Below are 57,265 nucleotides of genomic sequence, written 5' to 3'. Positions count from 1 at the left end.
CTGCAACACCTCACAGCCACTGTCCTCACGCGCCATCCGCGCAAACTCCTGCGAACCATCGAGGCCGACGGCGACGTGGCCCATGCGCGTAAACGTCTGCAAGTCGCGACCCGGCCCGCAGCCGAAATCCAGAATCGTGAAGGGCGCTGCGCCCTGAATATGCCGCAGCAACGCATCGATGTTCTGGCTGACATCGTGATCACGGGTGCCTTCACGGAAGTCTTCCGCGACAGCGTTGTAGTGACCGAGGGTAGTGGCGGTGATCTGTTCGAGATCGGTGGGTGTCTGTTTCATGGTCGAGGGCTGCGCGGCAGTGGAGGTCTGGCGAATATACGCCATGAAGCCGGAGGCTGCCGCGCAGCAAAAATCAGCGCTTGTTCAACCCCCGCGCCAGGCGATCCCCACCCAACTGAATCACCGCCACCAACGCCACCAGCAACACAATCACCGTCAACATGATCTGGCTGTCAAAGCGCTGATAGCCGTAGCGATAGGCGATGTCCCCCAAGCCACCCGCGCCAATCGCACCGGCCATGGCTGAGGAGTTGATCATTGTCACAAGGGTGATGGTGAAGCCGCCGACAATTCCCGGCAGGGCCTCCGGCAGCAATACGTGCCAGACGATGTGCCAGCGCCGGCACCCCATGGCCTGCGCGGCTTCGATCAGGCCGTGATCGACCTCACGCAGACTCACTTCGGCAATCCGCGCAAAGAATGGCGTTGCCGCGATGGTCAGCGGCACCACCGCCGCCCACACCCCGTAAGTGGTGCCGACGATCAACCGGGTGAACGGAATCAGCGCGACCATCAGGATCAGGAACGGGATCGAGCGAAACAGGTTCACGAACGCGCCCAAGGCACGGTTCAGCACCGGCGCCTGGTAGATTCCGCCCTTGTCGCTGGTGACCAGAATCACCGCCATGGGGATCCCCACCAGCAACGCGATCAGTGATGACACACCGACCATCAGAAACGTGTCGATAAACCCCTGCAGCAAGCGATCAAACCACATAACCCAATACCTCCACCCGTTGTGCCCATTGCCCCGCACGTTCGCGCAATTGTTCGGCGCTGAACACTGAGCCGCTGACCGCCAGCAGCAATTGCCCGAACGCATGCCCCTGAATCCGTTCGACGCCGCCCTGCAGCAATTGCACCCGGCCACTCAGCGCCGCGAACAATGCCGCCAGATCCGGCTCGTCACTGGCACTGCCGGTAAACTGCAAGCGCAACACCACTGCGGCTTCGGAGGAGGGCGGTTGCGCACGCAAGCGGCTCTGCAACTCTTCCGGCAAGGCGTGTTGCAGCGGCGCGAGCAAGGTCTGGCTGACCTCGTGTTGCGGATTACCGAATACCTCCCACACCGGGCCTTGCTCGACGATGCGTCCGTGCTCCAGTACCACCACGCGGTCGCAGATGTCGCGGATCACCGCCATCTCATGGGTGATTAAAACGATGGTCAGGCCAAGGCGCTGGTTGATCTCGCGCAGCAGGCCGAGAATCGACTGCGTGGTCTCGGGATCCAGCGCCGAAGTGGCTTCATCACAGAGCAGAATATCCGGGTCATGTACCAGCGCGCGGGCGATGCCGACGCGCTGTTTTTGCCCGCCGGAAAGCTGCGCCGGATAGGCTTTGTGTTTGGCTTGCAAGCCAACCAGTTCGAGCAATTCACGAACCTTTTTTTCGCGTTGCTCCTTCGCCACGCCAGCCACTTTCAGCGGCAGTTCAACGTTCTGCCAAACGGTCTTCGCCGACATCAGATTGAAGTGCTGAAAGATCATGCCGATCCGGCGGCGCAGGGCGACCAGGCGGTCTTCATCGAACTCGCCGATGTCGACCTGATCGATCAGCACGCGCCCGGATGTTGGTTGTTCCAGACGATTGATCGTACGGATCAACGACGACTTGCCGGCGCCGCTGCGCCCGATGATGCCGAACACCTCACCGCGCTGGATCGCCAGATCAATGCCTTGCAACGCCGCGACCGGGCCCTGCCGGCCGTTGTAGGTTTTACCCAGACCGATGAAGCGCACGTGGGCACGATTCAGTTCGGGATGAAGCTCGGTTTTTTCAGCACGTTGTGGCTCTGGAATCTCCAGTCGCCGTTGGATCGCGGCCGTCATGCTCAGCTTTCCCAACCGGCCTGATACAGCTTGCCGTGGGCTTTATCCAGCGCGGCGCGTACAGCCGGCGAATGCTGATAAATGTCGACGAACTTGATCAGGCGCGGGTCGGTTTTGCTCTTCGGCTGGATCACGAACTGGATCACGTATTCCTTGTGGTCGAGGCCGTCAAACAGCAGCGCCGAACCGGCGTCGAAAGTCTTCGCCAGACGAATGTAGGCCGGGTAGCCCTGAACCAGATCGGCGTCGTCGTAGGCGCGCACCAGTTGCACGGCTTCGACCTGAAGGATTTTGACTTTCTTCGGGTTGGCGACGATGTCGTCTTCGGTGGCCTTGTAGCCGACGCCCGGTTTCAGTGTGATCAAGCCAGCCTTGGCCAGCAGTTGCAGACCGCGACCGCTGTTGATCGGGTCGTTGGCGATGGCGACGCTGGCGCCTTCTGGAAGCTCATCGAAGCTTTTGTATTTCTTCGAGTAGAGGCCGACGTTGTTGATGATCCCCGGTGCGAATGGCACCAGATCAAAACCCGATGCGGCTTTGGCGTTTTCGAGGAACGGGATGTGCTGGAAGTAGTTCACGTCGATGTCACCGGCGGCGAGGCTGACGTTCGGTGCGATCCAGTCGGTGAACTCCACCAGCTCGACTTTCAGGCCTTGTCTGGAGGCTTCTTCGACAGCGGCTTCCAGCGGAATGGCGAACGCGGCGGTGGTGCCGATTTTCAACGGGGCGTCAGCGGCGAAGACTGCCGAGCTGAACAGGCCGAGGGCCAGGGCCAGTGCTTTGACTGGGTGGGACAGAAGGTTCTTGGTCATGATTGTTTTTCCAGTCAGTGCATAGATGTGTGGTGTCTGGTCGGGCCTTTTCGCGAGCAAGCCCGCTCCCACATTTGGAATGCGTACCCCTGTGGGAGCGGGCTTGCTCGCGAAGCTTTTAGCGGCGAAACGAAGATCCGATATGTTGCTCAGGGAGCTGCGCTGCGCCGTGAAACAGCTTCTCGCGCAGGCTGCCGTTGTCGTACGCGGTCTTGTACGACCCGCGCCGCTGCAACTCCGGGATCACCTGTTCAATGAAATCCACATAGCTTTCCGGGGTGACGATGCGAGTCAGGTTGAAACCATCGAGGCCCGTTTCAGCGATCCACGATTCCAGTTCGTCCGCGACTTGCTCAGGCGAGCCGACCACGGTGATGTAGCGACCACCGAGGGCGTGCTGGTCGAGCAACTTGCGTCGCGTCCAGTCGTTGTTTTGCAGGTTTTTGGTGGCGGACTGGATGGCGTTGCTTTTCACGTACTGGATCGGTTCGTCGATTTCGTACTGGGAAAAGTCGATCCCGGTGGACGCCGAAAAATGCGCCACGCCGGCCTCGGCACTGGCGTAGCTGAGGTACTCGGCGTGCTTGGCCCACGCCGCTTCCTCGGTTGCACCGACGATCACGTTGAGGCCCATGAACACCTTGATGTCCTCGGGATTGCGTCCTGCCTCAACCGCGCTGGCGCGCACCTTGTCGACCTGCACCTTGGTCGACGGTTTGTTCTGACCGCTGATGAACACGCACTCGGCGTGACGCCCGGCGAACAGCAAGCCGCGATCGGAACTGCCGGCCTGAAACAGCACCGGCGTGCGTTGTGGCGACGGCTCGCAGAGGTGGTAACCCTCAACCTGATAGAACTCGCCACGGTGCTCGACTTTGTGCACTTTCTCCGGGGTCGCGTAGATGCGCTGATCACGGTCATTGAGTACCGCACCGTTTTCCCAACTGCCTTCCCAGAGTTTGTAGAGCACTTCGAGGTACTCGTCGGCCTGGTCGTAGCGACGGTCGTGCTCGACCTGCTCGCGCAGGCCCATGGCCTTGGCGGCGCTGTCGAGATAACCGGTGACGATGTTCCAGCCGACCCGGCCACGGCTCAAATGATCGAGGGTCGACATGCGCCGGGCGAACAGATATGGCGGCTCGTAGGTGAGGTTGGCAGTAAGGCCGAAACCGAGGTTTTTCGTCACCGCAGCCATGGCCGACACCAGCAGCAGCGGATCGTTGACCGGCAATTGAATCGACTCTTTCAGCGTGACATCCACCGAGTCCTGATAGACGTCGTACACGCCGACGATGTCGGCGATGAACAGTCCGTCGAACAACCCGCGCTCCAGCAACTGCGCCAGTTCGGTCCAGTATTCAAGGGTGTTGTAGCGCGTCGAGGTGTCGCGCGGATGCGTCCACAAGCCGTGGTTGATGTGGCCGATGCAGTTCATGTTGAACGCGTTGAGCAGGATCTTTTTCTTCGCCATCAGATGGTCCCCCGCAGTGGCGGGTTTTCATCGTTGAGGTAGTAATTGCCCACCGCGTGATACTTCCAGCGCACCGGGTCGTGCAGGGTGTGCACGCGGGCGTTGCGCCAGTGACGGTCGAGACCGTGCTCGATCAGGGTCGCCTGGCTGCCGGCCAGTTCGAACAGCGTGCTGCCGGCGGCCAGGGAAATTTCAGTGCTGATCGCCCGTGCTTCGGCGACGGCAATCGATGCGGCGGCGACATTCTTGGCGTTAAGTTCGGCTTGGGCGGCGTCGAGGAATTCGCCGGCGCGTTCGAGCAGCGCCTCGGTGGCGTGCAGACGAATGCTCAAGTGCCCGAAGCTCTTCAACGTCAGCGGATCTTCGGTGGCTTTGTCATTGCCTGAGTCGATCCATGGCCGGGTTTTGCTGCGTACGAAGTGCAACGCATCTTCGTAAGCGGCGCGAGCGATGCCAGTGTCGATGGCGGCGTGGAGGATCTGCGCCAGCGGGCCAACGGTGGTCGGGCGCTCGAAAGCGCTTTGGAACGGGATCACGTCTTCGGCGGCAACGTAGACGTCTTCGAACACCACCGAACCGCTGCCAGTGGTGCGCTGACCGAAGCCGCTCCAGTCGTCGATCACCGTCAGGCCTTTGCTGTCGCGGGGCACGAAGGCCAGTTGCTGCACACCGTTTTCATCGACCACCGAAGTCGGAATGCGTTGGGCGTAGATCGCACCAGTCGCATAAAACTTGCGGCCGTTGATGCGATAACCATCGCCGTCGTGTTTGAGGCTGGTGACGCGGTCGTGAGCGGTTTTTGTGCCCAGTTCCGCCAGCGCATTGCCGAAGCGTTGGCCGGCCAGCACTTCGGCGTACAAGCGTTGTTTCTGTGCGTGGCTGCCGTTCACCCGCAGCACTTCGAGGGCATAGAAATGGTTCTGCGGGATCTGCCCGAGCGAGCCGTCTGCCTGTGCGATCAGGGCGATGACTTTGGCCAAGGTCACGTTGGACACGCCGGCGCCGCCGTATTCTTTCGGCACGCTGATGCCCCACAGGCCCGAGCGGGAAAATACGTCGAGTTCCGGCAGCGGCAGGCGACGTTCACGGTCGCGAATGGCGCTGTCGCGTTTGAAATCTTCGGCCAGGTCGCTGGCGACGATCAGGGCTTGCTCATCGCTGGTGATGACCGCGACGGGATGGGAAAAAGTCATAGGTTTTCTCCAGGCTCTTGAGAAAGTGTGCGGTCGTCAGATCCAGGAATGGCGAGCAGGCAAAGTGCCGTTGAGGCGATAGGCACCCACCGCGTGATACTTCCAGCGCACTGGGTCGTGCAGGGTGTGCACCCGGGCGTTGCGCCAGTGGCGGTCGAGGTTGAATTCGGCGAGGGTCGCGCGACTGCCGGCCAGTTCGAAAAGTTTTTCGCTGGCCAACAGCGAGATCTCGGTGGTCAGCACTTTGGCTTCGGCCACGGCAATCGAGGCGCGGGCGGCGGAGTCGGCGGTGAGCGGTGCGGCGTGCACCTGATCGAGCACTTGCCCGGCCTTGCGCAGCAACGCTTCGGCGGCGTGCAGTTCGATTTTCAGTTTGCCGATGTCGGCGATCACGTAGAGGTCATCGCTGGCGCGTTCGACCTTGGCGTCAATCCATGGCCGCGCGCGGGTTTTGACGAATTCGATGGCGTCATCGATGGCGCCGCGGGCGATCCCGGCATCGATGGCGGCCTGAATCAATTGCGACACGGCGCCTTGGGTATTCGGCTTCTCGTTGATCTTCCAGTTATCGACGACAAGCCCCGCTTCGACACGCACGTTGTTCAGCAAAATCGTGCCGCTGGCGGTGGTGCGCTGACCGAAGCCAGACCAGTCATCAACAATACGCAGGCCCGGAGTGCCGCGACGGACGAAGGCCAGCACTTGCTTGCCGTCATCGTTGAGCGCCTTGACCGCGACCCAGTGCGCGAACAGTGCGCCGGTGGAGTAAAACTTCTGGCCGTTGATCACGAAATCATCGCCGTCAGCGGTGATGCGCGCTTTCAGTTCCAAGGTGTTTTTGGTGCCGCGTTCAGGGCCGGCATTGCCAATGCGCCAGCCTTCCAGAACGCTCTGGAACAACTGCTTTTTCTGTTCTTCAGTGGCGCTGCCGAGCACCAGGTTGATGATGCCGAACTGGTTCTGCGGGATCTGTCCCAGCGCCGGGTCGGCCGCGGAAATGATCGCGAACACCTCGGCCAGCGTCACGAAAGAAACCTGCGGACCACCGTACTCGCGCGGGATGGCGATGCTGCCCAGACCGCTGCGGGTGAACTGTTCGATTTCCGACCACGGCAGCTTGCGCTGACGGTCACGTTTGGCAGCTTGCACGCGGGCGACTTGCGCCAGTTCCTGGGCGGCCTTGATGGCTTGGGCGTCGTTGCGCAAGACCTGCGCGGGCAACAACAGCGGGGCGATATCCAGATCAGACTGGATGGTTGCATCTGCCAGACTGGACATCACTGCCGCTCCTTGGCTGCACGCAATGCCCTGGCGATCTGCACTGGGGTGATTGTGTTCCGGACCATGTTACCTACCTCACATCTCATGAAAAACGCCGCAAAAGTGCGGCGAACGAAAGAATGTCCGGTGGTCCGGTTTATATACCCTAAGCGTGTATAAATATTAAATAAACTAACTTTTAGGAATATGCATAGAAGGGGTGATGGTCGGATTGGTTAACAATATTTGTATGCGCCTACGCGATCCATGTGGCGAGGGGATTTATCCCCGTCGGGCTGCGCAGCGGCCCCAAAATCAGTTAACGCGGTGCAACAGATACACCGCGTGTTATGGGTTTACGACTGCTTTGCAGCCGAGCGGGGATAAATCTCCTCGCCACAGAACCTCTTCATCATGAGAGATCGGCGTTAAGGCTTGCGAGGTTCGGCGGCTTTGAGTTCAGGCCTCAACGGGACTTTCAGATAAGGATTCACACAACCGATCTTCAGCGTCCGTGGCGGCGCCCAGCGTGAGTTGTTGCCTACCCGGTCGAGGATGCAGTAGGTCACGTCAAGACGCAGGTCTTCGCCAGCCTCGACAATCACCGATGGCGGCACCCAGACTTGAATCGGCAGTCCGACATCCGCTGCCGTGATGGGGGCCAGATCCATGCGCACGTCGCCCCAGCGCAGCGTGATGGCGTCGTCTTCGGCCATGTTCAGGTAGGGTTCGATGGTCAGCGGTACGCCGCGTTTGATCTGGTTGGGGTTCACGCCCTGACGGCGAATGGTGTCGGGAATGGTCACCGGCGCCAGTTGCTGGTTTTCGTCCTCGCACAGCATTGACGGCTGTCCGCCCGGGCAGTCCAGTTTCACTTGCACACGGGTCGCCGCCGACAGCGCCGGGCCTTGGCCGACCTGCATCACGCGGTAGTGGATGCGAACGCTGCCATTGGCAATGAAACTCTCTGGCACCCGCAGGCTGATGGACGTGCCCAGATCCTCGGCGGTGACTACTTTTGAGGCTACGTAGCATTTGTTCCAGAACAGTTCGATCAAGTCGCCGCCCTCCATGTCGGGGTAAGGCGCCACCTCGACCAACAGGTGGGCAGCTGCGGCCAGGTTGATGCCGGTTTTTTGTGCAGGCGCGAGGGTCGGCGCTGCCAGTTCGGGGGTATGCGAAGTGCGGGTCATCGGTTTCTCTCCTTGAAGCCTTGCAGCGAAGTCCGTTTCTGAAAGAACAAAAGGCGTGAATTAACTGGCAATAAACCTTTGAACTTCTGTTCGGGTTTGAAGTGCGTTTATTGAACTAATAGGTGCCGGTCGGCGACTAGATAAAAGTGTGTGGATGAGGGTGTCAATAGAGTCGATTAGTTAATCCATGAATTACGAACTAATCAGAATATTCCTACGGCGCTGAGTCCAAATGCCTCGGCTGTTCGGCGAATCAGGCCACGGCTATTTGAGGTTTACGCCAGTTTTTATGCAGCGTTATTTAGGCGGGTAAATTTCAGGTGGGGCGAGCTCAAGACGAGAACAATCTGTTGCAGAACATATATATATGTACCGCATTCTAATGCAGATTGTTTGTGTATGTTTGACGGGGGTGTGGAGGGGTGAAAAGTAACTTCCATCCGTGGAAGTTGGGTGTTCGATATTGAAAGTTCTCAGGCGTGATTCAGAAACTTGCTGAGAAACTGTCGGGTGCGTTCTTCTTTCGGGTTGGCAAACAATGCCTTGGCTTCACCTTGTTCGACGATCACGCCTTTGTCGAAAAACACCACACGGTTGGCCACGTCACGGGCAAAACCCATTTCGTGGGTGACGATCACCATGGTGCGTTTTTCTTCGGCGAGACCACGAATGGTCGCCAGCACTTCACCGACCAGTTCCGGGTCGAGGGCCGAAGTCGGTTCGTCGAACAGAATCACTTCCGGCTCCATCGCCAGTGCCCGGGCAATCGCCACGCGCTGTTGCTGACCGCCGGACAGACGACGCGGATAGGCGTCTTCCTTGCCGGCCAGACCGACCTTGGCCATCAGCTTTTTGCCCAAGGCAATCGCTGCGTCGCGCGGCATCTTCTTGACCACTATCGGGCCTTCGATGACGTTTTCGAGCGCGGTACGGTGGGGGAACAGGTTGAAGTTCTGAAACACGAAACCCACGTGCTGGCGCAGATTGCGCACCAGGCTTTGCTGCTGGTTCAGCGGGCGGCGGGTATCGATTTCGATATCGCCGACCTTGATCCGGCCGCTGGTAGGTTCTTCAAGGAAATTAAGGCAACGCAGGAACGTGGTTTTACCCGAGCCGCTGGGGCCGATGATTGCCACGACCTCGCCTTCTTTCACCTCAAGATCGATGCCCTTGAGCACCTCTTGACCCTTGAACTGCTTTGTCAGTTTTTCCACGACAATCATGGGTCAGGACTCCTGGTCGTGCCGATTGACCCGCTCTTCCAGCTTATTCTGGAAGTGCGAAAGCACCGTGGCCAGAATCCAGTAGATCAGCGCGGCGGCAAGATACATGGTGAAGACTTCGAAAGTCCGGGCGGTAATCAGCTGCGCCTGACGGAATAGTTCCGGTACCTGAATGGTGGCGGCCAGCGCGGTGTCCTTGACCAGTGAAATGAAGCTGTTGCCCAGCGGCGGCAATGCCGTGCGCATCGCTTGCGGCAGGATGGCCCGGCGCAGGGTCTGCGCACGGGTCATGCCGATGCTCGCCGCCGCTTCCCACTGACCGCGCTCGATCGAACCGATCGCGGCGCGGAGGATTTCACAGGCGTAGGCGGCCATGTTCAGCGAAAAGCCGATCAGCGCCGCCGGCAGCGGGTCGAGTTCCATGCCCAATTGCGGCAAGCCGTAATAGATCACGAACAGTTGCACCAGCAACGGCGTGCCGCGAAAGAACGACACGTAGATGCGGGCCAGCCAGCTCACCGACTTGAAACGCGACAGGCGCATCAACGCCAGGCCGAAGCCCAGCAGCAAGCCGAAGAACATGCCGCCGAGGCTGAGGATTACCGTGTAGTACGCGCCCTTCAACAGGAAGGGCGCGGAGTCCAGTGCGAGTTGGAAAGCTTCTTCCATTATTTGGTGACGTCAGCGTTGAAGTATTTCGTGGACAGCTTCTCAAGCGTACCGTCGGCGCGCAGTTCGTCGAGGGCTTTGTTCAGGGCTGCTAGCAATTCAGGTTCGCCTTTACGCAGGGCAATACCGGATTCCTGACGGGAGAAGGCTTCGCCGGCAGCGACGGTTTTCGGCGCTTTCTTGGCATACTCAAGCGCGGCCAGACGGTCGATCAGAATGGCATCGGTGCGGCCGTTGTTCAGGTCGGCGAACTTGGTCGGATCATCGTCGTAGGTGCGAACGTCAGCACCCGGCACGTTGGCGCGAACCCACTGTTCGTAGTTGGTGCCCAGGCCTACGCCGACTTTCTTGCCGGATAGGTCATTAGCGGTCTTGATGTTCAGCGCGGCTTCTTTGCTCTTTAGCACCAGCGCCTGAATCCCGGAAACGGTGTACGGCTCGGAGAAGTCATACTTCTTCTTGCGCTCGTCGGAGATGGTCACCTGGTTGACGACGACGTCCAGACGCTTGGATTCCAGCGCGGCGAGGATGCCGTCCCACTTGGTTGGCTGAATCTTGGCTTTGACGCCGAGTTTCTTCGCCAGGGCTTCAGAGAGTTCGACTTCGAAACCGGACAGCTTGCCGTCGGCATCGACGAAGCTGAACGGTGGGTAAGTGCCTTCCAGGCCGACGTTGATAACGCCTTTGTCCTTGATCTGTTGCAACTGCTCACCGGCCACTGCCTGGCTGATCAGACCGGCGCTCAGCGCCAGGCCCAGCGAACCAACCAGCAGATTGCGACGTAGTGCGGAAAAATTCATGACAAGCCCCTGTGTTTTCTTATGGAAGACGCTTAAGGAAAGTTTGGCGAATTCGGGAGTTCGACGACAGCGCTATCCTGCCTTAAAGCAGCTTATGCGTCTTGCGCGAAATTCGCCTGCGGCGAGACTATAAGATGTCTGCTTTAGACTTGAAAATACTTAATATTCTCGCCGTTATTCCAATACTGAATATATGGGTGATCCGTTTTGGTGAGGGGATAAGCCCCTCACCTCAGGACTATCTACAGCGGGAGGATCAGCTTGTCAGTGAATCCTTGTAGGCAAACAACGCCGGCGCGCCACCGGTGTGCAGGAAGATGATCGGACCTTCGTCGAAACGGCCACGGCCGATGCCATCGAGCAGACCGGCCATGGCTTTGCCGGTGTAGACCGGATCAAGCAGCACCGCATCCTGACTCGCCAGCAATTTCACCGCTGCCAGTGTTCCGGCATTCGGTTCGCCATAACGCGGGCCGAAATATTCGTCCCACAACTCGACCTTGAAACTGTCCGGCAGCGCGACGCCGAGCAGATCCGCCGTACGTTCGGCGAGGCCTTGGACTTTGGGGCGCTGATCCTCTTCGCTGCGTGACACGGTTACGCCAATCACCGGCAGTTGCGGCAGCGCTTCACTCAAGGCCAACGCGAGACCGCTGTGTGTCCCGGCGCTGCCCGACGCGAGAACCACGGCGGCGAAGTCGAGGCCGGTGTCCTTGATCTGCTCGGCCAGTTCCAGGCCAGCGCGCACGTAACCCAGCGCGCCGAGCGCGTTGGAGCCACCGATCGGCACCAGATAGGGCTTCTTGCCGTTGGCGCGCAGACGCACGGCGAGGGCGGCTAGTTGCTCATCGGCATTGTCGAGGTTGTCGACCAGTTCGACCTTGGTGTCGAACAGATCCAGCAGCAGCCGATTGCCGTTGCCGGTGTAATCGCTGTCATCGGTGCCCAGCGGATTTTCCAGCAGTGCAACGCAGCCCAGACCGAGTTTGGCGGCGAGTGCGGCGGTCTGGCGCACGTGGTTCGATTGCAGCGCACCGGCAGTGATCAGTGTGTCGGCACCTTGTGCGAGTGCATCGGCGGCGAGGTATTCGAGTTTGCGCAGCTTGTTGCCGCCCATGGCCAGCGGCGTCAGGTCATCGCGTTTGATGTAGACGTCACGGCCGAGCCAGGTGGACAGGCGTTCAAGCTTTTCCAGCGGCGTCGGTTGACCGAGCAGGTCGAGGCGGTTAAAGCGATCCAGCTGTTGTTTGATCGGTTGTGTGGACATGGTTCCGTACTGGCGGAGGAAGATGAAAGGACTATAGGCACGCGCTTTTGCAGGGGCAACCGTGAATCGCTTATAGCCAAATCGACTGAGCCCAGCACTATCGGTTCTTAATTCGCCCTCGCAGGCATGCCGTAAAGTGGTCGCCGTTGACGCGGCCAGACAGTCCGGCCGCCCGTGAGGAGTCTTTACCGTGAGCGAACGTTCCAGCCATTGGCAATTGCAGACCATCGTCAGCCAACTGCGCGGCGCGCGGGATCAGTGGCGAGCACAAAATGGCCGGGCTTCCGGCGCGCAGGGCGGCCGCGAGTTGCCCTCGCGAGCGGCGATGGCGGAGATTCTCGAAGCGCTGTGCGGCGCGTTGTTTCCGATGCGTCTGGGGCCGGTGGATTTGCGCGAAGAAAGTGAGGACTTCTACGTCGGCCACACCCTCGATGTGGCTTTGAATGCCTTGCTGGCGCAGACACGGCTGGAGCTGCGCTATGTCGCCCGGCACAGCGCGCAGGCCGACACCGAAGTCGAGGCCCGGGCGATTCAGATCGTGCAGGATTTTGCCCTGGCCTTGCCGGGGCTGCGCACATTGCTCGATACCGACGTGCTGGCCGCATATCACGGTGATCCGGCGGCGCGCAGTGTCGATGAAGTGTTGCTCTGCTACCCAGGAATTCTGGCGGTGATTCACCATCGTCTGGCGCACCATTTGTATCGCGCCGGTTTGCCGCTGCTGGCGCGGATCAGCGCGGAAATCGCCCATTCGGCCACCGGCATAGATATCCATCCGGGCGCACAGATCGGCCGTAGCTTCTTTATCGATCACGGCACGGGTGTAGTGATTGGCGAAACCGCGATCATCGGCGAGCGCGTGCGGATCTATCAGGCCGTAACCCTGGGTGCCAAACGTTTCCCGGCGGATGAAGACGGGCAGTTGCAGAAGGGCCATCCGCGCCATCCGATTGTCGAGGACGATGTGGTGATTTATGCAGGGGCGACCATTCTTGGGCGGATCACCATCGGCAAGGGTTCGACCATTGGCGGCAACGTCTGGCTGACGCGAAGTGTGCCCGCGGGGTGCAATCTGACCCAAGCCAATCTGCAGCATGATGACGGGACGCAGAAGTAGGGCTATTACAAGCGTCCCTCACCCCAGCCCTCTCCCGGAGGGAGAGGGAGCCGACCGAGGTGTTTTGGATTATCCATCGGCCTGGAACACCGAGTCGATTATGGATTCGGTAAAGCAGGACCACGTCGGCGTATCTCCCCAACATCCCCCAATCGGTCCCCTCTCCCTCCGGGAGAGGGTTAGGGTGAGGGTGAAGGGCTATTGAACGAATCGCCTCAAACCCACGTCATACCCCTCCTTGAGCTAGCGTAGGAAAACTACCGCCCAGCCCTGCGATTAGTCCTTGGCGCCCCATCCATGTTTAACTTGAACGTTCATTCAAGTTAAACCGGTGGTTCGCTGCCCGCTCACAACAGGAGGCTTGCCTTTGCTGAGTCCGATCATTTCAGCCATGTTTCAACCCCTCGAGGTGCACGTTTCATGAGTGCATCGTCCACCCCCGCCAGCGGTCTGGTACGCATGAATCCGCCGGTGTTCTACTTCGCCGCGACGGTCATTCTGCTGTTTGGTCTCGTTGTCATCGCCATGCCTGAACAGGCCGGCGCCTGGCTGCTGGAAGCGCAAAACTGGGCGGCCAACACGGTCGGCTGGTACTACATGCTCGCGATGACTCTGTATCTGGTCTTCGTGGTGGTCACCGCCTTATCCGGCTACGGCAAGATAAAACTCGGTGCCGACCACGACGAACCCGAATTCAGTTACCTGTCCTGGGCCGGCATGCTGTTCGCCGCCGGGATCAGCATCACGCTGTTTTTCTTCTGCGTATCCGAACCGCTGACCCACATGCTCCAGCCGCCGCAAGGCGAGGCGGGTACGGCGGATGCGGCGCGTCAGGCGATGCAGATCCTGTTTCTGCACTGGGGCTTGCATGGCTGGGGCGTATTTGCCTTTGTCGGCATGGCGCTGGCGTATTTCGCTTATCGGCACAACCTGCCACTGGCCCTGCGTTCGGCGTTGTATCCGCTGATCGGAAAGCGCATCAACGGCCCCATCGGCTACGCGGTGGACGGCTTCGGCATCATCGCCACGGTGTTCGGTCTCGGTGCCGACATGGGCTTCGGTGTGCTGCACCTCAACTCGGGTCTCGACTACCTGTTCGGCATCGCTCACACCCAGTGGATTCAGGTCGGCCTGATCACCCTGATGATGGGCGCGGCAATTATCGTCGCGGTCTCTGGTGTGGATAAGGGCGTGCGGGTCATGTCCGACATCAACATGCTGCTGGCCTGTGCGCTGCTGCTTTTCGTGTTGTTCGCCGGCCCCACCCAGCACCTGCTCAACACCTTGATCCAGAACCTCGGCGACTACCTCGGCGCCTTGCCGATGAAGAGTTTTGACCTCTACGCTTACGACAAACCAAGCGACTGGCTCGGTGGCTGGACGGTGTTCTACTGGGCCTGGTGGATTGCATGGTCGCCGTTCGTGGGTCTGTTCATTGCACGGATTTCCCGTGGCCGGACTATCCGTGAATTCGTTTTCGGCGTGCTGCTGATTCCGCTCGGTTTCACCCTCGCGTGGATGTCGATCTTCGGTAACAGCGCGTTGGATCAAGTGCTCAATCACGGCATGAGCGCGCTGGGCATGTCGGCCATCGACAACCCGTCGATGAGCATTTATCTGCTGCTGGAAACCTACCCGTGGAGCAAGACCGTCATCGCCGTGACGGTGTTCATCAGCTTCGTATTCTTCGTCACCTCGGCCGACTCCGGCACTGTCGTGCTCTCGACGCTGTCGGCCAAGGGCGGCAACCCCGACGAAGACGGGCCGAAATGGCTGCGGGTATTCTGGGGCGCGATGACCGCGCTGATCACCAGTGCGCTACTGTTCTCCGGCAGCATCGACGCGCTGAAGTCGGCGGTGGTTCTGACCTCGTTGCCGTTCTCGCTGATTCTGTTGCTGATGATGTGGGGGCTGCACAAGGCGTTCTATCTGGAGTCGCAGAAGCAGATCGCGCAACTGCATTCGCTGGCGCCGGTCTCCGGTTCACGGCGCGGTACGGGCGGTTGGCGCCAGCGCTTGAGCCAGGCTGTGCACTTCCCTTCGCGCGACGAGGTGTACCGCTTCATGGACACCACCGTGCGCCCGGCCATTGAGGAAGTGACGGCAGTGTTCGTCGAGAAAGGCCTGAACGTGGTGACGCAGCCGGATCCGGCGAATGACAGCGTCAGTCTGGAAATCGGCCATGGTGATGCGCATCCGTTCATCTATCAGGTGCAGATGCGCGGCTACTTCACGCCATCGTTCGCCCGTGGCGGCATGGGCTCAAAACAGCTCAACAACCGCCGCTACTACCGTGCCGAAGTGCACCTGAGCGAGGGCAGTCAGGACTACGATCTGGTCGGCTACACCAAGGAACAGATCATCAACGACATCCTCGACCAGTACGAACGGCACATGCAGTTCCTGCATCTGGTGCGTTGATCACTGAGCGCCGGGCCGATTCACGACTCGGCGCTCAGCACCATGAACAACACCATCGCCGCCAGCGGCACGCCGAACACCGCACTGCCGATCGCAATCTCTGACCCCAGCGACTGCCCGGCATGCACCACTCCCACCGCCCCGTTAATTACCGTCAACGCCAGCCACAACGCGGCGAAGCCGTAGGCCATGGTCTGACGGCTGAAACCGATGCGCTCGCCGATGTAGAGCATCAGGGCGAGCAGGACCAGGCCGAAGAAAATGATGATTGCGGTGTGCATGGGTAGGCCTGCGGCGTAGGCGGTGTTTGGTCGGCCGCCTTCGCGAGCAAGCCCGCTCCCACAGGTTCTTGGTTGAATACAAAACTTGTGAACGACGCAAAACCCTGTGGGAGCGGGCTTGCCCGCGAAGGGGTCAGCTCGGTGTTACTTAGAGCATAGCCAATCCAGCCCACGCCATATTCGTCAGGCACTCTCACGCTCGATGACTTGGCATTGCAGCTGATTTAGTCGCTGCACCTCTTCGGTCGGCAACACGCCAAGGCTTTCCAGCACGCGTGTTGCGGCGAGTACGCCGATCTCCAGCGCTGGCGGTTTGATCGTGCTCAGACTCGGCAGCAGCATCTCGGCAAACGGGTAGTCGCCGAAGCCGAGGACGGCGCAATCTTCGGGAATCTTGAGGCCAGCGCGTTGCCCGGCGAGCAGCCCGCCAGCGGCGAGGTTGTCGTTGGCGAAGATAATTGCGTCTGGGCGAGGTGAGGCGTTCATCAGCGCTTCCATCGCTTGTTTGCCGGCCTCGAACGGGGCGCTATCGGCGTCCGGTGCGAATACCCAGGGCTCCAGACCGAGTTCTCGTGCGGTCGCGGCGTAACCGTCGCGGCGTTCCAGTGCGCTGAAGTCGCCGGGTGCGCTGTTCTGCACGAAGGCGATCCGTCGATAGCCTTTGCCGTGCAGATAACGAGCGGCGCTGACACCCACTTCGAAGTGCGAAAAGCCGATCTGCATCGGCTCGCGATCCGGCTGGTAATCCCAGGTTTCAATCACCGGAACATCGGCCTCGGCAATCATCTTTTCCGTGCCCGCGCTGTGAAAGTGACTGGTCAGCACCAGCGCCGCCGGCGACCAGCCGAGGAACGCACGCACCGCGTTTTCTTCCTGTTCGGCGCTGAAGTAACTAGACGCCAGCAACAGCTGATAACCGTGACGGCTGAGGGTGTCGCTGAAGCCTTGAATGGTGTTGGCGAATATCGGGCCGGAAATGTTCGGGATCACCATGCCGACGATTTTTCCCCGGGCCGAGGCCAGCCCGCCGGCCACCAGGTTCGGCACATAACCCAACTCCGCAACCACTGCCGCGATCCGTTCGCGACGTTCGGGCGAGACCTGTTCCGGCTGGTTGAAATAGCGCGATACGGTGATCGCTGAAACACCGGCCTGGCGCGCCACCGCGTTGAGGGTCACGCGACCGGCACCACGGCGTTTACGGGGCTTGTCTTCGCTCAAGGCTCGATCCTTCCTAGAAACCAAAACGCATATAAAAGTAATTTTTCAGTATTGGACGGTCTATGTGCGGCTTGCCAATACTGGCGATGTTAGCGCTAACAAAGCGCGTTGTCTGCTACTCGCTCAAGCGAATGCCCAAGACACCGAGACAGGCGCTGTCGTCGCAGAACGACAGCGGTTCAGGGCAACTTTTCGAGCGGGCAAACATGCACAACATTCCTGGGGCGAGACACAAACTGGCGCAATCGATCCGCGCTGCGGGCTGGCTACTCACCGGGCTGGCGGCGCTGCCGCTGCCTGCCGCGTTCGCCGCCGACAGCACCGATCAGGAGCCGACACTCAAATCCGTCACGGTCACCGCCACCCGCCGCGAAGAGTCGCTGCAAAAGGTGCCGGTGGCGGTATCGGTGATCGACGGCGAGCAACTGGAGCGCGACAACCGCAACAGTGTGACGAGCATCGTCCAGCAAGTGCCGTCGCTGAACTTCCGCACTGGCGCATCGAACAAGGACACCTCGTTGTTCGTGCGCGGCGTGGGGACGATTTCCACCTCGCCGGGCGTCGAGCCGACCGTGGCCACGGTGATTGATGGTGTGGTTTATGCGCGTCCTGGCCAGTCGACTCTGGATCTGCTGGATCTGGAGCGCGTCGAAGTCTTGCGCGGCCCGCAAGGCACGCTGTTCGGCAAGAACGCCTCGGCCGGCGTTTTGAATATCACCAGCAAGGCGCCAACCGCCGAGACCCACGGCTACCTCGATCAGTCGTACTACAGCGGCAACGAAAGTCGCACGCGTTTCGGCATTGGCGGCAGCCTGATTCCGGACACGCTCAAGGGTTCGATCAGCACCCTGTTCGGCACCTTCGACGGCAACGTCGACAACAAGCACAACGGTCAGGGGGTCAACGGCTACAACCATCGCGGTGTGAGGGGCAAACTGGAATTCACCCCGAATGATGACGTCACCTTCACGCTGATTGCCGACTACATGCAGTCCCACGACGACGGCCCCAATGGCGTTGTCAGCAAATCCCTGACCCCGGCGTTCGCCAATGCGCTGAGCCCGGTCAATGCGACCAGCCACAACCGCGAGATCAACACCGACACCCGCACTCACGTCGAGGACACCAACAAAGGTTTGTCCGGCCAGCTCGATTGGCAACTGGGCGATTACACCCTGACCTCTATCACCGCGTGGCGCGGCTGGGATAACACCCAGTATCAGGATGGCGACCGTCTCGGCACGGTGACAGCGGCATTCCCCGGCACGGCGGACAAGGGTGATCTGGCCTTCGATCAATACTCGCAGGAGCTGCGCCTGGCCTCGCCGAAAGGTGAGTTCCTCGAATACGTCGGTGGCCTGTTCTACATGCACGGCAAGGATGAAGAGACTTATCAGCGCACGCTGACCACGACTACCATCATCAACCGTGGCGTGGCCGATTACAGCACCACCAGCGACAGCTATGCAGCGTTCGGCGAGGCCACACTGAACTTCACCTCGGATTTGCGTGGCATCGCCGGCCTGCGCTACACCCACGATGATCTGGAATACGATCACCGGCGTGTTTCCACTTCGGCGACCACGGTCAGCGGCATTCAGCCGGCTACCCGCAGTTCCGGTTCGGTCGATGAGGACGGCTGGTCCGGTCGGCTCGGCGTGCAATACGACTTGAGCGACGCAGTTACCACGTACCTGACTTACTCGCGCGGCTACAAAGGCCCGGCCTATAACGTGTTCTTCAACATGCAGCCGCGCGACACCGAAGCGCTGAAACCGGAAACGTCCAACACCTGGGAGGCGGGGATCAAAGCCTCAAGCTGGAACAATCGCCTGACCACCAACCTCGCGGTGTTCCACAGCGATTACGACAACTATCAGGCCAACTTTTTCGACACCGTCGCCGGGCAAGTGGTGACGCGCCTGATCAACGCCGGCAGCGTCAGCACCGAAGGTGTGGAACTCGATTACGCCTTGCAGGCCACCCAGCAACTGAAGCTCTCCGGCGCGCTGGCCTACACCCGCGCGCGCATCGACCAGTTCTCCTGTCCGGCGGGCGCAGCGGCGTCGTGCAACGTCAACGGCAAGCCGCTGCCGTTCAGCCCGGACTGGAAAAGCTACGTGCGCGCCGACTACACCATTCCGCTGGAAAACGGTCTGGATATCGAACTCGGCACCGACTACAGCTGGCAAAGCGAAGTGCAGTACGACATCAGCCAGAACGCCGACACCAAGCAACGCGCCTACGGCCTCTGGAACGCCAGCGTCGCCCTAGCCGACTACACCAATGGCTGGCGCGTGGCGTTGCTGGGCAAGAACCTCGCCGACAAGTCGTATTCGCCGTTGCTCGCCAGCGGTGGCAATTACATCTACCGCGCCGTGCCACGCGATGACGAGCGCTACTTCGGCGTGCAACTGCGCAAGGACTTCTGAGATGAGCAGACAACTGAAACTCGGTGCATTCCTCATGGCCACCGGGCACCACGTGGCTGCATGGCGTCATCCGGAGGTGCCGGCCAATGCCGGTCTGGATTTCGCCCATTACAGAAGGCTGGCGCAGATTGCCGAGGCGGCGAAATTCGATGCGTTGTTTGTTGCCGACAGTGTCGCAGCGCCAACCCAGGACATCGCCAGTCGCATGGCGCGCTCGGATCATTTTGAGCCACTGACTTTACTTTCGGCATTGAGCGCGGTGACGGAGCACATCGGCCTGATCGCCACGGCGACCACCAGCTACAACGAGCCGTACCATGTGGCGCGCAAATTCGCTTCGCTCGACCACCTCTCGGGCGGGCGAGCGGGGTGGAATCTGGTGACTTCGGACAATGCTGCCGAGGCGCTGAATTTCGGTCGCGACGAACACATTGGCCATGCCGAGCGCTACAGTCGCGCGCGTGAGTTTCATCAGGTGGTGACCGGACTCTGGGACAGTTGGGAGGACGATGCGTTTATCCGGGACAAGGCCAGCGGTGCGTATTACGACCCGTCGAAGCTGCATGTGCTGGATCACGTCGGCGAACACTTTCGCGTGAAAGGCCCGCTCAACCTGGCGCGTTCGCCGCAGGGACAACCGGTGGTCGTGCAGGCGGGCTCTTCCGAAACCGGGCGTGAGCTGGCGGCGCAGACCGCAGAAGTGGTGTTCACCGCGCAGACCTCTCTTGCCAGCGCACAGGCGTTTTACGCCGACCTCAAGGGGCGCTTGCCAAAGTACGGTCGCAGTGCCGATTCACTGAAAATCATGCCCGGGGTTTTTGTCGTGGTCGGGCGGACGGAAGCGGAAGCGCAGGAAAAATGTGAAACGTTTCAGCAATTGCTCGAACCGGAGGTTGGCGTCGCCTTGCTTGGGCGTATGCTGGGCAACTTCGATTTGTCGAAGTACCCGCTGGACGGGCCGTTGCCCGAGTTGCCGGTGACTGACAGCGGTCAGCAGAGTCGGCAGAAGTTGCTGACGGAACTGGCGGGGCGGGAAAACCTCACGCTGGTTGAACTGGGCCGCAAGATTGCCGGTGGTCGCGGGCATTACAACCTGGTCGGTACGCCTGAGCAGATTGCCGACCGCTTGCAAGAATGGTTCGAGCAAGGCGCGGCGGACGGTTTCAACGTACTGGTGCCGCACCTGCCGGGCGGGCTTGAAGACTTCGCCAACGGCGTGGTCCCGGAACTGCAACGGCGTGGGCTGTTCAGAACCGAGTATGAGGGCCGGACATTGCGCGAGAACCTGGGCCTTGTCCGACCCGGTAATAGATTTTTATAGCAACCTTCGCGAGCAGGCTCGCGAAGCAGTCGACACCCATTCAAGACAGACAAGAGAGGATTCGATGACTTACACCGCTGCCGAAAACCGCTACGACTCCATCCCTTACCGCCGCGTCGGACGCAGCGGTCTGGTATTGCCGGCGCTGTCCCTGGGCCTGTGGCACAACTTCGGCGACAGCACGCCGATCGACACCCAGCGCGCCTTGCTGCGCACCGCGTTCGACCTGGGCATCAACCACTTCGACCTGGCCAACAACTACGGCCCGCCCTACGGCAGCGCTGAGACCAATTTCGGTCGTCTGCTGCGCGAAGACTTCAAGCAGTACCGCGATGAGCTGATCATCTCCAGCAAGGCCGGTTGGGACATGTGGCCCGGCCCGTACGGCCAGGGCGGTGGCTCGCGCAAATACGTGCTGGCCAGCCTCGACCAGAGCCTGCAGCGCCTCGGTCTGGACTATGTGGATATCTTTTATTCACACCGCTTCGACCCGGACACCCCGCTGGAAGAAACCGCCAGCGCCCTCGCCACTGCGGTGCAGCAGGGCAAGGCGCTGTACATCGGCATCTCCTCGTACTCTGGAGTGAAAACCCGTGAGATGGCGGCGTTACTCAAGGAGTGGAAAGTGCCGCTGTTGATTCACCAACCGGCTTACAACCTGCTCAACCGCTGGGTGGAAAAAGACCTGCTCGACACCACCGATGAACTCGGCACCGGCGTGATTGCGTTCACTCCGCTGGCGCAGGGTCTGCTGACTGACAAGTACCTCAACGGTGTACCGGAAGATGCGCGGGTCAATCGTCCGGGCGGCGGTTCGTTGCAGGCCTCGCACTTGTCGGAAGCGAACATCGCCCATGTACACGCGTTGAATGAAATCGCCAAACGTCGTGGCCAGAGTCTGGCGCAATTGGCATTGGCGTGGACCCTGCGCGATCCACGGGTGACCTCGGCACTGATCGGTGCGAGCCGACCGGAGCAGATTGTCGAGAACGTTGGGGCGTTGAAGAATCTGAGTTTCAGTGCAGAGGAGCTGGCGGAGATTGACCGGTTTGCCCAGGAGGGCGGGATCAATCTTTGGGAGAAGCCTTCGACGGCGGAATAAGCCACCCTCACCCCAGCCCTCTCTCGGAGGGAGAGGGAGCCGACCGAGGTGTCTTGCGTCTTACAACGACCTGAAAGAACTTGTCGATTATGGATTCGCTACAAGACGTTCAGGTCGGCGTATCTCTGAAGCATCCCCCTCACCCTAACCCTCTCGCTCCGGGAGAGGGTTAGGGTGAGGGGCTTTTGATTTTGCCCTGGCATTAAAGGCTTAGCGAAAAAACGGCACATCCCCCAACACCGTAGCCCGCTGCATCACCCGCCGTGCCGGGCGGTAGTCATCCACCGCGTAATGCTGCGTCACGCGGTTGTCCCAGAATGCAATATCGTCCTTCTGCCAGCGCCAGCGAATGGTGAATTCCGGCCGCGTGGCGTGGGCGAACAGAAACTTCAGAATCGCTTCGCTTTCGGTCTCCGATAGCTCATTGATCTTCGAGGTGAAGCCTTCGTTGACGAACAACGAACGGCGCCCGCTCACCGGATGAGTACGGATCACCGGATGCGACAGTGGCGGATTCTTGCGCCGCGCTTCTTCCCACTGCGCCAACGCTTGCGGCGTGTTGCCGTAACGCTCCAGCGGAAACGAGCGGGTGAAATCGTGAGTCGCGCTCAGCCCTTCGAGCAAACCTTTCATCGGTGCCGACAGCGCCTCATACGCAGCAATCCCGCTGGCCCACAATGTGTCGCCGCCAAACTCCGGCAGTAGCTTGGCGCTGAGCACCGCACCCATGGCCGGGGTCGGCAGGAAGGTTACGTCGGTGTGCCAGATTGCGTTATCGCGCACGTCGGTGACGGCGGTGTCGAGGATCAGCACTTGCGGTTGTTCCGGCACGTTCGGGTAGATCGGGTGAATGTGCAGGTCGCCGAAATACGCGGCGAAACGCGCCTGTTGCGGCGGCTCGATCGGTTGGTTGCGAAAGAACAGTACCTGATATTTGAGCAAAGCCTGCTCGATGGCGTCGCGGTGTTCCATGCTCAACGGCTGGCTGATGTCGACGCCGCTGATCTGTGCGCCGAGTGCTGAGCTTAACGGGGTGATGTTCAGGCTGCTCATGGTGGTTCTCTTCAATTCCGGGGCCCCGAAACTGTCGGGGTAGTCAGTGCTGAAAAATCAGTGGGCCTGGCCGTGCCACGGCACCAGTTTGCGTTGCAGGGCGCGCAGGCCCATTTCCATCGCGAAGGCAATCAGGGCGATGACCAGAATCCCCAGCACCACCACGTCGGTGACCAGAAATTGCGCAGCCGACTGCACCATGAAACCCAAGCCGCTGGTGGCGGCGATCAACTCAGCGGCGACCAGCGTCGACCAACCGACACCCAGTCCAATGCGCACACCGGTCAGAATGTCTGGCAGGGCACTTGGCAAAATCACATGACGAATCAACTGTGCGCGGGTGGCACCCAACGACTGCGCCGCGCGCAATTTCGCCGGGTCAACTGTGCGCACCCCGGTCGCCGTGGCGATGGCGATAGGGGCGAAAATCGCCAGGTAGATCAGCAGTACTTTCGACAACTCGCCGATACCGCACCAGATTACGATCAGCGGCAGATACGCCAGTGGCGGGATCGGGCGGTAGAACTCGATCAACGGATCAAGGACACCACGGGCGATGCGGTTGGCGCCGATGGCAATGCCCACCGGCACCGCAGTCAGAATCGCAAAACCGAGGCCCAAGCCGATGCGGCTCAGGCTCGCGCCCAAGTGCTGCCACAGGGTCGAATCCATGTAACCGCTGGTGGCCAGTAACCAGCCTTTCTGCAACACGGCAGATGGTGGCGGCAGGAACAACGGCTCGATCAGGCCAGTGGCGGTGACTGCCCACCAGATCACCAGCAAGGCGAACAAGGTCAGCAGGCTGATCCAGCGCGTGCTGAGGCTGCGGCGCACGGGTATCGCCACCGATGGGGTTTTCACCGCCGGGGCGGAAACGTCGTAACTGCTCATGCGCGCTCCTGCCGTTGAACGGCGCTGCGTTGCGAGAACACTTTGCTCAGCACGTGTTCGCGGGTTTCGATGAAGCGCGGATCGGACTTGATCGCCCGCGCCGATTCGCCGGCGGCGTAACGCTGGCCGAAGTTGAGATGCAGGCGCTCGACGATCTGCCCCGGATTCGGCGCGAGGAGAATCAGGTCAGTGGCGAGGAACACCGCTTCTTCAATGTCGTGGGTAATCAGGAACACCGGTTTGGCGGTGCGTTGCCAGACTTGCAGCAACAGCTCCTGCATCTGTTCGCGGGTAAAGGCGTCGAGGGCGCCGAAGGGTTCGTCCATCAGCAATACACGCGGGTCGGCCGCAAGGGCGCGGGCGAGGCCGACGCGCTGTTTCTGGCCACCGGAAAGCTGCCAGATACGGCGGCTTTCGAAACCGGAAAGATCGACCAGCGCGAGCATTTCCCGGGCGATTTTTTCACGTTTGTCTCTGGCGACACCGGCCAGTTCCAGGCCGAAGGCAACGTTGGCCAGCACGTCCTGCCAGGGCAGCAAAGCATCGTCCTGGAACACCACGCCACGCTCGGCGCTCGGGCCTTTGACCGGCACGCCGTCGAGGGTGATACGCCCGGCGCTCGGTTCGACGAAGCCGGCAATCAGGTTCAACAGCGAAGTCTTGCCACTGCCGGACGGGCCGAGGGCTACCAGCAATTGCTGGGGGCCGAGGGTCAGGGAAATGTCCGCCAGCACCGGTTCCGGGCTGCCGGGATACTGTGCGCTGATGCGCTCCAGCTGTAGCAAGGCCATCGCGGTTAACTCCCGATCAGTTGGTGATGTATTTGGCGCTGACGTACGGCGCGTAGTCCGGCAGGACGGCTTCGACCTTGCCCTGCTCCTTGAGGAACGCAGCGGTGTCGGTGATGGCTTTGGTGGTCGGCGCGCCGAGGTCGCTGACCTGATCCGCTGCCAGCGGGTAGACGTTGCCTTGCAGCAGCAGCGGAATGTCACTGGCTTTGGCGCCGGAGAGTTTCACCAGTTTGTCGACGTTGGATTGATCGGCCAGCCAGGCTTTCGGATCCTTGCGGTAATCGGCGTAGGCGTCGAGGGTGACCTTGGCGAATGCGGTGACGATTTCCGGGTGCTTCTCGGCGAAATCCTTGCGCACGATCCAGGCGTCGAAGGTCGGCGCGCCGAACTTGGCCAATTCACCGGAAGTGATCAGCACCTTGCCGTTTTCCTTGGCCACACCCAGCGCCGGATCCCAGACGTAGGTGGCGTCGATGTCACCGCGTTTCCACGCGGCAATGATCGCTGGTGGGGCGAGGTTGAGCACGGTGACTTTCGATGGATCGATGTTCCAGTGCTTCAGCGCGGCGAGCAGGCTGTAGTGACCGGTCGATACAAACGGCACGGCGATTTTCTTGCCGACCAGATCCTGTGGCGTCTTGATGCCGGAGCCGTCGCGGGCGACCAGCGCTTCGGCGGCGCCGATCTGGGTGGCAATGAGGAAGGTTTCGACCGGGACTTTGCGGGTAATCGCAGCGGTCAGCGGGCTCGAACCGAGATAGCCGATCTGCACGTCACCGGAAGCGATCGCAGCGATAATGTCGGCGCCGTTATCGAACTTGCGCCAGGCGATATCGGCTTTGGTGGCTTTTTCGTAAGCGCCGTCGGCTTGGGCGACTTTCGCCGGGTCAACGGTGGTCTGGTAAGCGACGGTGAGGTCGGCAGCCTGGGCCAGAAAGCTCGCGGCAGCCAGGGAGGCTACGGCGAGCAGGCGAAGCGGGAAATTCAGTTTCATTGAAAAGCTCCATATCAGGCGACCGAGCGTCGGCGTGAAAGGAGACTAAATGATCTAAGAATCTAAAAATAAATAACTTTTTAGACTTAGCTTATGAGCGGAAAAATCTAAGCGAGAGATGTGTTCGAGAAGAATTTTGTGTCAGTGAGATCCAGCCCCTCACCCCAGCCCTCTCCCAAAGGGAGAGGGGGAAAGGGAGCAGATCGGGGGCTTTGCAAATCATGAGTTCGACTTGGTCGTTCAGGTCGGTGTAGCTCGAACGAACAACCCAGTCAGTCCCCTCTACCTCTGGGAGAGGGTTAGGGTGAGGGGCTCTTAGTTACTGATCGCCAGAATGCTCGCCTGATACGACCCGACAAACACATCGAAATCGCCGACCTCGTTCTGCTCCAGCTCAGCCTGAGCCGCCAGCGAAGACCGCGCCAGTTCCTCAAACTTCGCCTGTTCGTCGGCCGCCAACGGCTCGCTGCGGAAGAACTCGGCGTGGGCCTGGCTCTGACGCAGTGAGAACTGCGCAAAACTTTCCTTGTGTTCGGCCATCGCCGCCAGCACCTGCGCCGACGGTGTCAGGGACGGATCGCTGACCTTGGCCAGTTGCGCATCCAGCGCTTTACTGTGCGCGTCGCCACCATGGCTTTGATCCAGCAGTGCGGCCAGCGGGGCGATCTGCTCGAGCAGTTCGGCAGCCCAGGTTTTCAGCTCTACCTGCTCACCGTCACGCTGCAATTGCAGGCCCGGACGGCGACCTTCCTTGACCACGCTGAGGAAGTTCGACGTCGCGTTGCCGCAACTGGTATTGGTCAGCAACGGGCTGTCGTTGAGTGCGCAGTACAGCAGGAACGCGTCGAGGAAGCGCGATTCGGTGAGGTCGATGCCCATCGGCAGGAACGGGTTGATGTCCAGGCAGCGCACTTCAACGTACTGAATGCCACGGGCCACCAGCGCCTGAATCGGCCGCTCGCCGGTGTAGGTCACGCGTTTCGGGCGGATGTTGGAGTAGTACTCGTTTTCGATCTGCAGGATGTTGGTGTTGAGCTGCACCCACTCGCCATCCTTGTGCGTGCCGACCTCAACGTACGGCGCGTACGGCGTGGCCACGGCTTTGCGCAGGCTGTCGGTGTAGCTCGCCAGATCGTTGTAGCACGGCGTCAGGCCGGCCTGGGCGTTGCTCTGATAACCGAGGTCGCTCATGCGCAGGCTGGTGGCGTAGGGCAGGTACAGAGTATCCGGGTCGAGCTGTTCCAACTGGTGGGAGCGACCGCGCAGGAAACCTGCATCGAGCGCCGGCGAAGCACCGAACAGGTACATCAGCAGCCAACTGTAGCGACGGAAGTTGCGGATCAGCGCAATGTACGACGACGACTGGAAATCCCGGTCGGTGCCGACGAAGCCTTCGGCTTCTTTCAACAGCGGCCAGAGTTTTTCCGGCAAGGAGAAGTTGTAGTGAATCCCGGCGATGCACTGCATGGTCTTGCCGTAACGCAGGGCCAGGCCCTTGCGGTAGACGTACTTCAACTGACCGATGTTGGAGGTGCCGTAATAGGCGATCGGGATGTCTTCCTCGGCCGGCAACGGGCACGGCATCGATGGACTCCACAGGTACTCGTTGCCGAGCTTGCTGTAGGCAAAGCGATGAATCTTGTCCAGGCTCGCCAGCGTATCCGCCGGGTCGGGCAGGGCAGGCGTGATGAATTCCAGCAGCGACTCGGAATAGTCGGTGGTGATTTGTTCGTTAGTCAGCGCGGAACCCAGGGCTTCGGGGTGCGGCGTTTGCGCCAGTCGACCTTCGCTGGTCACGCGCAGGCATTCACGTTCGATACCGTGAAGGCACTGTTCGAGCAGAGAGAGGTTGGCGCGCTCGCCGAGCAGAGCCAGGCGGCGGTTGAGAAGTTCGCTCAATTTGGATTCCTTCACGCGTCAGTCGCCCCAATATGGGGGTGGGCAGGACGGTCTACAAGGGTGAAGTTGAAACTGGCGTTTTCGCCTGGTTTTTGAGCCACAACGGCCCGTGTCGATTGCCAACTTCACTCCTTGAATCTGGCTATTGCGCGCACGGAAAAGTTCGACGCCGCAGACGCAGCGCCGAAATTAACTCAAATTGATGACCAGTAGCTACAGGACAGCGAACGTGCCTTGTGCTTTTGCGACCAGTTTGTCGCCCTGCATCACGTCGGCTTCGACCACCAGCGTGCGCCGGCCCGGGTGGATCACCCGCGCCGTGCACAGCACCTCGCCGTCGGAAACGGCGCGGATGTAGTTGATCTTGCACTCGATGGTCGCGCTCTGCTGGTCAAAACCGTGGGTGCTGGAACAGGCCAGCCCCATGGCGATATCGACCAGACTGAACAGCGCGCCGCCGTGCAGCTTGCCGCCGCGGTTGCGCAGTTCCGGTTCCAGCGCCAGGGCGACTTGCGCCACCCCGGTTTCCAGGCTGTGCAGGCGGCAGCCCAACAGCTTGAAAAACGCGCTCTCGACGAGCCCGGCCGGAATTTCCATCAGCGTTTCTTCAACTGCTTGGCGTTGGCGAACAGCGAGGCCATGGCGTTGTTCACCGGGGCTGCGGTGGCGGTTTCCTTGCGCGGCGTGTTGTTCGACGACTGACGCGGCGCCGACCCCGGACGCGCGCCACGGGCGCCATCAATCTTCTCGCCCGGGGTGTCGCTCATGCGCATCGACAGGCCGACGCGTTTGCGCGGAATGTCGACTTCCATGACCTTGACCTTCACCACGTCACCGGCCTTCACCGCCTCACGCGGATCCTTGATGAACTTCTCCGACAGCGCCGAAATATGCACCAGACCGTCCTGATGTACGCCGATGTCGACGAATGCACCGAACGCAGTAACGTTGGTTACCACGCCTTCCAGGATCATGCCCAGTTGCAAGTCCTTGAGTTCTTCGACGCCTTCCTGGAACTCGGCGGTCTTGAATTCCGGACGCGGGTCACGGCCCGGTTTTTCCAGTTCCTGCAGGATGTCAGTGACGGTTGGCAGGCCAAAGGTTTCGTCGGTGAACTTCTTCGGATCCAGACGCTTGAGGAACCCGGCATCGCCGATCAGCGAGCGGATGTCGCGGTCGGTTTCAGCGGCAATACGCTGCACCAGTGGATAGGCTTCCGGGTGAACGGCCGAAGAATCCAGCGGGTTGTCGCCGTTCATCACGCGCAGGAAGCCGGCGGCCTGTTCGAAAGTTTTCTCGCCCAGACGGGCGACTTTCTTCAGCGCTGCACGGGTCTTGAACGCGCCGTGCTCGTCGCGGTGGGCGACGATGTTTTGCGCCAGTGTCGCGTTGAGGCCGGAAATTCGTGCCAACAGCGCCACCGAAGCGGTGTTCACATCAACCCCGACGGCGTTCACGCAGTCCTCGACCACGGCGTCCAGACCGCGCGCCAGTTTCAGCTGCGACACGTCGTGCTGGTACTGGCCAACACCGATGGATTTCGGATCGATTTTCACCAGCTCGGCCAGTGGATCCTGCAAGCGGCGGGCGATGGACACCGCGCCACGGATCGACACGTCCAGATCCGGGAACTCCTTGGCTGCCAGTTCCGATGCCGAATACACCGATGCGCCGGCTTCGGAAACCATGACCTTGGTCATCTTCATGGCTGGATATTTTTTGATCAGCTCGATCGCCAGTTTGTCGGTCTCGCGGCTGGCAGTGCCGTTGCCGATGGCGATCAGGTCAACCGAGTGCTTGGCGCACAGGGCGGCGAGGATAGCGAGGGTCTGATCCCATTTGTTGTGCGGCACGTGCGGGTAAACCGTGGCGTGATCCAGCAGTTTGCCGGTGGAGTCGACCACCGCGACCTTGCAACCGGTGCGCAGGCCCGGGTCGAGACCCAGCGTGGCACGCGGGCCGGCCGGCGCGGCCAGCAGCAGGTCGTGCAGGTTGTGGGCGAAAACGTTGATCGCCTCGGTTTCGGCACCGTCGCGCAGCTCGCCGAGCAGATCGGTTTCCAAGTGAGTATAGAGCTTGACCTTCCAGGTCCAGCGCACCACTTCGCCGAGCCATTTGTCGGCCGGGCGGTTCTGATTCTGGATGCCGAATTGCTGGCCGATCATGCCCTCGCACGGGTGCATGGTGCCCGGCAGTTCGTCGCCGATCTTCAGCGCGGAGCTGAGGATGCCCTCGTTACGACCACGGAAAATGGCCAGCGCGCGGTGCGATGGCATGCTTTTCAGCGGTTCGTCGTGTTCGAAGTAGTCGCGGAATTTCGCGCCTTCTTCTTCCTTGCCGGCGATGACGCGGGCGCTGAGGGTCGCTTCCTGTTTGAGGAAGTTGCGCAGTTTTTCCAGCAGACTGGCGTCTTCGGCGAAACGCTCCATCAGGATGTACTTGGCGCCTTCCAGCGCAGCCTTCACATCGGCCACGCCTTTTTCGGCGTCGACGAAAAAGGCGGCTTCGGTTTCCGGAGCAAGGTTCGGGTCGTTGAACAGGCCATCGGCCAAGTCGCCGAGGCCGGCTTCGAGGGCGATCTGGCCCTTGGTGCGGCGCTTCTGCTTGTACGGCAGGTACAAGTCTTCGAGGCGGGTCTTGGTGTCGGCGAGTTTGATGTCGCGCTCGAGTGCAGGGGTAAGTTTGCCTTGCTCTTCGATGCTGGCGAGGATGCTGATGCGCCGTTCGTCGAGTTCTCGCAGGTAGCGCAGACGCTCTTCCAGATGACGCAACTGGGTGTCATCGAGGCTGCCGGTGACTTCTTTCCGGTAACGGGCGATGAAGGGAACGGTAGAGCCTTCATCGAGTAGCGCGACGGCCGCTTCGACCTGTTGTGGGCGTACGCCGAGTTCCTCGGCGATGCGGCTGTTGATGCTGTCCATAAAACCACCTGACATATTGTGAAAGCAGGCTCGCAGGCACGGAAATAAAGGCCCGGAGTCTGGTTGAGCGGCTTGAAGATTGCCGCTGCCTGGGTCAAAAGGCACCCCATTGACCCGTGAAATCGAACAATTACTGCGGCCGCCAGGAAAAAAGCCCGGCCACCTGCGGTAACGATTCAGACGTTGCCTGGCACAAAACGCCGCGCATTATAACCAGCGTTCTGTCATTCGGGGGCGATGCAGTCTGTAGGCATAAACCCCGGTTTTCTGGCAGTGAAGGAAAAATCTGCTAACAATGCACACGGTGCGTATAACGGCAGCTACGCCATAATGCGCGCCGAGCTAAAAGGAGCATCCAATGAGCAGCACTGCACAAACTGCTGAAGGCGAAAAAATTCTTATCGTTGACGACGATCCGGGGCTGAGCAGCCTGCTGGAACGCTTTTTCGTCAGCAAGGGCTACCGCGCCCGCGCCGTACCGAATACCGAGCAGATGGATCGTCTGCTGTCGCGTGAAGTGTTCAATCTGGTCGTCCTCGACCTGATGCTGCCGGGCGAAGACGGTCTGACCGCTTGCCGTCGTCTGCGTGGCGCGAACAATCAGATTCCGATCATCATGCTTACCGCCAAGGGCGACGAGCTGAGCCGCATCAAGGGTCTGGAACTTGGCGCCGACGATTATCTGGCCAAGCCGTTCAACCCGGACGAGCTGATGGCGCGGGTCAAAGCGGTCCTGCGTCGTCAGGCTGCACCGGTGCCTGGCGCGCCGGGCAGTGAAGACGAAAACGTCACCTTCGGCGATTACGTCTTGTCGCTGGCCACTCGCGAACTGAAGCGCGGCGAAGAAGTGCACATGCTCACCACCGGTGAGTTTGCGGTACTCAAGGCGCTGGTGATGAACGCGCGTCAGCCACTTACTCGCGACAAGCTGATGAACCTGGCCCGTGGCCGCGAGTGGGATGCCCTCGAGCGTTCCATTGACGTGCAGATTTCCCGTCTGCGCCGGATGATCGAACCCGATCCGTCCAAACCGCGCTACATCCAGACTGTCTGGGGCGTGGGTTACGTGTTCGTACCGGATGGCACCGCCACCAAGTGATCGGTGATTTGTAGGAGCGAGTCTGGCGGGAGCGGTCGAACGGCCATTCCCACAGACTCGCAATCCGCAATATGCGAGCATTGCTCGCTCCTGCAAGTGTGTAGCGGTTATAGATGAAGACCCCCGTCTGGTTCCCCCAAAGTTTTTTCTCCCGCACCCTCTGGCTGGTGCTCATCGTCGTGCTGTTTTCCAAGGCGCTGACCCTGGTTTATCTGTTGATGAACGAGGACGTGCTGGTGGATCGCCAATACAGCCACGGCGTCGCCCTGACGCTGCGTGCCTATTGGGCCGCTGACGAAGAAAATCGCGCGAAGATCGCTGATGCCGCCACCCTCATCCGAGTCGTAGGCGCTGGCGTGCCAGAGGGCGAACAGCACTGGCCGTACAGTGAAATCTACCAGCGGCAGATGCAGGCGGAACTCGGTGCCGACACCGAAGTTCGTTTGCGCATGCACTCGCCACCGGCGCTGTGGGTTCGCGCGCCGAGTCTGGGCGACGGCTGGCTGAAAGTGCCGCTGTACCCACACCCGTTGCGCGGCCAGAAAATCTGGAACGTGCTCGGCTGGTTCCTCGCCATCGGCTTGCTCTCGACCGCATCGGCGTGGATTTTTGTCAGTCAGCTCAATCAACCGTTGAAGCGCCTGGTTTTTGCCGCGCGGCAACTCGGCCAGGGGCGCAGCGTGCGCCTGCCGATCAGTGACACGCCGAGCGAAATGACCGAGGTTTATCGCGCCTTCAACCAGATGGCCGAGGATGTCGAACAGGCCGGGCGCGAGCGCGAGTTGATGCTGGCCGGCGTGTCCCATGATTTGCGTACACCGTTGACGCGTTTGCGTCTATCGCTGGAGTTGATGGGCGATCGCAACGATCTGACGGACGACATGGTCCGTGACATCGAGGACATGGACGCGATTCTCGACCAGTTCCTCGCATTCATTCGCGATGGTCGTGATGAGTCGGTGGAAGAAGTCGATCTCAGCGATCTGGTGCGAGAGGTGGCTGCACCGTACAACCAGAACGAAGAGAAAGTGCACTTGCGTCTGGAGCCAATCCAGCCGTTTCCGCTGCGCCGGGTATCGATGAAGCGTTTGCTGAACAACCTCATTGGCAACGCCTTGAATCACGCGGGCAGTGGCGTCGAAGTGGCGGCCTACGTGTCCGGCGACACCAGCGCACCGTATGTGGTGCTGAGCGTGATGGACCGTGGCGCGGGGATCGATCCGTCGGAGCTTGAGGCGATCTTCAACCCGTTCACCCGGGGGGATCGCGCGCGGGGCGGCAAGGGTACCGGGTTGGGGCTGGCCATCGTCAAGCGGATTGCTTCGATGCATGGCGGCAATGTTGAACTGCGTAATCGGTCCGGTGGCGGACTGGAGGCGCGGGTAAGGTTGCCGCTGGGGTTGATGCTGCCGCGAGATGCTGTTTAACAGCTGAAACTTTCGTTGAGGCTGATGGCCCCTTCGCGAGCAAGCCCGCTCCCACAGTTGCTCCGGTTCCTCCTGAAGGAATGCGATCAACTGTGTGAGCGGGCTTGCTCGCGAAGGCGGCCTGTCAGCAGCCAGATCTCTAACGGATCAACCCTTGCCTTTGGTTCGGGTCATGTTCGGCCCGCCATTCTTCTCCAGGTGCTCGATGATGATCCCCGCCACGTTCTTGCCGGTGGTGGTTTCGATTCCTTCCAGGCCCGGTGACGAGTTCACCTCCATCACCAGCGGCCCGTGATTGGAGCGCAGGATATCCACGCCCGCCACCGCCAGGCCCATGACCTTGGCCGCACGCAACGCGGTCATGCGTTCTTCCGGGGTGATTTTGATCAGGCTGGCGCTGCCGCCGCGATGCAGGTTGGAGCGGAATTCGCCCGGCTTGGCCTGACGCTTCATCGCCGCAATGACCTTGTCACCGACCACAAAGCAGCGAATATCTGCGCCGCCCGCTTCCTTGATGTACTCCTGCACCATGATGTTCTGCTTCAACCCCATGAACGCCTCGATCACCGACTCCGCCGCCGTCGCGGTTTCGCACAGCACCACGCCAATGCCCTGGGTGCCTTCCAGCACTTTAATTACCAGCGGAGCGCCGTTGACCATGTCGATCAGGTCGGGAATATCGTCCGGCGAGTGCGCGAAACCGGTCACTGGCAAGCCGATGCCACGGCGCGAGAGCAATTGCAGTGAACGCAACTTGTCCCGCGAGCGGGCAATCGCCACCGATTCGTTGAGCGGGAACACACCCATCATTTCAAACTGACGCAACACTGCGCAGCCATAGAACGTCACCGACGCACCGATCCGCGGGATCACCGCGTCGAAGCCTTCCAGCGGTTTGCCGCGATAGTGAATCTGCGGCTTGTGGCTGGCGATGTTCATATAGGCGCGCAGGGTATCGATCACTACCATTTCATGCCCGCGTTCGGTGCCGGCTTCGACCAGGCGACGGGTGGAATACAGACGCGGATTGCGCGACAGCACAGCGATCTTCATGCAACACCTGTGGAGGAGGTAGATACCGGGAACACCGGCTTGTCTTGTACATATTTGATGCCCGGATTGACCACCAACTGGCCATCGATCAGGGCTTTGGAACCGAGCAACAGGCGATAGCGCATGGATTTGCGGCAGGCGAGGGTGAACTCGACCGGCCAGACCCGATCACCGAGGGCGAAGGTGGTGCTGATCACGTAGCGCACCTGGGCCTGGCCGTTGGAGCTTTTGATGGTTTTGCGCGTCACCAGCGGGGCTTCGCAGCGCCGGTGACGAAGTTGCACCACCGTGCCCAGATGCGCGGTGAAGCGCACCCATTTCTCGCCGTCGCGTTCAAACGGTTCAATGTCGGTGGCGTGCAGGCTGGAGGTGCTGGCGCCGGTGTCGATTTTTGCCCGCAGGCCCGCCACTCCCAAATCCGGGAGCGCCACCCACTCGCGCAGACCGACAACGGTCAAATGGTCAAATGTCTTCAATAGAAAAAACCAACGATTAACGCGTCCAGGCCTCAGGTGACACCTGGGCCAACGCTTTGAATGCAGGTTTGGCGAACCAGAACCCCTGCATCAGAAATATTCCACAGTCCGCCAGGAAATCCCGTTCACCGGCGCTCTCGATGCCTTCGGCGATGACTGTAACGTCCAACTCCGCACAGATTGTGACAATCCCCCGGACGATCGCCTGACGGACACGGTCTTGATCGACATCGCGGATCAGCGCCATGTCGAGTTTGATCAGGTCCGGTTGGAAATCAGCCAGCAGATTGAGCCCCGAATAACCGGCACCGAAATCGTCGATGGCGGTCTTGAAGCCGAATTCGCGGTATTCACGCAGAATATTGGTCAAATGGCGATAGTTATCTACGTGCTCGCTTTCCAGGGTTTCGAAAATCAGTCGGTCGATCGGGAAATTGTGTTTCTTGGCCGCCTCCAGCGTGCTGCGAATGCATAACTCTGGACGATAGACGGCGTTGGGCATGAAGTTGATCGACAAGTGTGTCTGCATATTTAGGTTGGCCGCGCCTTCGATGGCACGGGTCCGGCAGAGTTGGTCGAAACGGTAGCGGTTGTCTTCTGTAACCTGATCTAACACGGTCATTGCGCCTTCACCGGCGAGACCACGAACCAGCGCCTCATTTGCGAAAATCGACTGGTCGCGCAGATCGACGATAGGTTGGTAGGCGAAGTCAAAATCGAAGCCCAGCGGCTCGCTTTGTTGACAGCCATGGCATCCGGCCTTGGGCGAGGTTAATGAAGAGGGGAATTTAGTCACTCGATCACTCCATGCCGCTGAACCGGCGAAGATCACAGTCTATCTGGAGGGCCGGATTCTTGCGCCCGACAGAAACGGTAGTACAGTTCGACTACTGGCTGAACGAGGAATTCATATGGCGCAAAAACAGGAAGAAGACGACAAGGTTCGTCTCGATAAATGGTTGTGGGCTGCGCGTTTTTATAAAACCCGTGCCTTGGCCAAAGCTGCGATCGAGAGTGGCAAGGTGCATTGTCGTGGTGAGCGTTGCAAACCGGGCAAGGAGCCGCGAATCGGTGATGAGTTCGAGATTCGCACTGGCTTCGAAGTGCGCACGGTTAAGGTTGAAGCCTTGTCAATCGTACGTCGCGGCGCACCCGAGGCGCAGACGTTGTATGCAGAAACCGAGGCGAGCGTTGCAAAGCGCGAAGCGGCTGCGGCGATGCGCAAGGCCGGTGCCTTGGGGGTAAGCACCGATGGCAAACCGAGCAAGAAACAGCGGCGGGATCTGTTCAAGTTTCGTGGGAACAGCAACGACGAGTAGAGCCGTTGTTGCTGTGTTATCTGTGCTGGTGTCATCGCGGGCAAGCCCGCTCCCACAGGTATTCAGCTGTTCAAAAAATTCATGTCACTGAAGATCACTGTGGGAGCGTGGCCTACCCGCGATCGAGTGCGCAGCACTCGCCATGGACGACGCGGTATCAGGCGCTACGCACCACACTCATCCGCGAAACCAGCGGCAACTTGCCCAGCAGATTGAAGATCGGCGAAGTCACCTTCAGCCAGAAATTCGCGGCGTGATAAGCAAACGGCGTGTAGTAACCCCAGCCCAACGCCCACACCGCCAGCAACACGCCACCAATGTAATCGTCCTGACCCCAATGCGCACCGGCGACCAGTCGCGGCAGCATGAATAACAGCGTCAGGCCCCAGATGATCACGTACTGACCCACAGTGCGGCTGAACACACCCATGAACAGCGCCCAGATCAGCAGCACCGAAGCATGGTCACCCGGGAAACTCTGGCTCGAGCGGTCTTTCAGCTCCCAGGTTTTTTCCAGATGCGGAAAGTAATCGCTGATGTGCACCGCGCCTTCCAGCACCATCGACGGGCTGCTGTGTTGCCAGTCCATGTGGTCGGCGAACTTGGAAAACAGCGTGCGGATCACCACCATCAACAGCAGGATCGAAAAAAATCCGAAGAAGGCGCGACGTACTTCAATCGCCTTGAACACCCAGTCGCCCTTGATCAGCAGCGCCAGCAGAATCAGGCCAACCACGATGTCGAACGGTCGCAGACTTGCAATTGCCCAGATGTGGAGCCATATCGGGTTGCTGGCCAGCGGTGCATTGAGCGAGCGGAACAGCCACTCGTCGAAAAACACACACAGCGCGTTGCCCGTAGGCCATAACCAGAAAGCCAGCAGCGCCAATGGCACTACGTTGCACAGAACCAGCCGGCCGAGGTTCCACCTTGATTGGAACAAACCCGGATTGTTCATAAAATGCCTCCCATGGCTAAGCAGTCGGCACCAAAAAGAGTGCCAAGAAGCGCAAATTTTCACGCCTTGTAACCATTTTGTCATCACATTCAGATACCCAAAATTATGACCGACCTTACGGATACCGATTTCACCCAACGTTTTATCTTCGATGACAGCGACACGCGCGGCGAACTGGTTGCGCTGGAGCGCAGCTACGCCGAAGTTCTCGCCAAGCACCCGTACCCGGAGCCGGTGGCGCAATTGCTCGGCGAATTGATGGCGGCTGCCTCGTTGCTGGTGGGCACCCTGAAGTTCGACGGCCTGCTGATTTTGCAGGCACGCTCCGAAGGACCGATCCCGCTGCTGATGATCGAGTGCTCCAGCGACCGTGAAATCCGTGGCCTGGCGCGTTACAACGCCGATCAGATCGCCGCGGATGCGACCCTCAACGACTTGATGCCGAACGGCGTCCTGGCGCTGACCGTCGACCCGACTGTTGGCCAGCGATATCAAGGTATCGTCGATCTCGACGGCGAAACCCTGTCCGAGTGCTTCACCAATTATTTCGTCATGTCGCAGCAGGTTGGCACCCGCTTCCAGCTGTTCGCCGACGGTCGTCGTGCCCGCGGTCTGCTGCTGCAGCAACTGCCTGCTGATCGCTTGAAAGACGAAGAAGACCGCGCTGCCAGCTGGCAGCATATTACTGCGCTGGCCACCACGCTGACCGCTGATGAACTGTTGAGCCTGGACAACGAAACCGTTCTCCATCGTCTTTATCATGAAGAGCAGGTGCGCCTGTTCGACGTGCAGAAACTGCGTTTCCATTGCAGTTGCTCGCGGGAGCGTTCGGGCAATGCACTGGTCAGTCTGGGTCAGGAAGATGCGCAGGCATTGGTGGTGGAAAACGGTGGCAACATCGAGATCGATTGCCAGTTCTGCAACCAGCGTTACCTGTTTGATGCGACCGATGTAGCTCAATTGTTCGCTGGCGCAGGCGTCGACACGCCGTCAGATACCCGGCACTAAAACGGTTCAGCGCAGGTAAATTCACTGCGTAACGACGGAATATCGCCGTTACGACGGGAGGACCCTACTCTTTTTGGGCTTTTCTGGCATAATCCGGCCCACTTTTTTCGCGGTAGTAGTGCACGACTTTCTACTACAAAACGTTTGGAGCACACTCGGCCACTGGCCGACGGGGAACCTCATGACGCAAGCCAATAACGCCGTGTACACCGATCTGAGTGTTGATGATCTGGTAAAAGAAGCCCTGAACCGCGGTGAGGGCGAGCTTGCCGATACCGGCGCTCTGGTTGTTCGCACTGGTCACCGCACCGGTCGTTCGCCTGTTGACCGTTTCATCGTTGAAGAGCCTTCCACCCAGGCCGCTATCGCCTGGGGCCCGATCAACCGCAAGTTCCCGGCCGACAAGTTCGACGCGCTGTGGGCTCGTGTTGAAGCCTTCAACAACGCGCAAGAGCATTTCGTTTCCCACGTGCATGTAGGCGCGGCCGAAGATCACTACCTGGCCGTGAAGATGACCACCCAGACTGCATGGCAGAATCTGTTCGGTCGTTGCCTGTTCATCAACCCGGCTCAGTACAACCCGGCCGGTCGCGAAGAGTGGCAAGTGCTGAACGTCGCCAACTTCGAGTGCGTGCCTGAGCGTGACGGCACCAACTCCGACGGTTGCGTGATCATCAACTTCGCGCAGAAGAAAGTGCTGATCGCCGGTATGCGTTACGCCGGTGAAATGAAGAAAGCCATGTTCTCCGTGCAGAACTTCCTGCTGCCGGCTGCTGACGTGCTGCCAATGCACTGCGCTGCCAACATCGGCGAAGAAGGCGACGTGACCCTGTTCTTCGGTCTGTCGGGCACCGGTAAAACCACCCTGTCGGCCGACGAAAGCCGTTACCTCATCGGTGACGACGAACACGGCTGGGGCGAAGGCGTTGTCTTCAACATCGAAGGCGGCTGCTACGCCAAATGCATCGACTTGTCCGAGAAGAACGAGCCGGTCATCTGGAAAGCCATCAAGCACGGCGCCGTGTTGGAAAACGTCGTGATCGACGATGCCAAGCACGCCGACTACGCCGATGTCAGCCTGACCCAGAACAGCCGCGCAGCCTACCCGCTGGAGCACGTTGCCAAGCGTTCCGAGCAGAACCTGGGCGGCGAGCCGAACGCTGTGATCTTCCTGACCTGCGACCTGACCGGCGTGCTGCCGCCAGTGTCGATCCTCAACGAAGAACAAGCGGCCTACCACTTCCTGTCCGGCTACACCGCACTGGTGGGCTCGACTGAAATGGGTTCGGGCAGCGGCATCAAGTCGACCTTCTCGACTTGCTTCGGCGCACCGTTCTTCCCGCGTCCGGCTGGCGAATACGCAGAACTGCTGATCAAGCGCATCCGCGGCTTCGGCTCCAAGGTCTACCTGGTCAACACCGGTTGGACTGGCGGCGGCTACGGCGTCGGTAAACGCTTCAACATCCCGACCACCCGTGCGGTGATCGCAGCGATCCAGAGCGGCGCGCTGATCGGTGCCGCCACCGAGCACCTCGACACCATCAACCTCGACGTGCCACTGGCCGTGCCGGGCGTTGAAACCAACCTGCTCAACCCACGCAACACCTGGGCTGACAAGGCTGCGTACGACGAGGCTGCCAAGGCACTGGCCGGTCTGTTCATCGAGAACTTCAAGAAGTTCGAAGTGAGCGACGCGATCAAGGCTGCCGGGCCGAAGTTGTAAGAGTCGGTTTGTAGCGAATGAAAAAGCCGCCTTTAAGGGCGGCTTTTTTATTCTATATTTCGTTATAAAAAAATCTGTAGTTTAATTTAGTTTTCGGATTATTTTCCCCTGGTTTGTATCAAACGAAACTAGTGAGTACTGCTTTGAACCTAAAGCATCCTTTAAAACTTTTTCGTCTTCTGACGTGGCGAATATTATTTGTCCTGATTTTTCACATAGTTCTGAAGCTGTTTTCAGTAGTTCCGTGAAACTTAATTTGTTAGCCTCCTGTTGACGCGGCTCATCCAAAATTAAAACTCCTGGATGATTCGTTTCATAATTATTCCTCATTTTGAATAGGCTAAGTAGATAGCTCCAAATAATCCGTATCCCATCACTCGCGGATGTATCAAAGCCGATGTCGAAGCCCTCGCGAGTAGGGAGATAGTTGTCGCGAGATATCTCTAGAAGCTTTGGATCAAAACTCGAAAATCCATATTTTATTAGCATTTCCACTAGATCTTTCCTCAACTCATTGAGCTTATTTAAGTCAAGTTCTGAAAGTATTTCTACAGGCAGCTTCCTGCGTGAATCTGTAAGGGACTTGTATTTTTTGAATGTCTTGTCAAGGCTCAGTCGTATCTTGTAAATTTCAGAAATTGTAAGTTTGTATTTTTCTATTTCATTTTCAAGTTTTATTTTCTTTCGAAGATTTTCTTCTCTAACTACATAGTCGACATCAAATGTTGAGGTTTTTAATCGTGTTAAGATCTCTCTGCTATCTTTGATGGATAAGTTGATCTTGTTTAGCTCTATTCGAATTTCAATGATCTGGTTTTTTAGTCTGGCGTTAACACTTTCAAAGGTTTTTATTTGTTCTTTGATAAAGGCGAGGCTTTCGTCAAATGACATGATTGGGTCAACCCTAGCCATGTCAATGATATTGTCAGTATATTCTTGCCCGCAGGTTGGACATTCGTTATTTAGTAAGTCAGATCCTTCTAGAAAAGCCATCGTTCCGATTTTCTTTAGATCTTCATACTTTCTTTTATCATCAATTAAACTATCAATGCGTTTTTGCGTAGCCGCAACCTGGTGGCCGAGGTATGAATTTTCGTCTTCTAACTCATTTGCGCGATATATTAGATTTCTGACTTCATCGGTTTTTTGATCAATTTTTGATTGAAGCTCTTCGTCTAATTTAGGAGCTTCGATGTTAGTGTTAATTTTTTCTATGAAGTTACTCAGCTCATTTTCCAGTTTTTCAATGACAGTTGTCATTGAATTCCACCGGTCAGCATTCTTAACAGATACATCTAATTTATATGGGTCAAATTTGCTGTCGGGAGATTCGCTAACTCCTGTCACTTGGCCGAAGATTCTCGCTGCAACTAGCTCTGATTCCCTGTAGAATTTTTTCCATTCGGACAACGTTTCATCTATCTGAACTTTTAAATTCGCTCGTTTTTTTATTGTCTCATTAGTGTCTAGGTTTAATATGAATTCTAATGCTCGTTTTTTTGCATCTTTGACTCTCAAAAACAATGGAGTCGTTGCTTGTATGGCGCTCCAACCTTTTTTTTGCTCCACGAACCAAGTAGGAAAAAATATGGATGGATAAAGTAAACACTCGCGACCGTCCTGAGTTGGGACGAATGGCAGTTCCCAGTCTAAAAATTTACAAAGCCAGTGGTAGAATCCTAGTTCTCGAGAAGTGTCTCCTTCACGATGTAAAAAAAGTTTTGTAGGTGAAGCTGAATAAAATTCATCAATACGCCCCTGACCTTGTTCAATCAGGTTTTCGTCCATCGGTCCTACAATTTGTCTTTTTAGGGTAGATACTTCGCCCTTGGAGTTTTCTATTTCTAGATATACTTTTGAGGAAATTATTAACTGCTCAATTTTATCTTTGTTCTCTACTGCTTTGGTGAGCGAAGGTGGGAATGGTAGTTTTACATCAGCCAAACCTAAGGCTTTCTCCATTCCTAATGCGTAGGCTATAGCGTTCATGCATGTCGATTTACCGTGTGAGTTTTCAACCCTTAGTATGAATAGCCCTCGAGAAAATGGAATATCGACGCCGTAGTCGCCGTCAGCTGTTTTCGCTACTATTTTGAGTCTTGTGATTGTGAGAGACATTTTTAGCCTGCTTTAAATAATCGTTCAATAGAAGCTTCAGACAAAAGTTTGCTCGCTTTGCGAAGTATGTCTTTCTCGTGTGCGAGTACGTCGAAATGTTCTATTTTTGAAAAAAAATCTATTCCAGACGGAGTTAACTCAATTTTTCCATCTGCTTTGTTTACGTAGTTTAAGGCAGTCAGTAAGTCAATTGCTCTATCGATAGAAGGCTCTAATCTTACGTTCGGACTTATTTTGTTTGTGCCATTACACCAGGCCGTAACTTCTTTAAGGTGATCTTGTTTTTTTGTGAGCCAATTTGCAGTGTGTATTTTTTTGAGCGAACATTTATAATTTCTGCCAGTTATACCTAGGATTAAAATTAGTAGGCAGGATTTCCATAGAGGCCTAGTATCCCCCGGTATGAATTCACTTCTCTTCACGAAAGAAAAAGGTGTGTGTAGAATGTCATTTATATTCATTTTAGAAGTCCAGAGGGCATCGTATTAGCCAGTCGGAAACCACGCCCCACTTAATTAACTCAAGATCTTTTGGGCGGATAGTTTTCACCTCTAACTTTATATCATTTTCGAGTTTTTCAAGTTCTAGTTGAATCGCTTCGGCGGGCAATAGTGATGAACATGTAAGAAAACGACCTTCTAAATATTCCTGTCGATTTTTTACGGCTTTAATGACAATTTCATAAATGTCGCCCCAGTCAGTTCTCAAAGCGTCGAGCAGGTTTTGATATTGAAGGTATTTTTGTACAAGAAAACTGCGTGATGAGTCTTCCTTTTCCGAAGGCACGATTTTCGAGATCTTAAAATTCAGTTTTTTAAGAAATGTTAGATTTTCATCTATCCAATCTGAGGCTTTAGTATCCGAGACATCTTCAAAGTTAAGATTCAATTGGTAGGCGGATTGCTGCAGCGAAAGAACTTCTTGTGGGTAATCATCTTCGGTGTGGACGAGTATCTGAAAGTCATCTGAAATGTAGGGCACATTTAGATTTCTAGCCTTTAAAGATTTTTGTGCACAGTACTGTGTGAGCTCCGCTGATTTGTTAACAGACGTCCCTAATATCCACCGTGAAATTTTTATATCCCCAAATAATTTTGTCAGCGGGGTCACATTTGTTGAGGTGAATTTTCGAATATCTGTACGTATTTTATCTTTTTGTGCTTCTAATAATTTTTTTAGGTCAGTATCCTGTTCTGGTAGATAGCATTGAAATACATGCCCGCATAGAGTGTAGCACTCAACCCCAAAGTCCCCGCAATGCTCGTCTGGAACGTCTCTATAGTTCGCCGGCTGGTAATGTTTTCGAACTATATCTTTAAAATACCGTTCCCATGCTTTGGGGTCTTGTGTTTGGTTAAGTATCATCTCTAATCCATCAGTGAATTTTTGTACTAGGAAGTTTTAATAGGTGCGTCAATATGCAGCGCATATCGAAAGCGGAAATGGGTCGTTGATATAAATTAAAAGTTTTAACAACTATTCGTTGTTGTATCGAGGTGTTGCATTTTCTATCCTTGAACATGTCGCCTCTCATCCTTAGTGGCATTTTTTGTTGAATTTATGACTGGAATTGCAAAATTTTGTCAAAGAGTAGTTCCAGTAGCGGCATTTTGCTAGCAGTTTGAGCAAGGTGTTCGTAGATTTACTGGAAGCCTTGTGCGGTCATACGGACGGATTCACTGAACACAAACGCGGTCGCGTACTCAAGGATTGATGCTCGTTTTTGAGTTCTGACGCCTATCGTGATGGTGGGTTAGATTTCTGATTAGAGAAACGCATGAGCGATTTTTTCCTGTTCGTTTAACGTCAATCTCAAGGCTCCGGCAACTGTGCGCCATTGATTCACCACACGTTGAAAACTCTCAATGATGCTTGCAGCATCCGAGCGGCTAACCCGAAAATACTCCGCCACTTCTCTCGCCAGCTCCAAGTCCAAGGCGTTATCGGAGTCCGTGATGTTCAGCTTCAACCCATCAGCATGCGCCACCGGATTCATGTCGTACGCTGCGGACAATCGCCATCCCCGACCAGGATCCAGAATAAAACCATGGTTACGGAGGTGGTCGTCGGTGTTGGAGACCAGGATGTTGAAGACGATTCGTGACCAGAGTTCACGGAGGTCGGTGTTGGGTTCCGAGCCGTGTTCCATGATTACTTCCGCCAACTCTAGATAGCTGGCGCCGCTAGAGGCGTCGTCGCCGTCGACGCGGTTGGTCATGGTCATGGCTGATGCGAAGTGATGTCGGCCGCCGCGTTCGGTTCGGTCGAAACGCTTCACCAAAAAGCAGTGGTGATCGCTTGCGTAGCGTCGGGCCATGCCGGTCGCAACACGTAGACCACAGTTGACCGCCAAAGCGTTTACTACAAATTCCCAACCACCAACATCGTAGCCATCCCTCGTACTTGGGAATTTGGCGATCCACAGTTGGCCGAACTCGTCGACGACGCTGGCTTTCGGTCTGGCGCCGCCCAGTGAGCCACCCGGTGCGATGAGCATTCTTAGCCATTCGCGGCCCTCGCTGGCTGTGTTGTCCCTATCGTTTTCCAAGGCGAGGCTTGCCTGTTCCAGCGCGCTTAGCTCGACAAAGGGTGGAGCTGCAACGCCGTCGCGGTCGTCGAGGAAGTTGCCTTCGTCATTGAGTTTGTAGCGAAGGGCGCCGACACGGAACAGGTCGTGGACGCCAAGCAGGTAGTCGGATTCGAATAGCTTGCTGTCTTTGGGGATCAAGCCGTCGCGAATGTCCCTTTCCAAACGGCGTTTCATCAGCAGTTGGCCCCAGCGATCGGGGCTTGAGTCTGCAAAGACGCCAAAGCGGCTCTGATGTTCGCCGGGGAATTGGCGGCCTTCGAAGGGGCCGATGCGCGGGTCTAGAAATATGGAACTCAACTCGGGATCGGCCAACGCCTTAGGGTCGTACTCAAATTCGAACACGTTGGTGTTGCGTGTTTTCCTTGCGTGTAGAAATCCGAGGCGTCTGGCGCCTTTCAAGGATTCCCAGTCTGCATAAACAGCAATCAGCGTCATTCTTCACCTGTTGGGGGGCCGGCCTTTTTCTTCTTGTTCAAAAGGCTGGAGAGTGAGTGTGTGTTGAGGGGGAAGTCAGCCGGAATTTTCGTGGTAGTGGCGGCATCGATAACATTTGAAGTCCCGAGGTGTTCGGATGCGCCCTTTTTTGCCGCACTGGCTGCTCGTACTCGCTGGGGCTTTTTGGTGGTGGATCGTGTTGCTGGCATTAACTGCGCATCCTGCAATTGGCGACCCATTTCATCGGCTGCAGCCAGTTTGTTCAGTTCCTTTTCCAGCCCCAGCACTTGCATGACCGACAGGTAGGCCCCGATGGTTACGCCTGATCCACCTGACTCTAAATGGCGCAAGGTTGTTAGCGACATGCCTGACCTTTCGGCGACCTGCTTGGCCGTCAATTTGCGGCGTAGGCGAGCCAGCTTCAGTCGTTCACCAAGGTCGACCAAAAGTCGAGCAGTGGAGGGCAAGAGCGGCGCTGTTTTCTTGGCCATGTGGCAGTATTCCTTCATTTTTTAACCTTAACTGCCAGAATAATAGCACTTAAGCTGAAGGACGCTGTTTGCCGCCAGACCTGAAAAACGAAGTTAAGTGGCATTATTCCATCTGTTTCCGGTTGTTATAGCTAGAATACTGCCACTTTAACGTTGGCACTTCCTCGAGTCAGTCCGATTTTTGACGGTACTTTTCGACAACCTCCATGCGTGAGGAAAGTGGCTTTTGAGCATCGGCACGGGTGGTTTCAAAACCTTCAATACTTAGGCTAGCCAAATAGTTTGAGCGGCAAACCTTGTCGTAATGGGCCTGCTTTTGCTGAAAGATCAAAGCGCTCGTATCAGCATTCGAGTCTGAATCGCGATGCTTTTTGCGTAAGATCTCGTCCATTTCGATAACGCTTTCCATCAGCTCATCAAAGAATTTGCTCATGGTTGCTCCCATGTTTGATTACCGTTTTTTTGATCGCTCTCACAGAGTGCATAAGAGCGATACGATCATTCAATTTCAGGCTGGTGCTTTCCAATTGAGTATTTGCTGCTGCGCGACTTGCAGCAGGTCACAGCCATCCTGTGTCAGCAGATAGAGGGCGTGGGTGATGTGGGGGATGTCTTCGACGTCGGCTTGTTTGAAGCTGAGGCAGTAGAGGGTGCGTAGCAGATCGGCGGAGGCGCGCAGGCGCTGGACGGCGCATTCGAGGATGTCTTGCGGGTTGGCCTGTGTGTCGATGATCAGGGGGGTTGTGTCGGTGAGGTTGGATTCGAGTGGGCGGTAGCGATCGGTGGTGAATTGATTCCATGATTTCATAGTGTGTTCTCCAAATATCCTGAATGAACTCACCCCCATCGTGACCAAGCGATGGGAGGTGGACTGTGTTCGGGTTGGTCAACCGAAGGAACACACAAGTCCGGCACGCTTAAAGGCGTCCCAAACACAGCCACCATTAAGCGTGCAGACATTTGAAGTGCCGGCAGCATACAACGGACGCGTTTGTGTATTCCATCGGGTGACCAAACCCGAGCCGCTGATTTGGCAGCGACAGTCACGACTATAGATTTGGCTTACCAAGCCGCGATAGACGGTAAGGGAGTCTGGATTTGTAGGAACTGGACGAAAACCAGATAGGTCATTGGTGTAGGTTTTTTCGCCCGGTTACTCGCTCAGAGTCTTCAACCAATAACCCGATAAGCCGCCACATCCAGCACGCTGGTCGTCAACCCGGTTTCAGGGGCAAAAATCGGCCCTTTCACCGTCGAGAACGGTACCCCTTTACTGCCCAAAGACACGTAGCGCTCGCCCTTATCCAGTTCGGTAAACCAGGTGTAGGAGATGTTGTGCATCCGTTTGTACCGGGCTTCATCGCGGACAATGCCGTTGGTGAGGTTTTCCAGGTCGGTCTGAGTCAGGTTAAGGGTTTTGTTCAGTTGTACGCCCCAGCGCTTGAGGCAGGTTTCGGCGAAGTGGCGGACGACGCGGCCAGGTTCCATCAGAGTTTTCAGGTCACTGGCGCTGGCGGGAACGCCGCCGTCGGAGGTGGCGTTCCCGGCCATGGTCGCGTGGCGGCCGACCATTGGGTAGATTGAGGTTTTGGTACCGGGGGCGGTCTGAGGAATGACGCAGCTAGAGCCTTTGGAGCGTACATCACGGGCGTAAAAGGCAACGTACTCTTTGACGTTGGCGCCAAGCTTGACGCGCTCTTCCTGGAAGTTACCGATGCCGGGTACGGGATCAAGGGCGAAGATATTCACCGGAATATCTTTAAGTTTGCTGTCCTTGAGCATTGCGTTGGCCAACATATGGCAACTGACTCCACCACGGCTCCAGCCCACCAAGTTGACCTGGGTAGGAATAATGTTGTCTTTGCGGAAAGTCCTGATGATTTGCTCCTGCAACTTTTGCTGAGTAACACTACGGTCTCCGTAGTTGTATTTACGCCAGAACCAGGAGCCTTCGTTTTTTACATCTTCAATGGGAATGCCAGCTGCCTTCAGGCGGTTGTATTCGATTTCAGTCAGTTGTTCGCGCTGCCAGTCGCATTTGCCTTTGATAATGTTGATGGCGTGCTTCAGTGTCGGTGGGTTAATTAAATAAAGGTGTGCTTTGTTTCCATGTTTGTGAGATCTGTCAGTTATTTCAATTGCAGCTTTGCAACTTGCAGTAGTTCGCAGCCGTCTTGAACCAGTAAGTAAAGCGCATTGACGATATTGGGGATGTCTTTTGCATCGGCCTGCTTGAAACACAAACAGTAAAGGGTTTCGAGCAAATCACTGGCGGCACGCAGGCGTTGATCGGCAGCATTGAGCAGTTCACGGTGACTGGCATCGGTGTCGATGACGAGCACCGGGTTTTCGCTGTAGCAGGTTTTGAGGGGGTGATAACGATCGGTCATAAAGAGGCTTGTCCTGTTCGAAAACGCTCGGGGCCGACAAAGTGTTTTCAGCCGCGCCGGCCACTATAGGAGGGCGTTATCGGATGGAACAAGATGGCCGGAGGGGACAGTATTCGTAGGGGTTTTACCGGGGTTCGGGCATTTTCCCTACGCGATTTCACAGCTTTTTCAAGGCAAAACCCCTAGGCGGTGATTTTCCTACGAGTTTGTCAGGCGATTCAGTGCAAACCGCTGTATCGTGCGCGCCAGAATCTGTAGGGCGTTTCCAAACGTCTGACACGCGCTTAAAGGGAATTAGGTATGCAATGGCTACGAATGGCCTCGATTTTATTGTTGTGGGTCGGTGGTTGCCGTATGGCGGTCGCGTCTGACGCGAGCAATGCATTGATGCTCGGCAATGTTGAGCGCAGCGGCTGGCCGGATGCGCTTACCAGCCAGGCAAATCTGGACACCGCGTCGCGTGCTGAAGTGCTGATGTTTGCCAAAGCCTTGCTTGCCAGCGAAGCGCTGGACGAAGAAGGGCTGGAGCAGCAATTGGGCTTGCCGCACGTGCAACTCCGGTCGATCCGACACGTGCGCGACGGTCTCTGGGATGGCTTGCTCACCACCTATCGCAACGCCAGTCAGAACTGTGACGAGCAACCTTTTTGCCCGCGCGTACGCAGCGTCGCTGATCTTCGCCAACTGGCAGCAGCGTTCACCGGCGACATCAGTCCGGCCCATGCGTTGTGGGCCAATAAAAGCCTGGGCGTGCATGAGCAACTGCTGAACGAGCAGTTGCGTGTGGCGGTGTTGCGTCCCTGAGTTTCAGGACACTTGGTTATTTGACTGATCAGGTTTCCTCCACACCGCGTGATTTGCGACAACCGCTGTATCATTCCGAATCGATTTGGCCCCGACCTTTTCTCGACTCGCTGCGATCGCCCGCTAGGCTGTTGGCATGGCAGCAGTCAATGGAGTGACAGCGAATGCACAACACCCTGGAACAGGTTTTTGGTTATCCACAGTTTCGACCGGGGCAGGAAGCCGCGATCAGTGCGGTACTGGCCGGGCGCTCGGCGGCGGCGATATTTCCCACCGGTTCCGGCAAATCACTTTGCTACCAATTACCGGCGCTGATGCTGCCGCACCTGACGCTGGTGGTTTCGCCGTTGCTGGCCCTGATGCAGGATCAACTGGCGTTTCTGCAACGCCACGGTATTTCGGCGGGCAGCATTGATTCGGCGCAGAGCCGCGATGACGCCAATGACGTGATGGCTCGTGCCCGTTCGGGTGAATTGAAAATTCTGATGATCTCCGTGGAGCGTTTGAAAAACGAACGCTTCCGTAATTTTTTGCAGCAGGTGCCGATCTCGCTGCTGGTGGTGGACGAAGCGCACTGCATCTCCGAGTGGGGCCACAATTTTCGCCCTGACTACCTCAAGCTGCCGGACTACCAACGCCAGTTCAACATCCCGCAAACCCTGCTGCTGACCGCCACGGCGACACCGAAAGTCATCGCCGACATGCAGACCAAATTCGCCATCGCCGCCGACGATGTGGTCACCACCGGTTTCTATCGGCCCAATCTCAATCTGCTGGTGGAACCGGTACGTGGCCAGGACAAACGTCGGCGTCTGGTTGAGTGGATGGCGGAGCGCGCCGGGCAGGCGAGTATTGTCTACGTCACCCTGCAGAAAACCGCCGAACATATTGCCGAGCATCTCGAGCGCAACGGTATCCAGGCCGAGGCCTATCATGCGGGGTTGCCCCACGACAAACGCGAGGCGATCCAGAAACGCTTCATGTCCGGACAGTCCAATTGCATCGTCGCCACCATCGCGTTCGGCATGGGCATCGATAAAAGCGACATCCGCAATGTGGTGCATTTCGATCTGCCCAAATCCATCGAAAATTACAGCCAGGAAATCGGCCGTGCCGGGCGTGACGGGCGGCCCTCGGATTGCCTGGTGCTGGCCAATCGCGACAGCCTCAACGTGCTGGAAAACTTCGTTTATGGCGACACGCCGGAGCGCGAAGGCATTCGCTATGTGCTTGATGAGTCCAAGGCGTCGGAGCCGGAAGGGCAGTGGGAGTTTCTGCTCGGGCCTCTTGCGGATCAGAGCAATATTCGTGCGCTGCCACTGAAAACCTTGCTGGTGCAACTGGAGTTGCGTGGCTTGATCGCGCCACGCTACGCGTACTACGCCGAGTACCGATTCAAATACCTGCTGGAGCCGGAGTTGCTACTGCAGCGATTCGAGGGCGAGCGCAGGGACTTTGTCGCTGCAATCATTCAGACGTCCAGCCGCGCCCGTACCTGGGCCACGGTGAATTTCGAAGCGATGTACGCGCAGTATTCCGCAGAGCGCAATCGAGTGGTCAAAGCACTGGATTACTTTCAGGAAAAGGGCTGGGTCGAGCTGGAAAGCAAGCAGATGACCGAGGTCTACAGCCTGTTGCGGAGCGACTTTGACAGCGACGTTTTGAGCGGCGAGTTGCACGACTATTTCACCCGGCACGAGCAGACCGAAGTGGCACGGATTCACGCGATGCTCGATGTATTCGCGACTGAACATTGTCTGGGATTTCGACTGGCCGAGTATTTCGGTGATCACAATGCGCCGGAGCGTTGCGGGCATTGTTCGGTGTGCCACGGGCATGTCGCGCGGCTGCCTGAGCCGCCTCCGTTGCCGGCGCTTGTGGATAAAAACTTCACGGCGCTTTGCGCTGATTTTATCCATAGGCACGAACTGCACACCGGCAATGTGCCGACAGCGGAACGGCTGACGCGGTTTTTGTGCGGGATCAGCGTGCCGTTGTTCACCCGGCTCAAGGCGCGGGCGATTCCCGGGTATGCGGCGCTGGAAGAATATCCGTATGCCGAGGTACGTCACTGGGCGGAACAACACCTGGCAGGATGACTCGATTGAAGGGCTGCATCCATCCGCTGAATGTCGGTCATCACGGTAATAAACTTCAAAAACCGTCGATGGCTGACTAAGGTGAGACCTGTCTTTGGATCGCCAACAAGAGAACAACATGAGCCAGACATTCGAGATTCAGCAGGCCGCCGTGATCGGGGCGGGCACCATGGGCCGCGGCATTGTCATGTGCCTGGCCAATGCCGGTGTGGCCGTTCAGTGGGTGGATAACAATCCGCAGATGCTTGAGCAGGCACTGGCCACGGTAGCCGACACCTATGCGCATAACGTGCGTCAGGGCCGCATCGATCAGGCCGAGGCCGATGCACGTATTGCCCGGGTCACGCCTGCGGCGGATTACGCGGCGATCCGCAATGTCGATCTGGTGATCGAGGCGGTGTACGAGAACCTTGAGCTCAAGCAGAAAATCTTTCGTGAACTGGATGGCTTGCTCAAGCCTGAAGCGTTATTGGCAAGCAATACGTCGGCGCTGGATATCGATGCGATTGCCGCTGCAACGCGGCGTCCGGCCCAGGTTCTGGGCCTGCACTTCTTCAGTCCGGCGCACATCATGAAACTGCTGGAAATCGTTCGCGGTGCGCAGACCTCGCCGGCGGTTCTTGAAGCCGCCCTGACGCTCGGCAAGCGCATGGGCAAAGTCTGCGTGGTCTCGGGCAATTGCCACGGTTTCATCGGCAACCGCATGCTCCATCCGTATGTGCTGGAAGCGCGCAAGATGCTGCTCGAAGGTGCTTATCCACAACAGGTCGACGCGGCGTTGCAAAGCTTCGGTTTTGCCATGGGGCCGTTTCGCATGTACGACGTTGTGGGCATCGACCTGGAATGGCGTGCGCGTGAGTTAGCGGGCAAGGGCCAGGATGCACCGGAAGTTCAGGTGGATAACCGCTTGTGCGAATTGGGCCGGTTCGGGCAGAAAACCGGCAACGGGTATTACCACTATGAGCCGGGCAGTCGTCAGGCTGAGCATGATCCTGAAGTGGACGCGCTGGTGCTGCGGGTCAGCGAAGGTTTGGGTTTCCACCGTCGTGAGATTGGCTCGGAGGAAATTCTCGAGCGATGCCTGTTGGCGCTGGTCAACGAGGGCGCGAAGATCTTGCAGGAAGGCATTGCGGAGTCGGCCCACGATATTGATCAGGTGTATCTGAATGGTTACGGCTTCCCTGTGGGAAGAGGCGGGCCGATGGCCTGGGCGGATGATCAGGGCCTGGCAGACATTCATCGGCGCCTGCAGGCTTTGGAAACCCGGCAGGGCGATCAGTGGAGACCGGCGCAACTGATCGGCGAGCTGGCGGCGCGAGGGAAAGGTTTTTACCTTTAGACTGGATAGCTCACTCAAGGAATCGACCTGATGTCCAACCCCATGCCGCAACGCAGTGATTACCTGCACTTTCAGCCGATCACCACGCGCTGGCACGACAACGATGCTTACGGCCACGTCAACAACGTCACGTATTACAGCTTCTTCGACACCGCTGTGAATACCTACCTGATTCAGGTAGGTGACCTGGATATCCATGACGGTGAGGTGGTGGGGTTCGTGGTCAGTTCGGCGTGCGATTACTTCGCATCGATTGCCTTCCCCGATCTGATCGAGATCGGTTTGCGCGTGGGTAAACTGGGCAACAGTTCGGTGCAATACGAACTGGCGGTGTTCAAGGTGGGCGAAGCCGAGGCGTGTGCGGCTGGACGCTTCGTGCATGTCTTTGTGGATCGGGCCAGTAATCAGCCGGTACCTATTCCCGGTCGGTTGCGTGAGGCGCTGGAACGACTGGTGGTTTAAAAAACGCAAAAAAAATCGCAGTCCAAGGGCTGCGATTTTTGTTCAAGCATTCGCCTTAGTGGTGGCGGTAGTACTTGTGATGCTTGCGATGGCCGTAGGCATGGCCGCGACCACGGTGGTCGTCGCGGTAGTAGCGACGATCATCACGACCGCGATCGTAACGACGGTCGTCTTCGTTGCTCTTGTTACCCATGTAGTTGCCCAGCGCGCCACCGGCGCCGCCACCTGCTGCGGCGCCGATCAGGCTGCCGGTGGTGCCGCCCATGCTGCGGCCGACCACGTTACCGCCGGCTGCGCCCAGCGCACCGCCAATGGCTGCTTCGCCACGGCTGTGTTTGTTGGCGCCCACCGCGCTACCACCCGCGCCGCCCAGGGCTGCGCCAATGGTTGAACCTGTGCTGCCGCCTAAAGACTGACCGACGACCGAGCCAAGAACCCCGCCCAATGCGCCGCCCACACCTGCTTCGGTGGTGCCGCCAGCAGAAGCGAAGCCACTGACCAAGCCAAGGGACAACAAGAGAATCGAGGAGAACTTCATAGAGGAGCCTCAAAGGGATGACGGCGCGATCCTGAGGCTCTGGAATAGGCGTGACAATCGAAATCCGACGAATAACACGACTTGTATACAATTTCGCAAGTTACTGTTTTTTATGCGGAACTTAACCGATTTTCGCCGGTCTTTAGCTACTTCGGACAGGCCGCTTTTGTGAAAAAAGCGGCCTTTTTTGTGCACGTTTGAAAAGTGCAGGGCAGCGATAAATTATTAGGATCGACTACCGCGATAGCGATGGGTCGGTCGCCGCATTAAGCAGATTTGGCCATGATCAACCCGGTCTCACTCGCTGCTTCCAGGCGAATCGCGATGAATTTGGATGTCGGCGTATGGCTGCCATCCCCGGTGCTTTCCAGCGGCACCAGCGGATTCACTTCCGGGTAATACGCGGCGGCCTGCCCGGCAGGGATATCAAACGCCAGCAGTGTGAAACCCTTTACCCGACGCTCGCGGCCGTCATCCCAGATCGACACGATGTCAGCCTTCTGCCCAGGTCGGAAGCCCAGGCGAATGATGTCGGCCTCGTTGGCGAACAGCACATCGCGCTGTCCCTTGACCCCGCGATAACGGTCGTCGAGACCATAAATCGTGGTGTTGTACTGATCGTGGGAACGCATCGATTGCAGGATCAGATCGGGCAGTTGCCCGGTGGCGCGGGTGCGCTCGTGAACCAGATCCTTTGGCAGCATGTTCGCGCGGAAATTGGCGCGACCCGATGGTGTGTTCCATTTGCGCGCGCCAGCGCTGTTGCCGAGGTAGAAACCGCCCGGGTTTTTGATCTTCTCGTTGAACTCCTTGAAATTCGGGATGGTGTCGGCGATCAGCTCGCGGATACGTCCGTAGTCGGCCACCAGCCAGTTCCAGTCCACCGGTTTGCTGCCCAGTGTCGCGGCGGCGATACCGGCGATGATCGATGGCTCCGACCGCATCTGGTTCGACAGCGGCTGCAACTGGCCGTTGGAGGCGTGGACCATGCTGAACGAGTCTTCCACGGTGACCGCTTGCGGCCCTTCGGTCTGGATGTCGATGTCGGTACGACCCAGGCACGGCAGGATCAACGCGTCCTTACCGTGAGCCAGGTGGCTGCGGTTGAGTTTGGTGCTGATCTGTACGGTCAGGTCGCAATTGCTCAGCGCCTGGAAGGTGCGCGGGCTGTCCGGCGTCGCTTGGGCGAAGTTGCCGCCCAGACCGATGAACACCTTGGCGCGGCCTTCGGCCATCGCATGAATCGCTTCGACCACGTTGTGCCCGTTGTGGCGCGGCACCTTGAACTGGAAGCGACGCTCCAGCGAATCGAGGAATGCCACAGGCGGACGCTCGTTGATGCCCATCGTGCGGTCACCCTGCACGTTACTGTGACCGCGTACCGGGCACAGGCCGGCGCCCGGTTTGCCGATGTTGCCGCGCAGCAGCATCAGGTTGGCGATTTCCTGGATGGTCGGCACCGAATGGCGGTGCTGGGTGATGCCCATCGCCCAGCACATGATCACGTTCTTGCCTTTGGCGTACATGCGCGCCGCTTGCTCGATTTCCACGAGGGTCAGGCCGGACTGCGCGACGATCTGCTCCCACGGCGTGTCGTCGACGACACCGAGGTATTCCAGCACGTTGGCACTGTGGGCATTGAGGAAGTCGTGATCGAACACCGCCGGCGCACCGGCCTTCTGCGCGTCGCGCTCCCACTGCAGGAGGAACTTGGCCATGCCGCGCAATACCGCCATATCGCCGCCGAGTGCCGGACGGAAATACGCGGTGTTGGTTGGTTTGTCGCCGTTGGTGAGCATTTCGATCGGGTGTTGCGGATGCTGGAAACGCTCCAGACCACGCTCTTTCAGCGGATTGATGCAGACCACCTGGGCTCCGCGTTTTACCGCTTCACGCAGCGGTTCGAGCATGCGTGGGTGGTTGGTGCCGGGGTTCTGGCCCCAGACGAAAATCGCATCGGCGTGTTCAAAATCGTCGAAGGTCACGGTGCCTTTGCCGACGCCGACACTTTGCGCCAACGCCACACCGCTGGCCTCGTGGCACATGTTCGAGCAATCGGGGAAGTTGTTGGTGCCGTAGGCGCGCACGAACAGTTGATAGAGGTACGCCGCTTCGTTGCTGGCGCGCCCCGAGGTGTAGAACTCGGCCTGATCCGGGCTCGACAAGCCTTGCAGGTGTTTGCCGATCAGCGCGTAGGCATCGTCCCAACTGATCGCTTTGTAACGATCGGTTTCGGCGTCGTAGACCATCGGCTCGGTCAGGCGACCCTGATATTCGAGCCAGTAATCGCTCTGCTCCAGCAAAGACGTCACGCTGTGTTTGGCGAAGAACTTGGCGTCTACCCGGCGCTTGGTCGCTTCCCAGTTCACCGCTTTGGCGCCGTTCTCGCAGAACTTGACCATGCCGCTTTCCGGCGAATCGCCCCAGGCGCAACCCGGGCAGTCGAAGCCACCGTTCTGGTTGGTCTTGAGCATCATGCGCAGGTTTTTCAGCGCGTTGTCGCTGGTCAACCAGGCCTGAGCCACACTGATCAGGGCACCCCAGCCGCCGGCTGCGCCTTTATAAGGCTTGTATCGCGGGACAGGTTTCTGGTCGGCTTGATGATGTTGGCTCACGCTTGATTCTCCATCGCGGGGCTATACACCCGCGGCGCACTTTTCTGCGGCAGGTGGATGAGATTGAGGTTGTGTCGCCGGGCCCATTGCACGGCAAGGCCCGTGGGTGCGGACAGGCTGACCAGGGTCTGGATGCCCGCGCGCAAGACTTTCTGGATCAATTCGAGACTGCAACGGCTGGTGACAATCGCCAGTCCGCCTTCTGTGGATATTTTCTGGCGGATCAGCCCGCCGATCAGTTTGTCGAGGGCGTTGTGCCGGCCGATGTCTTCGCGACCGAACAGCAATTCACCGCTGGCATTCATGAACACCGCCGCATGTACCGCCCCGCAATGCTGGCCGAGTGGCTGGAACGCGCCGATGCGCTGGCGCAGACCGTCGAGCCATTCAATCGGCGGCAACGGCGCGCCGGGCAAGACCTTGAGATCGGGCAGCGCCTGTTCCACCGCCTCCACGCCGCACAGTCCGCAACCGCTGGTACCCGCCAGTTGCCGGCGCTGTTGCTTGAGGTTCCAGAAGGCGCGGTTGGCGATGGTCACTTGCGCGTACTGCGCCGAGCCCGCGCCGCTCAGTTGCAGGTCATAAATGTCCGTGGCGTCGATGATGATGCCGCTGCCGAGACTGAAACCGACGATGAAGTCTTCAAGGTCGGTCGGCGTCACCAGCATCACCGCCTGACTGATGCCGTTGTAGGCGATCGCCAACGCAACTTCCTCGGCCAGCGCGGTGCTGGCCGATTCCTCACGGGGTAGATCGCTGTAACTGTAGGTCTGGCTGGCGAGGGGCGCGGGCGTTTCAAGTGCAGGCGCCGCGCAGGCTGGGCGCTTGGCGTTCATGGCATCACCGACGGTTTGATCAACGTTAAGACTAGGCGCGGCAACTTGTCGCGTCTAATCGCTACTGTCGATCTATCGATAGACGCCGTCGATCAAGCGTCGGTTGGTGATCTCTCATACAGCGCGAAACAAGCCTCGGCCAGCGCCGAACGCGGGGCGCCGCGACGCATGATCAGGCCCAGCGGCGCGAGCGTGCGGGCGTCTTCGATAGGTTGCAGGCGCAGGTGATCGGTGAGTTTTTCCAGGCCGCCGTCCAGCGGCATGATCGCGCAGCAAAATCCGCCGTGCACGGCTTGTAACAATTGATGGACGGCATCGGTTTGCAGCAGCGGTTGCGGGGTCAGACCACGACTGTGGAAGTTGTGGTCGATGGACTGGCGAAAATGCATGCCGCTGGTGAGCATGCCCAGCGGCAACTCGATCAGCGCTTCCCAGCTCAATGGCGCCTCGCCAAACGTGAAGGTGCGCTGATCGTAGAGCAGGCCCATGCGCGTTTCGCTGAAGGCCAGGGATTCAAAACGCTCGTTGTCGAGACGGTCGAGATAGGAAACGCCCAGGTCGATGCGGTTGTTCGCCAGGTGTTCGAGGATTTGCTCGGAGCTCAACGCCGACATTTCAAAGCGCAGGTTCGGATGCGCGGCGTGCAGGCGTTGCATCAGCGGCAACGGATCGAAACTTGACAGCGGTACGACCCCAAGGCGCAGCGTGCCGATGAGGTTGCCGCGACACGCTGCCGCTTCAGCGTGCAATCCGTCATAAGCCGCCATCACCGAGCGCGCCCACGCCAGTACGCGCTCGCCCGGCGCGGTAAACCCTTCAAAGCGCTGGCCACGGTTGACCAGCGGCAGATCGAGTTCTTCTTCGAGGCTGCGCAGACGCATCGACAGCGTGGGCTGGGTGATGTGGCAGCGCGCGGCAGCCTGGCCAAAGTGGCGGGTTTCGTCGAGGGCGATGAGGAATTTCAGTTGCTTGATGTCCATCTTCGCTCCGAAGGGGGTTGGCGGGGTGGGCGATTCTACCGTCTGGTCGG

The 57,265-nt window shown here is 58.1% G+C and carries 51 protein-coding genes and 1 pseudogene (1 of these 52 cut by a window edge); 14 read left to right on the top strand and 38 right to left on the bottom strand.

Features of this window, described 5'->3' with window-relative positions; all coding sequences use genetic code 11:
* From F2P67_RS15425 to F2P67_RS15370, 12 genes are all read right to left on the bottom strand, one after another.
* Positions 1-294: the 5' end (the start) of a class I SAM-dependent methyltransferase gene (locus F2P67_RS15425; RefSeq protein WP_166221411.1), read on the bottom strand. The gene continues 348 nt to the left of window position 1, outside the view; only the first 294 of its 642 coding nucleotides appear in the window; its start codon is at positions 292-294; the stop codon falls past the left edge of the window.
* A gap of 73 nt (positions 295-367) precedes the next feature.
* On the bottom strand, positions 368-1,012 hold the full coding sequence (locus tag F2P67_RS15420) for a methionine ABC transporter permease (RefSeq protein ID WP_064116958.1): 645 nt from the start codon (positions 1,010-1,012) through the stop codon (positions 368-370).
* Positions 1,002-2,123: a methionine ABC transporter ATP-binding protein gene (locus F2P67_RS15415; RefSeq protein ID WP_166221386.1), complete on the bottom strand. Its 1,122-nt coding sequence runs from the start codon at positions 2,121-2,123 to the stop codon at positions 1,002-1,004. The genes F2P67_RS15420 and F2P67_RS15415 overlap by 11 nt, the downstream gene beginning before the upstream one ends.
* Positions 2,124-2,125: 2 nt before the next feature.
* The gene (locus F2P67_RS15410) at positions 2,126-2,935 is read right to left on the bottom strand and encodes a MetQ/NlpA family ABC transporter substrate-binding protein (protein ID WP_166221385.1); all 810 of its coding nucleotides are present in this window, start codon (positions 2,933-2,935) and stop codon (positions 2,126-2,128) included.
* A 118-nt stretch (positions 2,936-3,053) separates the two neighbouring features.
* Positions 3,054-4,406: an LLM class flavin-dependent oxidoreductase gene (locus F2P67_RS15405; RefSeq protein ID WP_166221384.1), complete on the bottom strand. Its 1,353-nt coding sequence runs from the start codon at positions 4,404-4,406 to the stop codon at positions 3,054-3,056.
* Entirely contained in the window at positions 4,406-5,599 is a 1,194-nt protein-coding gene (locus F2P67_RS15400; RefSeq protein ID WP_166221382.1) for an SfnB family sulfur acquisition oxidoreductase, read from the bottom strand. Before F2P67_RS15400 ends, F2P67_RS15405 begins: the two co-directional genes overlap by 1 nt.
* Before the next feature lie 36 nt (positions 5,600-5,635).
* Positions 5,636-6,877 carry an SfnB family sulfur acquisition oxidoreductase gene (locus F2P67_RS15395; protein WP_166221380.1) on the bottom strand — a complete coding sequence of 414 codons (1,242 nt, stop codon included), beginning with the start codon at positions 6,875-6,877 and terminating at the stop codon, positions 5,636-5,638.
* Positions 6,878-7,287: 410 nt separating this feature from the next.
* Entirely contained in the window at positions 7,288-8,052 is a 765-nt protein-coding gene (locus F2P67_RS15390) for a hypothetical protein (protein WP_166221378.1), read from the bottom strand.
* Between the two features lie 473 nt (positions 8,053-8,525).
* Entirely contained in the window at positions 8,526-9,275 is a 750-nt protein-coding gene (gene tcyN / locus F2P67_RS15385; protein WP_166221376.1) for an L-cystine ABC transporter ATP-binding protein TcyN, read from the bottom strand.
* 3 nt (positions 9,276-9,278) lie between these two features.
* On the bottom strand, positions 9,279-9,944 hold the full coding sequence (gene tcyL, locus F2P67_RS15380; RefSeq protein ID WP_011331947.1) for a cystine ABC transporter permease: 666 nt from the start codon (positions 9,942-9,944) through the stop codon (positions 9,279-9,281).
* Positions 9,944-10,744 carry a cystine ABC transporter substrate-binding protein gene (gene tcyJ, locus F2P67_RS15375; RefSeq protein ID WP_166221374.1) on the bottom strand — a complete coding sequence of 267 codons (801 nt, stop codon included), beginning with the start codon at positions 10,742-10,744 and terminating at the stop codon, positions 9,944-9,946. Before tcyJ ends, tcyL begins: the two co-directional genes overlap by 1 nt.
* A gap of 256 nt (positions 10,745-11,000) precedes the next feature.
* Positions 11,001-12,011 carry a D-cysteine desulfhydrase gene (locus F2P67_RS15370; RefSeq protein ID WP_166221373.1) on the bottom strand — a complete coding sequence of 337 codons (1,011 nt, stop codon included), beginning with the start codon at positions 12,009-12,011 and terminating at the stop codon, positions 11,001-11,003.
* 190 nt (positions 12,012-12,201) lie between these two features.
* Between F2P67_RS15370 and epsC the strand changes: the two genes are divergently transcribed.
* Both epsC and betT read left to right on the top strand, forming a co-directional pair.
* A complete protein-coding gene (gene epsC / locus F2P67_RS15365) occupies positions 12,202-13,128 on the top strand; it encodes a serine O-acetyltransferase EpsC (protein WP_166221371.1) in 927 nt (308 codons plus the stop codon).
* Between the two features lie 459 nt (positions 13,129-13,587).
* Positions 13,588-15,549, top strand: coding sequence for a choline transporter BetT (gene betT, locus F2P67_RS15360; RefSeq protein ID WP_163030199.1), 1,962 nt, complete (start codon positions 13,588-13,590; stop codon positions 15,547-15,549).
* A 20-nt stretch (positions 15,550-15,569) separates the two neighbouring features.
* Here betT and F2P67_RS15355 read toward each other — a convergent pair whose 3' ends face one another.
* Entirely contained in the window at positions 15,570-15,830 is a 261-nt protein-coding gene (locus F2P67_RS15355) for a hypothetical protein (protein ID WP_166221369.1), read from the bottom strand.
* A gap of 183 nt (positions 15,831-16,013) precedes the next feature.
* The gene (locus F2P67_RS15350; protein WP_166221367.1) at positions 16,014-17,051 is read right to left on the bottom strand and encodes a LacI family DNA-binding transcriptional regulator; all 1,038 of its coding nucleotides are present in this window, start codon (positions 17,049-17,051) and stop codon (positions 16,014-16,016) included.
* A 206-nt stretch (positions 17,052-17,257) separates the two neighbouring features.
* Between F2P67_RS15350 and F2P67_RS15345 the strand changes: the two genes are divergently transcribed.
* From F2P67_RS15345 to mgrA, 3 genes are all read left to right on the top strand, one after another.
* A complete protein-coding gene (locus F2P67_RS15345; RefSeq protein ID WP_166221365.1) occupies positions 17,258-19,483 on the top strand; it encodes a TonB-dependent receptor in 2,226 nt (741 codons plus the stop codon).
* A 1-nt stretch (position 19,484) separates the two neighbouring features.
* Positions 19,485-20,804, top strand: a complete 1,320-nt coding sequence (locus F2P67_RS15340; protein WP_166221363.1) for an LLM class flavin-dependent oxidoreductase — start codon at positions 19,485-19,487, stop codon at positions 20,802-20,804.
* Positions 20,805-20,868: 64 nt separating this feature from the next.
* A complete protein-coding gene (mgrA, locus tag F2P67_RS15335) occupies positions 20,869-21,906 on the top strand; it encodes an L-glyceraldehyde 3-phosphate reductase (protein ID WP_166221361.1) in 1,038 nt (345 codons plus the stop codon).
* A 210-nt stretch (positions 21,907-22,116) separates the two neighbouring features.
* Here mgrA and tauD read toward each other — a convergent pair whose 3' ends face one another.
* From tauD to F2P67_RS15300, 7 genes are all read right to left on the bottom strand, one after another.
* Positions 22,117-22,959: a taurine dioxygenase gene (gene tauD / locus F2P67_RS15330; protein WP_166221359.1), complete on the bottom strand. Its 843-nt coding sequence runs from the start codon at positions 22,957-22,959 to the stop codon at positions 22,117-22,119.
* A gap of 57 nt (positions 22,960-23,016) precedes the next feature.
* Complete coding sequence (gene tauC, locus F2P67_RS15325) at positions 23,017-23,850, bottom strand: taurine ABC transporter permease TauC (protein WP_166221357.1); 834 nt, start codon at positions 23,848-23,850, stop codon at positions 23,017-23,019.
* Entirely contained in the window at positions 23,847-24,641 is a 795-nt protein-coding gene (tauB, locus tag F2P67_RS15320; RefSeq protein ID WP_166221355.1) for a taurine ABC transporter ATP-binding subunit, read from the bottom strand. Before tauB ends, tauC begins: the two co-directional genes overlap by 4 nt.
* Before the next feature lie 16 nt (positions 24,642-24,657).
* The gene (tauA, locus tag F2P67_RS15315; RefSeq protein WP_166221353.1) at positions 24,658-25,635 is read right to left on the bottom strand and encodes a taurine ABC transporter substrate-binding protein; all 978 of its coding nucleotides are present in this window, start codon (positions 25,633-25,635) and stop codon (positions 24,658-24,660) included.
* A gap of 315 nt (positions 25,636-25,950) precedes the next feature.
* Positions 25,951-27,534 (bottom strand): glutamate--cysteine ligase, encoded by a 1,584-nt coding sequence (gene gshA / locus F2P67_RS15310; protein ID WP_166221351.1) that lies wholly within the window; start codon positions 27,532-27,534, stop codon positions 25,951-25,953.
* A 213-nt stretch (positions 27,535-27,747) separates the two neighbouring features.
* Entirely contained in the window at positions 27,748-28,131 is a 384-nt protein-coding gene (locus F2P67_RS15305; RefSeq protein WP_085647944.1) for a PaaI family thioesterase, read from the bottom strand.
* On the bottom strand, positions 28,131-30,455 hold the full coding sequence (locus tag F2P67_RS15300) for a Tex family protein (RefSeq protein WP_166221349.1): 2,325 nt from the start codon (positions 30,453-30,455) through the stop codon (positions 28,131-28,133). The genes F2P67_RS15305 and F2P67_RS15300 overlap by 1 nt, the downstream gene beginning before the upstream one ends.
* 358 nt (positions 30,456-30,813) lie before the next feature.
* Here F2P67_RS15300 and ompR point away from each other — a divergent pair, with 358 nt between their 5' ends.
* Positions 30,814-31,554 (top strand): osmolarity response regulator transcription factor OmpR, encoded by a 741-nt coding sequence (gene ompR / locus F2P67_RS15295; RefSeq protein WP_166221347.1) that lies wholly within the window; start codon positions 30,814-30,816, stop codon positions 31,552-31,554.
* A 113-nt stretch (positions 31,555-31,667) separates the two neighbouring features.
* Positions 31,668-32,981 (top strand): ATP-binding protein, encoded by a 1,314-nt coding sequence (locus F2P67_RS15290; protein ID WP_166221345.1) that lies wholly within the window; start codon positions 31,668-31,670, stop codon positions 32,979-32,981.
* Between the two features lie 147 nt (positions 32,982-33,128).
* Here F2P67_RS15290 and rimK read toward each other — a convergent pair whose 3' ends face one another.
* The 3 genes from rimK to rimA are packed head-to-tail and all read right to left on the bottom strand — an operon-like array spanning position 33,129 to position 35,306.
* Positions 33,129-34,034, bottom strand: coding sequence for a 30S ribosomal protein S6--L-glutamate ligase (gene rimK, locus F2P67_RS15285; protein ID WP_007949201.1), 906 nt, complete (start codon positions 34,032-34,034; stop codon positions 33,129-33,131).
* Positions 34,031-34,510, bottom strand: coding sequence for a retropepsin-like aspartic endopeptidase RimB (gene rimB / locus F2P67_RS15280; RefSeq protein ID WP_166221343.1), 480 nt, complete (start codon positions 34,508-34,510; stop codon positions 34,031-34,033). The genes rimK and rimB overlap by 4 nt, the downstream gene beginning before the upstream one ends.
* 16 nt (positions 34,511-34,526) lie before the next feature.
* Positions 34,527-35,306, bottom strand: coding sequence for a S6 modification regulatory phosphodiesterase RimA (gene rimA / locus F2P67_RS15275; RefSeq protein WP_166221341.1), 780 nt, complete (start codon positions 35,304-35,306; stop codon positions 34,527-34,529).
* Positions 35,307-35,421: 115 nt separating this feature from the next.
* Here rimA and F2P67_RS15270 point away from each other — a divergent pair, with 115 nt between their 5' ends.
* On the top strand, positions 35,422-35,829 hold the full coding sequence (locus tag F2P67_RS15270; RefSeq protein WP_103304139.1) for an RNA-binding S4 domain-containing protein: 408 nt from the start codon (positions 35,422-35,424) through the stop codon (positions 35,827-35,829).
* Between the two features lie 157 nt (positions 35,830-35,986).
* Here F2P67_RS15270 and F2P67_RS15265 read toward each other — a convergent pair whose 3' ends face one another.
* The gene (locus F2P67_RS15265; protein ID WP_166221339.1) at positions 35,987-36,787 is read right to left on the bottom strand and encodes a phosphatase PAP2 family protein; all 801 of its coding nucleotides are present in this window, start codon (positions 36,785-36,787) and stop codon (positions 35,987-35,989) included.
* Positions 36,788-36,892: 105 nt separating this feature from the next.
* Between F2P67_RS15265 and hslO the strand changes: the two genes are divergently transcribed.
* Entirely contained in the window at positions 36,893-37,795 is a 903-nt protein-coding gene (gene hslO, locus F2P67_RS15260) for an Hsp33 family molecular chaperone HslO (RefSeq protein WP_166221337.1), read from the top strand.
* Between the two features lie 181 nt (positions 37,796-37,976).
* A complete protein-coding gene (locus F2P67_RS15255) occupies positions 37,977-39,518 on the top strand; it encodes a phosphoenolpyruvate carboxykinase (protein ID WP_166221335.1) in 1,542 nt (513 codons plus the stop codon).
* Positions 39,519-39,599: 81 nt separating this feature from the next.
* Here F2P67_RS15255 and F2P67_RS15250 read toward each other — a convergent pair whose 3' ends face one another.
* The 9 genes and pseudogenes from F2P67_RS15250 to F2P67_RS15210 all read right to left on the bottom strand — a co-directional run bounded on the left by F2P67_RS15250 (position 39,600) and on the right by F2P67_RS15210 (position 47,542).
* On the bottom strand, positions 39,600-41,636 hold the full coding sequence (locus F2P67_RS15250; RefSeq protein WP_166221333.1) for a hypothetical protein: 2,037 nt from the start codon (positions 41,634-41,636) through the stop codon (positions 39,600-39,602).
* Positions 41,637-41,638: 2 nt separating this feature from the next.
* Positions 41,639-42,097 carry a hypothetical protein gene (locus F2P67_RS15245; protein ID WP_166221331.1) on the bottom strand — a complete coding sequence of 153 codons (459 nt, stop codon included), beginning with the start codon at positions 42,095-42,097 and terminating at the stop codon, positions 41,639-41,641.
* 1 nt (position 42,098) lies between these two features.
* Entirely contained in the window at positions 42,099-43,001 is a 903-nt protein-coding gene (locus tag F2P67_RS15240) for a hypothetical protein (RefSeq protein WP_166221329.1), read from the bottom strand.
* Between the two features lie 400 nt (positions 43,002-43,401).
* The gene (locus F2P67_RS15235) at positions 43,402-44,661 is read right to left on the bottom strand and encodes a type II toxin-antitoxin system HipA family toxin (protein ID WP_166221327.1); all 1,260 of its coding nucleotides are present in this window, start codon (positions 44,659-44,661) and stop codon (positions 43,402-43,404) included.
* On the bottom strand, positions 44,658-45,152 hold the full coding sequence (locus tag F2P67_RS15230) for a helix-turn-helix domain-containing protein (protein ID WP_166221325.1): 495 nt from the start codon (positions 45,150-45,152) through the stop codon (positions 44,658-44,660). The genes F2P67_RS15235 and F2P67_RS15230 overlap by 4 nt, the downstream gene beginning before the upstream one ends.
* Positions 45,153-45,321: 169 nt before the next feature.
* Entirely contained in the window at positions 45,322-45,585 is a 264-nt protein-coding gene (locus tag F2P67_RS28120; protein WP_425511025.1) for a YhfG family protein, read from the bottom strand.
* A 75-nt stretch (positions 45,586-45,660) separates the two neighbouring features.
* Entirely contained in the window at positions 45,661-45,960 is a 300-nt protein-coding gene (locus tag F2P67_RS15220; RefSeq protein WP_166221323.1) for a hypothetical protein, read from the bottom strand.
* Positions 45,961-46,322: 362 nt separating this feature from the next.
* Positions 46,323-47,222, bottom strand: a pseudogene (locus F2P67_RS15215) (hypothetical protein); the annotation flags it as partial.
* A 59-nt stretch (positions 47,223-47,281) separates the two neighbouring features.
* Complete coding sequence (locus F2P67_RS15210; RefSeq protein WP_166221321.1) at positions 47,282-47,542, bottom strand: hypothetical protein; 261 nt, start codon at positions 47,540-47,542, stop codon at positions 47,282-47,284.
* Positions 47,543-47,842: 300 nt separating this feature from the next.
* On the opposite strand from F2P67_RS15210, the gene F2P67_RS15205 reads away from it, so the two are divergent.
* The 4 genes from F2P67_RS15205 to F2P67_RS15190 all read left to right on the top strand — a co-directional run bounded on the left by F2P67_RS15205 (position 47,843) and on the right by F2P67_RS15190 (position 52,246).
* Positions 47,843-48,346 carry a polysaccharide deacetylase gene (locus tag F2P67_RS15205; protein ID WP_166221319.1) on the top strand — a complete coding sequence of 168 codons (504 nt, stop codon included), beginning with the start codon at positions 47,843-47,845 and terminating at the stop codon, positions 48,344-48,346.
* A gap of 164 nt (positions 48,347-48,510) precedes the next feature.
* The gene (locus F2P67_RS15200) at positions 48,511-50,445 is read left to right on the top strand and encodes a RecQ family ATP-dependent DNA helicase (RefSeq protein ID WP_166221317.1); all 1,935 of its coding nucleotides are present in this window, start codon (positions 48,511-48,513) and stop codon (positions 50,443-50,445) included.
* 118 nt (positions 50,446-50,563) lie between these two features.
* Positions 50,564-51,784: a 3-hydroxyacyl-CoA dehydrogenase gene (locus F2P67_RS15195; RefSeq protein WP_166221315.1), complete on the top strand. Its 1,221-nt coding sequence runs from the start codon at positions 50,564-50,566 to the stop codon at positions 51,782-51,784.
* 30 nt (positions 51,785-51,814) lie between these two features.
* A complete protein-coding gene (locus tag F2P67_RS15190; RefSeq protein WP_166221313.1) occupies positions 51,815-52,246 on the top strand; it encodes an acyl-CoA thioesterase in 432 nt (143 codons plus the stop codon).
* Positions 52,247-52,301: 55 nt separating this feature from the next.
* Here the strand turns inward: F2P67_RS15190 and F2P67_RS15185 are convergent, their stop codons facing one another.
* The 4 genes from F2P67_RS15185 to F2P67_RS15170 all read right to left on the bottom strand — a co-directional run bounded on the left by F2P67_RS15185 (position 52,302) and on the right by F2P67_RS15170 (position 57,215).
* On the bottom strand, positions 52,302-52,784 hold the full coding sequence (locus F2P67_RS15185; RefSeq protein ID WP_166221311.1) for a glycine zipper domain-containing protein: 483 nt from the start codon (positions 52,782-52,784) through the stop codon (positions 52,302-52,304).
* Between the two features lie 266 nt (positions 52,785-53,050).
* Positions 53,051-55,399 carry an FdhF/YdeP family oxidoreductase gene (locus tag F2P67_RS15180; protein ID WP_166221309.1) on the bottom strand — a complete coding sequence of 783 codons (2,349 nt, stop codon included), beginning with the start codon at positions 55,397-55,399 and terminating at the stop codon, positions 53,051-53,053.
* Entirely contained in the window at positions 55,396-56,235 is an 840-nt protein-coding gene (gene fdhD, locus F2P67_RS15175; RefSeq protein WP_166221307.1) for a formate dehydrogenase accessory sulfurtransferase FdhD, read from the bottom strand. The genes F2P67_RS15180 and fdhD overlap by 4 nt, the downstream gene beginning before the upstream one ends.
* Before the next feature lie 92 nt (positions 56,236-56,327).
* Complete coding sequence (locus F2P67_RS15170; RefSeq protein WP_166221305.1) at positions 56,328-57,215, bottom strand: LysR family transcriptional regulator; 888 nt, start codon at positions 57,213-57,215, stop codon at positions 56,328-56,330.
* Positions 57,216-57,265 lie beyond the last annotated feature (50 nt).

The sequence above is a fragment of the Pseudomonas atagonensis genome (assembly GCF_011369485.1).
Lineage (GTDB): Bacteria > Pseudomonadota > Gammaproteobacteria > Pseudomonadales > Pseudomonadaceae > Aquipseudomonas > Aquipseudomonas atagonensis.
The sequence above is the reverse complement of the archived record's forward strand: the minus strand, read 5'-3'. Positions and strand labels throughout refer to the sequence as shown.

Excerpts from the sequence above, each read along its gene's own strand:
- F2P67_RS15420 (WP_064116958.1), bottom strand. The coding sequence starts at position 1,012 with ATGTGGTTTGATCGCTTGCTGCAGGGGTTTATCGACACGTTTCTGATG.
- F2P67_RS15415 (WP_166221386.1), bottom strand. The coding sequence starts at position 2,123 with ATGACGGCCGCGATCCAACGGCGACTGGAGATTCCAGAGCCACAACGT.
- F2P67_RS15410 (WP_166221385.1), bottom strand. The coding sequence starts at position 2,935 with ATGACCAAGAACCTTCTGTCCCACCCAGTCAAAGCACTGGCCCTGGCC.
- F2P67_RS15405 (WP_166221384.1), bottom strand. The coding sequence starts at position 4,406 with ATGGCGAAGAAAAAGATCCTGCTCAACGCGTTCAACATGAACTGCATC.
- F2P67_RS15400 (WP_166221382.1), bottom strand. The coding sequence starts at position 5,599 with ATGACTTTTTCCCATCCCGTCGCGGTCATCACCAGCGATGAGCAAGCC.
- F2P67_RS15395 (WP_166221380.1), bottom strand. The coding sequence starts at position 6,877 with ATGTCCAGTCTGGCAGATGCAACCATCCAGTCTGATCTGGATATCGCC.
- F2P67_RS15390 (WP_166221378.1), bottom strand. The coding sequence starts at position 8,052 with ATGACCCGCACTTCGCATACCCCCGAACTGGCAGCGCCGACCCTCGCG.
- tcyN (WP_166221376.1), bottom strand. The coding sequence starts at position 9,275 with ATGATTGTCGTGGAAAAACTGACAAAGCAGTTCAAGGGTCAAGAGGTG.
- tcyL (WP_011331947.1), bottom strand. The coding sequence starts at position 9,944 with ATGGAAGAAGCTTTCCAACTCGCACTGGACTCCGCGCCCTTCCTGTTG.
- tcyJ (WP_166221374.1), bottom strand. The coding sequence starts at position 10,744 with ATGAATTTTTCCGCACTACGTCGCAATCTGCTGGTTGGTTCGCTGGGC.
- F2P67_RS15370 (WP_166221373.1), bottom strand. The coding sequence starts at position 12,011 with ATGTCCACACAACCGATCAAACAACAGCTGGATCGCTTTAACCGCCTC.
- betT (WP_163030199.1), top strand. The coding sequence starts at position 13,588 with ATGAATCCGCCGGTGTTCTACTTCGCCGCGACGGTCATTCTGCTGTTT.
- F2P67_RS15355 (WP_166221369.1), bottom strand. The coding sequence starts at position 15,830 with ATGCACACCGCAATCATCATTTTCTTCGGCCTGGTCCTGCTCGCCCTG.
- F2P67_RS15345 (WP_166221365.1), top strand. The coding sequence starts at position 17,258 with ATGCACAACATTCCTGGGGCGAGACACAAACTGGCGCAATCGATCCGC.
- F2P67_RS15340 (WP_166221363.1), top strand. The coding sequence starts at position 19,485 with ATGAGCAGACAACTGAAACTCGGTGCATTCCTCATGGCCACCGGGCAC.
- mgrA (WP_166221361.1), top strand. The coding sequence starts at position 20,869 with ATGACTTACACCGCTGCCGAAAACCGCTACGACTCCATCCCTTACCGC.
- tauD (WP_166221359.1), bottom strand. The coding sequence starts at position 22,959 with ATGAGCAGCCTGAACATCACCCCGTTAAGCTCAGCACTCGGCGCACAG.
- tauC (WP_166221357.1), bottom strand. The coding sequence starts at position 23,850 with ATGAGCAGTTACGACGTTTCCGCCCCGGCGGTGAAAACCCCATCGGTG.
- tauB (WP_166221355.1), bottom strand. The coding sequence starts at position 24,641 with ATGGCCTTGCTACAGCTGGAGCGCATCAGCGCACAGTATCCCGGCAGC.
- tauA (WP_166221353.1), bottom strand. The coding sequence starts at position 25,635 with ATGAAACTGAATTTCCCGCTTCGCCTGCTCGCCGTAGCCTCCCTGGCT.
- F2P67_RS15305 (WP_085647944.1), bottom strand. The coding sequence starts at position 28,131 with ATGGAAATTCCGGCCGGGCTCGTCGAGAGCGCGTTTTTCAAGCTGTTG.
- F2P67_RS15300 (WP_166221349.1), bottom strand. The coding sequence starts at position 30,455 with ATGGACAGCATCAACAGCCGCATCGCCGAGGAACTCGGCGTACGCCCA.
- ompR (WP_166221347.1), top strand. The coding sequence starts at position 30,814 with ATGAGCAGCACTGCACAAACTGCTGAAGGCGAAAAAATTCTTATCGTT.
- F2P67_RS15290 (WP_166221345.1), top strand. The coding sequence starts at position 31,668 with ATGAAGACCCCCGTCTGGTTCCCCCAAAGTTTTTTCTCCCGCACCCTC.
- rimK (WP_007949201.1), bottom strand. The coding sequence starts at position 34,034 with ATGAAGATCGCTGTGCTGTCGCGCAATCCGCGTCTGTATTCCACCCGT.
- F2P67_RS15270 (WP_103304139.1), top strand. The coding sequence starts at position 35,422 with ATGGCGCAAAAACAGGAAGAAGACGACAAGGTTCGTCTCGATAAATGG.
- F2P67_RS15265 (WP_166221339.1), bottom strand. The coding sequence starts at position 36,787 with ATGAACAATCCGGGTTTGTTCCAATCAAGGTGGAACCTCGGCCGGCTG.
- hslO (WP_166221337.1), top strand. The coding sequence starts at position 36,893 with ATGACCGACCTTACGGATACCGATTTCACCCAACGTTTTATCTTCGAT.
- F2P67_RS15255 (WP_166221335.1), top strand. The coding sequence starts at position 37,977 with ATGACGCAAGCCAATAACGCCGTGTACACCGATCTGAGTGTTGATGAT.
- F2P67_RS15250 (WP_166221333.1), bottom strand. The coding sequence starts at position 41,636 with ATGTCTCTCACAATCACAAGACTCAAAATAGTAGCGAAAACAGCTGAC.
- F2P67_RS15245 (WP_166221331.1), bottom strand. The coding sequence starts at position 42,097 with ATGAATATAAATGACATTCTACACACACCTTTTTCTTTCGTGAAGAGA.
- F2P67_RS15240 (WP_166221329.1), bottom strand. The coding sequence starts at position 43,001 with ATGATACTTAACCAAACACAAGACCCCAAAGCATGGGAACGGTATTTT.
- F2P67_RS15235 (WP_166221327.1), bottom strand. The coding sequence starts at position 44,661 with ATGACGCTGATTGCTGTTTATGCAGACTGGGAATCCTTGAAAGGCGCC.
- F2P67_RS15230 (WP_166221325.1), bottom strand. The coding sequence starts at position 45,152 with ATGGCCAAGAAAACAGCGCCGCTCTTGCCCTCCACTGCTCGACTTTTG.
- F2P67_RS28120 (WP_425511025.1), bottom strand. The coding sequence starts at position 45,585 with ATGAGCAAATTCTTTGATGAGCTGATGGAAAGCGTTATCGAAATGGAC.
- F2P67_RS15220 (WP_166221323.1), bottom strand. The coding sequence starts at position 45,960 with ATGAAATCATGGAATCAATTCACCACCGATCGCTACCGCCCACTCGAA.
- F2P67_RS15210 (WP_166221321.1), bottom strand. The coding sequence starts at position 47,542 with ATGACCGATCGTTATCACCCCCTCAAAACCTGCTACAGCGAAAACCCG.
- F2P67_RS15205 (WP_166221319.1), top strand. The coding sequence starts at position 47,843 with ATGCAATGGCTACGAATGGCCTCGATTTTATTGTTGTGGGTCGGTGGT.
- F2P67_RS15200 (WP_166221317.1), top strand. The coding sequence starts at position 48,511 with ATGCACAACACCCTGGAACAGGTTTTTGGTTATCCACAGTTTCGACCG.
- F2P67_RS15195 (WP_166221315.1), top strand. The coding sequence starts at position 50,564 with ATGAGCCAGACATTCGAGATTCAGCAGGCCGCCGTGATCGGGGCGGGC.
- F2P67_RS15190 (WP_166221313.1), top strand. The coding sequence starts at position 51,815 with ATGTCCAACCCCATGCCGCAACGCAGTGATTACCTGCACTTTCAGCCG.
- F2P67_RS15185 (WP_166221311.1), bottom strand. The coding sequence starts at position 52,784 with ATGAAGTTCTCCTCGATTCTCTTGTTGTCCCTTGGCTTGGTCAGTGGC.
- fdhD (WP_166221307.1), bottom strand. The coding sequence starts at position 56,235 with ATGAACGCCAAGCGCCCAGCCTGCGCGGCGCCTGCACTTGAAACGCCC.
- F2P67_RS15170 (WP_166221305.1), bottom strand. The coding sequence starts at position 57,215 with ATGGACATCAAGCAACTGAAATTCCTCATCGCCCTCGACGAAACCCGC.